Here is a 57,671-nt window from a genome sequence, read left to right as displayed (position 1 = left end):
ACCTGAAGGACAAGTCGAAGGTGTTCAACACCGCGCGCGTCGAAGCGCTCGAAGTGGCGAACCTCGTGGAAGTTGCGCAGGCAACGATGGTCTCGGCTGAAGCCCGCAAGGAAAGCCGTGGCGCGCACGCACACAGCGATTACGAACACCGCGACGACGAAAACTGGCTGCGCCATACGCTGTGGTTCAGCGAAGGCAACCGTCTTGACTACAAGCCGGTTCACATGAAGCCGCTGACCGTCGAGTCCGTGCCGCCGAAGGCGCGTACGTTCTAAGGCACACGCCAGTCAAAAGGAATTGGGAAATGGCCAAACGTATTTTTGAAGTCTACCGCTACGATCCGGACAAGGATTCGGCGCCGCGCATGCAGACGTACGAGCTGGAACTCACGCACGAGCGCATGCTGCTCGACGCGCTGGTGAAGCTCAAGGAAGTCGACGAAACGCTGTCGTTCCGCCGTTCGTGCCGCGAAGGCGTGTGCGGTTCGGACGCGATGAACATCAACGGCAAGAACGGTCTGGCGTGCCTCACGAACCTGAACGACCTGCCGGCGAAGATCGTGCTGCGCCCGCTGCCGGGCCTGCCCGTCGTGCGCGACCTGATCGTCGACATGACGCACTTCTTCAACCAGTACCACTCGATCAAGCCGTACCTGATCAACGACACGCCGCCGCCCGAGAAGGAGCGTCTGCAGTCGCCCGAGCAGCGTGACGAACTCGACGGTGTGTACGAGTGTATTCTGTGCGCGAGCTGCTCGACGTCGTGCCCGAGCTTCTGGTGGAATCCGGACAAGTTCGTCGGCCCGGCCGGCCTGCTGCAGGCTTACCGCTTCATCGCGGACAGCCGCGACGAAGCCACCGGCGAGCGTCTCGATAACCTCGAAGATCCGTACCGTCTGTTCCGTTGCCATACGATCATGAACTGCGTCGACGTCTGCCCGAAGGGCCTGAACCCGACGAAGGCGATCGGCAAGATCAAGGAACTGATGGTCCGCCGCGCGGTTTGACCACGGCGAGAACGTATGGACTCGCACCAGTCTGACCCTCATCGCCGCGCGCGCCTTCGCTGGCGCGCGCGGCGCGGTATGCTCGAAAACGACATTATTTTCGAGCGATTTTTCGACCGCTACGAGCATGACCTCAGCGACGCCGACGTGGGCGCTCTTACGCGCCTGCTCGAGCTGAGCGATAACGACCTGATGGACTTGCTGCTCGCGCGCAAGGAACCAGAAGGCGACCTTGCCGACCCGGACGTGAAGCGGGTGCTGGAGCTGCTTCGCAACGTCTGAGACGCGGTGACGCCAGGAGGCGCCGCGCCGGACGTGCAAACTATCGAATCCTGTGTTTATCTTCGATTGAGGATGTGCTATGACCCCGTCTGATGTAAAAGCCACGCTATCGTTCAGCGACAATTCGCCGAGCGTCGAACTGCCGATCTACAAGGGCACCATGGGCCCGGATGTGATCGACATCCGCAAACTGTACGGTCAGACCGGCAAGTTCACGTATGACCCGGGCTTCATGTCGACGGCATCGTGCAACTCGGCGATCACGTATATCGACGGGGACAAGGGCGAGCTGCTGTATCGCGGCTACCCGATCGACAACCTCGCGCAAAACGCCGACTTCCTCGAATCCTGCTATCTGCTGCTCAAGGGCGAACTGCCGAACCAGGCGCAGAAGGACGAGTTCGTGAAGACCGTCACGCAGCACACGATGGTTCACGAGCAGATGCAGTTCTTCTTCCGTGGCTTCCGTCGCGACGCGCACCCGATGGCCATTCTGGTCGCGGCTGTCGGCGCACTGTCGGCGTTCTATCACGATTCGCTCGACATCAATAACGCGAAGCATCGCGAAGTGTCGGCAATCCGCATGATCGCGAAGCTGCCGACGCTCGTCGCCATGGCGTACAAGTACTCGATCGGTCAGCCGTTCGTGTACCCGCAGAACGATCTGTCGTACAGCGCGAACTTCATGCGCATGATGTTCTCGAACCCGTGCGAAGAGTACAAGGTCAACGACGTGCTCGTGCGCGCGCTCGACCGTATCCTGATCCTGCACGCCGACCACGAACAGAACGCCTCGACCTCGACGGTCCGTCTGGCAGGTTCGTCGGGCGCGAACCCGTTCGCGTGTATCGCGGCCGGTATCGCGTGTCTGTGGGGCCCGGCGCACGGCGGTGCGAACGAAGCCGCACTGAACATGCTTGAGGAAATCGGTTCGGTGGAAAACATCCCCGAATTCATCAAGCAGGTGAAGGACAAGAACTCGGGCGTGAAGCTCATGGGCTTCGGTCACCGCGTGTACAAGAACTACGATCCGCGTGCGAAGCTGATGCGCGAAACGTGCCACGAAGTGCTCGAAGAACTGGGCCTGCACGACGATCCGCTGTTCAAGCTCGCGATGGCGCTCGAAAAGATCGCGCTCGAAGACGAATACTTCGTGTCGCGCAAGCTCTACCCGAACGTCGACTTCTACTCGGGCATCGTTCAGCGCGCGCTGGGCATCCCGACGTCGATGTTCACGTGTATCTTCGCGATGGCACGTACGGTGGGCTGGATCGCCCAGTGGAACGAAATGATCGCCGACCCCGAACAGAAGATCGGCCGTCCGCGTCAGCTGTTCATCGGCAACACGCCGCGCGAAGCGAAGCCGATCTCGCAACGCTAAGCATCATCGCCTGTTCGTACGGCGTGCCTTTGCGGCGCGTCGTGCGGCAAGCAAAAAACGCTCCGCCGGGTTTGTTCCGGCGGGGCGTTTTCTTTTTCGGGCCTCGACTTCGAGATCCGCCCTGTTCCGCCCTCAAATCCAGCCGTCGATCTTCAGGCCGCTCGCCTGTTCGGCTTCTTCGCGCGAGACCTGGCGCACTGTTTCGCCGAAGCTCCACACGTGGCCTTCCGGGTCGCAGGCCGCGTAGACGCGGTCGCCGTAGAACTGGTCCTCGGGCTCGCGCACGATCGTCGCGCCGGCGGCGCGCGCGCGTTCGCAATGCGCGTCGAGTCCGCGCCTGAGCTGCACGTGCACCGACTGCGTGTTCTTGCCGCCGACGGCGGCGGGGCTCGTCGAGGGCATGCCCGGCCACTCGCCGCAGACCATGATGTAGCCATCCTCGAAGCGCATTTCCGAGTGGCAGACTTTGCCGTCCGGCGTGGTGACGACGAACTGCGTCGTGAAGCCGAACGCTTTCTCCAGCCAGGCGAGCGCGGCGCGCGGGTCGCGGTAATAGATCGCGCTGCCGAAGGCCGGGCGTTGCGAGGTGTCGCTCATGATCGTCTCCTGTCGTGTCTCGAATGACGTAATGCGGACGCACTGCGCGGGCACTGCGTGAGACGAATCTAGCACCGTCGCGCGGCGCTCGCGTGCGCCGTGACGATCCGCTTGCCGCCGTTCATCCGCGCACGGCCGCACCCCGCGAATCCTTTATCATGGACGCGTCCCCCTTTTCTGCCACGATCGCCCGCATCGTCCAGATCGCCGAGCCGCTCCATGTTCTTCGCCGCGAATTCCCTGCACCGCCGTCTGAGCATCGCCATCGGCACGCTCGCGATCGTCGTGGGCCTGCTCGGCGCGCTCGGCACCTTCCTCGTGGTGCGCAGCCTTGCGAGCGAGTTCAGCACGAGCCTGCGCGACGCCGCCGCGCACGTGCAGGCGGGCGCACCGCCGCAGCGCCACCACGCGGCCACAGCGAACGGCGAGCGCCGTCCTTCGGACGATTTCGTGGTGCAGATCTGGTCGGCGAGCGACGCCGCCGCGCCGAGCCGCACGAGCGATGCCGATATCGCGTTGCCGCGCGCGCAGGCCGGTTTTTCATCGATCGATTACGACGGCGAGACGTGGGACGTCTTCGCGCTCGCCGCCGGCGACGAACACATCCAGGTGGCCGAATCGCGCAGCATGCGCAATCGCAACGCGCTGCGCGTGGCGTTCTGGAGCCTGTTGCCGGTGCTCGCGCTGCTGCCGCTGCTCGCGCTCACCATTGCGGTGACGGTGCGCCTGTCGCTGCGTCCGCTCGAACGCGTCGGGCGTCGCGCGGCGCAGGTCGATCTGCACGATCTGCGCGAACTGAAGCCGCTCGACGTGGCGAAAGCGCCCGTCGAGCTGCGGCCGTTCATCGAGTCGATCAACCGCATGATCGAGCGCCTCGCGCTACTCGTGAACACGGAGCGCAAGTTCATCGCCGATGCCGCGCACGAATTGCGCTCGCCCATTTCCGCGATGCAGTTGCAGATCGACAATCTGCACGACGCGCCGCCCGATCAATACCGCGAGCGCTTCGACGAACTGCGGCGCGGCGTGGCGCGCACGGGCGCGCTCGTCTCGCAGTTGCTCGGGCTCGCGCGCGCGGAGATCGGCGGGGCGCAGCGCGCGCTCGCGGACATCGCGCTCGCGCCGCTCGTGACCGAGGTGCTGGCCGACCTGTTGCCGCTCGCCGACGCGCGCGGCGTCGATCTCGGCGTCGAGCGTCTCGATGAGGCGAGCGTGCATGCAACCGAGGCCGATCTGCGCGTGCTGACGCGTAACCTGATCGACAACGCGATTCGCTACGTGCATGCGGGCGGTCGCGTGGACGTGTCGGTGCGGCGCGAGGCGCGCAGCGTGACGATCGAGGTGCTCGACGACGGGCCTGGCATCGCCGAAACCGATTTGCCGCGCATTTTCGACCGCTTTTTCCGCGCGGGCGCGAACGACGCCGAAGGCAGCGGCCTCGGGCTTGCGATCGCGCAGGCGCTCGCGCACGGTTATCGCGGGCGCGTCACGCTGGAGAACCGCGCGGACGGCCAGACCGGCATCGTCGCGCGCATCGTGCTGCCGCTCGCGTGAGGGCGCGGGTCGAGCACATATCGACAGGCATACTGAGGAAATGGGGCGATGCGGATTCTGCTGATCGAAGACGATCTGCTGATCGGGCCCGCGCTGCTGCGCGCGCTCAAGGACGCGACCTATAGCGTCGACTGGGTGCGCACGGGCGAAAGCGGCCGCGCGGCCATTCGCGACGGGTCGTACACGGCGATCCTGCTTGATCTCGGGCTCGGCGACATGAGCGGTCTGGACGTGCTGCGCGGGCTGCGCGAGTCGAACGACACGACGCCGGTCATCGTCATCACCGCGCGCGACGATGTGGATACGCGCGTGGAAGGGCTCGATCTCGGCGCCGACGACTATCTCGTGAAGCCGTTCGAGAGCAAGGAGCTGCTCGCGCGCATCCGCGCGGTGGTGCGGCGCAAGTCGGGTTTCGCTTCATCGACGATGGGCAGCGGGCGCGTGACGCTCGACATGAATGCGCGCCGCCTCACGTTCGACGGCCAGAGCGACGATCTCTCCGCGCGCGAATATGCGCTCATGCTCGCGCTGCTCGAACGCCCCGGCGCGATTCTCTCGCGTCAGCAGATCGAGGAGCGGCTTTACGGCTGGGGCGAGGAAGTGGAGAGCAACGCGGTCGACGCGGTGATCTACAGCGTGCGGCGCAAATTCGGTCATGCGGTCATCCGCAACGTGCGCGGGCTCGGCTGGGCGGTGTGCGTCTGACGCAAACGCGAAGAAAAACGCGGCGAGCGGACGACTCGCCGCGAGGCGCGCGACGCGGGGGGAAAGCCGCGTCGCCCGCGCGAAACGATGGAGGCGGACGGGCGCGCTTACGACGCCAGCAGACGCTGCCACGGATGCGCCTGCCAGGCCCGCGAGAGCGCTGCGAGCAAGGCGGCTTCGCTATCGGCCACGTGACGGTCGGCATAGACCGCGACGTGGCACAGATTGAGCACCTCGGCGCGCATGACCGGGTCCTGCAACTCGCGCAGGACGTGCTGCATGACGTCGGAGTCGAGCTTGCACGCGTCGCTCCAGTTCAGGTGCGCGCTCACGAGCAGATCCTCGCAGAGCCCCTGCAGGATGGCGCCGAATTCGCCCGGTTCGAGGCCGAGGCGTTCCGCGATGCGCGCATGATGCACGGCGCTCAGTTCGCTGCTGCTGAGGTGGCCATCGGCGAGCAGGGCGATGGCGACGATCCGGCCCGCGGCCTGCGGGCTGTTGCTGGTGTAGGTTCGCATGGTCAGATGTCCTTGAGGTTGAACGGGGCGCGCCGTCGGTCGCGCTTTCAGTCGAACAGATCGCCGAGCCACGATTTGCGGCGGCGCGGCGCGTACTCGTCGCGATGCGCGCGATGATGCGAACCTTGCTGCGCGCTGTAGCCGTCGTCGAGTGGGCGCGACTGCGTGGTTTGCGCGGCGGCTGTGCGGTCGAGCAGCTTGTCGAGTTCCCCGCGGTCGAGCCAGACGCCGCGGCATTCCGGGCAATAGTCGAGTTCGACGCCTTGACGCTCCGAGATCGCAAGCGTCACGTCAGGGCAGTTCGGGCATTTCATGATGCGCTCCGTGATGAATGGACAGGCCATCGGGCGCCGCCTGAGCCTTGCCGTAGCACGCTGCGCGGCCCCGATGGAATTCATCCTCGCAGACGAAAATGAGCGAAAAATGAGGAGCGTGTTTGAGGCGCCGTTTGTGGCGCGTTCAGAGCGCTATCGGGCGGCGTTCACATCGCCGCCGCGCGTCTTCACCAGCGACAGCAGCACGCCGCCCGCGAGCAGCGCCGCCGTCACGCCGAGGCTCACCAGCGCCGGCATCTTGCCGATGAAATGCACCAGAAAGATCTTCGCGCCGATGAACACCAGCACGAGCGCGAGCGCGTGCTTGAGGTAGTAGAAACGGTGCGCCATCGCCGCGAGCGCGAAGAACAGCGCGCGCAGACCGAGCACGGCGAAGATATTGCTCGTATAGACGATGAACGGATCGGTCGTGATCGAGAAGATCGCGGGAATCGAGTCGACCGCGAAGATCAGATCGGCGAATTCGATCATCAGCAGCGCGACGAGCAGCGGCGTCGCGTAGCGCTTGAGCTTGCCGCTGACGGGATGCGCGCGCCGCACCACGAACGCGCCGCCTTCGAGTTGCGGCGCGACCGGCAGCACGCGGCGAATCACGCGCAGGATGCGGCTGTCTTCCACGTGCGCTTCTTCCTTCGAGCCGAACAGCATCTTCACGCCCGTGATCGCGAGAAAGAGACCGAACACGAGCAGCATCCACTCGAAGCGCGCGACCAGCGCGGCACCGAGGCCGACCATCAGTGCGCGCAGCACCAGCACGCCGACGATGCCCCAGAACAGCACGCGATGCTGGTACACGCGCGGCACCGCGAGCGCGCCGAAGATCGACGCGATCACGAAGACGTTGTCGAGCGACAGCGATTTTTCGATCAGATAGCCGGTCAGGTACTCGGTCGCGGGCTCGGCGCCCAGTTGCCACCAGACGAAGCCGCCGAACAGCACGCCGACGGTGATGTAGCCGAGCGAGAGCCACAGGCTTTCGCGGATGCCGATTTCGTGATCGTCGCGATGAAGCACGCCGAGATCGAGCACGAGCAGCACGATCACGACCACGATGAAGGCGACCCACAGCCACGCGGGCTGACCGAGAAAGCTGGCGGAGAGGATCGGCGTGAGCATGGCGGTCAGGTCCTTTGGCCTCGAATCGGATAGCGGGGAAGGGCGAGCCCGAGGGGCTCAACGGTCTAGCTTAATCCTGAAGAATGAGCGAGGAATGAGGCGTGTCCGTTTGCGTCCGTTTGCGTCGGCCTGTGTCCGTTTGCGTCAGTCAGCGGACGAGCAGGCGCGCAGACTGACGCCGGATTGACGAAGATCCAGGCGCAGCGCTTGAACGCCGCACCGCGCAAATATGGGAAAGAGGGGCAGTGCTAGATTCGTCGATCCTTACAACAGTGAAAGGATGGCAAGAATGACATTTGGCAAGATTGGCTTCGCGTGCGGGCTCGCGGTTGCGCTGAGCGCCTGTTCGTCGCTGCAAAGTCTGGACCCCAACGCGGCGGTGTCGGCGGGCGCGACGCTGTTCAAGGCGGCCACGCTGTCGGACAGCGACATCGTCGCGGTTTCGAACGACGCCTGCAAGGCGAGCGACGCGCAGTCGAAGGTGGCCGCGTCGAGCAGCGCTTACGGCAAGCGTCTCACGAAGGTCATGAGCGGCTTCGGCGACATGACGCTGAACGGCCAGAAAATCGACTACAAGGTCTACGAGACGAGCGACATCAACGCGTGGGCGATGGGCAACGGCTGCGTGCGCGTCTACAGCGGCCTGATGGACAAGATGAGCGACGACGAACTGCGCGGCGTGATCGGCCACGAGATGGGCCACGTCGCGCTTGGCCACTCGAAGAAGGCCATGCAGACGGCGTACACCGTGAGCGCGGCGCGCACGGCGGCGGGCGCAACGGGCAATTCGATGGCATCGGCGTTGAGCACGTCGCAGCTCGGCGACCTCACCGAGAAGTTCATCAACGCGCAGTTTTCGCAGTCGCAGGAAAGCGCCGCCGACGACTACTCCTTCGACCTGCTCAAGAAGAAAGGCATGAACCGCGCGGGCCTCGTCACGGCCTTCCAGAAGCTGGCGGAAATGGACGGCGGGCAGAGTTCGATGCTGAGTTCGCATCCGTCGTCGCCGAGCCGCGCGCAGCATATTCAGAATCGGATCAAGAAGGAAGGGTAAGACAGACCTGATCCGACCGGCCTGGCGGCGGGCGTGTGCCGGCCGCCAGGCCGGAAGGCGATGGAACCCACTAGAACTGGTAATTGATCGACACGTCGCAGACGCCTTCGGTCTTCGTCTGGATGATCGGGCTGTGCGCGGCGCTGCCGAGCAGACGCTTGATCGCGCCGTCCGCGCTCACGAACCAGTGCTTGTTGACGAAGTACACCATCGTGATGCCGAAGCCCGCCGATTTCAGGCCGGGACTCGCGTCGTACTGCCGGTAGCCCGACGCAGCCGACTGCTGCGGCGTCACGCCGAACCAGCTCTGCATGTAGTTCGAATCCGCGAACGTGACCGACGGGCCGGCGAACCAGTAGAAGTGCTGGCTGCTGCCCGGCAGCGGCATGTAGGCGCCGAAGTCGGCGGTCCAGCCGTTGGAGCCGCCGAAGCTGCGCGTGAACGCGCCGCGGAACACCAGCGGGAAGTCCTTCGAGATCACGTATTCGCCCGCGATCTTCATCAGCGGCGCCGGGTTGATGTTGCCCATGCCGTTCAGACGCGTCGGATCGTCGTTGCCACGCCGGCCGAGATCGTAGGCGGCGGCGATGCTCAGGCGCCAGTTCTGCCCTTGCAGAAAGTTCACGCCGAAGCCTTCGCCGGTCGAACCGAACAGGGTGTCCTTGTAGCGCAGGTCGATGCTGGGTCCGGCCATCATGTGATAGCGGTCCGAGCCGTCGTAGCGCGGCTCGAAGGTCGCGCCCACGCCGAGGCGGGCCTCGAAGTCGGGCCGGTCGGGCTGATAGAGCTTTTCGAGCGGGATCCCCGCCGAGTACTGCCACTCGCCGAGCGGCGAAGGCGTCTGTGCGTGGGCGCGCGGCGTGAACGCGAATGCGCAGACCGTGGCCGCCACGGCGAGCGATGCGTGGCGCGCGCCGCGCCGGCGGTGGTCCGGGTTGGCCTGCGGTTGCCGCCGCGGGATCAGGCTTGTTCTGCTTGTTTTCTTGTACGCGGTACGGGTTGCAAGTGGCATGAGGCCTCCATGATTGCCTGTGCTGCCGCGACGTGACCGTTATTTCAGTGTGATGGAACCACAGAACCGGGCATCGTGCGGCGGCGCACATCTCGCAAACGACGTGCCTGATATGGCACTCACGGTCGCCGTGCTGCACTCGCGTCATCGTTTCCGCGCGAGCGAGGGGCCGCCGGAAATCAATCGGAAAAACAAAGGCTTCCGCTTCGGTGCTCACGAAAAGCACACGGAAATTGCGCCGGAAACGCGACGGATTTCCCGTGCGCGCCACGCCGGGTAACAGCGATACAGGTATCGCCACTACCACCCAACTCACTGTTTTTTATCGCTTTTTTTGAATCGTGACGATGCGGGGTGCGGCTTTCGCGTGGCATAATCGATTCACAAAGTATTGCCCCCGCAGTCACTAACTCCCCGCATATCATGGCAAAGACGCTCTACGACAAATTGTGGGACTCGCATGTGGTCCACACGGAAGACGACGGCACGACGCTCCTTTACATCGACCGTCATCTGCTGCACGAAGTCACCAGCCCGCAGGCTTTCGAAGGCCTGAAGCTGCATGAGCGCCCGGTGTGGCGCATCAGCGCGAACCTGGCCGTTTCCGACCACAACGTGCCCACCACGGACCGCAGCCACGGCATCGCCGACCCGGTTTCGAAGCTCCAGGTCGACACGCTCGATTCGAATTGCGACGCCTTCGGCATCACGCAATTCAAGATGACCGACCAGCGTCAGGGCATCGTGCACATCGTCGGTCCGGAACAGGGCGCGACGCTGCCGGGCATGACGATCGTCTGCGGCGACTCGCACACGTCTACGCACGGCGCGTTCGGCGCGCTCGCGCACGGCATCGGCACGTCGGAAGTCGAGCACGTGCTGGCCACGCAAACGCTCTTGCAGAAGAAGAGCAAGAACATGCTCGTGAAGGTCGAAGGCACGCTGCCGCGCGGCTGCACCGCGAAGGACATCGTGCTCGCCATCATCGGCAAGATCGGCACGGCGGGCGGCACGGGCTACGCCATGGAGTTCGGCGGCTCGATGATCCGCGGTCTCACGATGGAAGGCCGCATGACCGTCTGCAACATGGCGATCGAAGGCGGCGCGCGCGCCGGCATGGTCGCGGTGGACGACACCACGGTCGACTACCTGAAGAACCGTCCGTTCTCGCCGCAGGGCGTGGAGTGGGACCAGGCCGTCGAATACTGGAAGACGTTCCGTTCCGACGAAGGCGCGCATTTCGACCGCGTGGTCGAACTGTCGGAGGCCGACATCGTCCCGCAGGTTACGTGGGGCACCTCGCCGGAAATGGTCACGTCGGTCGACGGCCGCGTGCCGGACCCCGAGCGCGAGAAGGATCCGGTCAAGCGCGACGCGATGGAACGCGCGCTGCAATACATGGCGCTCGAGCCGAACATGCCGATCGAGTCGATCCAGCCGGACAAGATTTTCATCGGCTCGTGCACGAACGCGCGTATCGAAGATCTGCGCTCGGCCGCGTATGTTGTGAAGAAGCTCGGCCGCCGCGTGGCGCCGAATATCCGTCTCGCGATGGTGGTGCCGGGTTCGGGTCTCGTGAAGGCGCAAGCCGAACACGAAGGTCTCGACAAGGTGTTCACGGAAGCGGGTTTCGAATGGCGCGAGCCGGGCTGCTCGATGTGTCTCGCGATGAACGCGGACCGTCTGGAACCGGGCGAGCGTTGCGCGTCCACCTCGAACCGTAACTTCGAAGGCCGTCAGGGCGCGGGCGGACGCACGCACCTCGTGAGCCCGGCGATGGCTGCCGCAGCTGCCATCGAAGGTCATTTCGTCGACATTCGCAAGCTCGGTTAAGGCAACACGATCATGGAAAAATTCACAGTACACACCGGCGTCGTGGCGCCGCTCGATCGCGAGAACGTCGACACGGACGCGATCATTCCGAAGCAGTTTCTCAAGTCGATCAAGCGCACGGGCTTTGGGCCGAACGCATTCGACGAATGGCGTTATCTGGATCATGGCGAGCCGGGGCAGGACAATTCGAAGCGCCCGCTGAATCCGGATTTCGTGCTGAATCAGCCGCGTTATCAGGGTGCTTCGGTGCTGCTGACGCGCAAGAACTTCGGTTGCGGCAGCTCGCGCGAGCATGCGCCGTGGGCGCTCGATCAGTACGGCTTTCGCGCGATCATTGCGCCTAGCTTTGCGGACATTTTCTATAACAACTGCTTCAAGAACGGGCTGCTGCCGATCGTTTTGAGCGAAGCGGATGTCGATCATCTGTTCAACGAAACTTATGCGTTTAATGGGTTTCAGTTGACTGTCGATCTGGATAAGCAGGTTGTGCGTACAACCGATGGGTCGAAGGAATATCCGTTTGAAGTGGCGGCGTTTCGTCGGTACTGTCTGTTGAACGGGTTTGACGATATCGGGCTTACGCTGCGGCATGCTGACAAAATTCGTCAGTACGAAGCCGAGCGGCTTGTGCGTCAGCCGTGGCTTAAGAATCGCGTTATTTAAGTGGGTTTGGTTGGTGGGGATGTTTTTTTGAGGTAGGCGCTTTTTTTCGCGTTTCCTTGTTTTCTTGTCGGTTTGCCAGCGTCGCCCCTGAGCGGGGCGGCACCTACTTTTCTTTGCCGCGGCAAAGAAAAGTAGGCAAAAGAAAGCCGCTCAAACCGCCAATGTGACGCAGTCCACCCCGCACCTTTGCAGGTAGTGGTTCCGGAGCATCCGGCATCACTCGCCACCCAACAGAGTGACAAAGGGCTCATTCCTCCGGCGGCGCGCCGCGCGCCGCGGGGCATAACCGAAAACGGTGGATCACCAGGGTTTTCGGTGGACCCTTCCGCTGAGCGCGTAGCGCGAGGCGGGATGGATGAGTCCTTTGTCACTGAGTGGGAATGTGCGGGGTGACGGATGCTCCGGAGCCACTACCTGCGAAGGTGCGAGGTGGACTGCGTCACACTGGCGGTGTGAGCCGCTTTCTTTTGCCTACTTTTCTTTGCGGCTGCAAAGAAAAGTAGGTGCCGCCCCGCACAGGGGCGACGCTGGCAGACCGACAAGAAAACAAGGAAACGCGAAAAAAGGCAACGAGAAACCGCAAAAAACATCCCCCAACCAGACCACCCCGAACCACCCCCGAGGAATCAAAAAATGAAGATTGCAGTGTTGCCGGGCGACGGCATCGGCCCCGAGATCGTCAAGGAAGCCGTGAAGGTCCTCAACGCGCTCGGCGAAAAGTTCGAGCTGGAAGAAGCGCCGGTTGGCGGCGCGGGCTACGAAGCGAGCGGCCATCCGCTGCCCGAAGCCACGCTCGCGCTCGCGAAATCCGCTGACGCGATCCTGTTCGGCGCTGTCGGCGACTGGAAGTACGATTCGCTCGAACGCGCACTGCGCCCGGAACAAGCCATCCTCGGTCTGCGCAAGCACCTCGAACTGTTCGCGAATTTCCGCCCCGCCATCTGCTATCCGCAACTCACGGGTGCGTCGTCGCTCAAGCCGGAAATCGTGTCGGGCCTCGACATCCTGATCGTGCGCGAACTGAACGGCGACATCTATTTCGGCCAGCCACGCGGTCTGCGCGAATCGCCGGATGGTCTCTTCAAGGGCGCCCGCGAAGGCTTCGACACGATGCGCTATTCGGAACCCGAAGTGCGTCGCATCGCGCACGTCGCGTTCCAGGCCGCGCAAAAGCGCCAGAAGAAGCTGACCTCGGTCGACAAGGCCAACGTGCTCGAAACTTCGCAGTTCTGGAAGGACATCATGATCGATGTCTCGAAGGAATATCCGGAAGTCGAGCTCTCGCACATGTACGTCGACAACGCGGCCATGCAGCTCGTGAAGGCGCCGAAGGCGTTCGACGTGGTGGTCACGGGCAACATGTTCGGCGACATCCTCTCGGACGAAGCGGCCATGCTCACGGGCTCGATCGGCATGCTGCCCTCGGCTTCGCTCGACAAGAACAACAAGGGTCTGTACGAGCCGTCGCACGGTTCGGCGCCGGACATCGCGGGCAAGGGCATTGCAAATCCGCTCGCCACGATCCTCTCGGCCGCCATGATGCTGCGTTACTCGCTCGGCCGCGAAGAGCAGGCCGATCGCATCGAAGCCGCGGTCAAGAAGGTGCTGGAGCAGGGCTATCGCACCGCCGACATCGTCACGCCGGACTGCAAGAAGGTCGGCACGGTGGAAATGGGCGACGCAGTGCTCGCCGCGCTGTAAAGCAGAACGGAAGGGCAGGCCTTCGGTGGCGTGCCCTTTTTTGCTTTCGCATGATTTCGCGCCCGTGTTTTGCATCCGTGTTTCGCGCTGGCGAAACGCGGGCGCTACATAGCGGAAAGTGCGGTTTTTGCCGCGCAATTTAACTGTTTCGTGTATATTGTTCCGATGGCGAAGATCTCCCCGATCACGATTGTTTCGAACATCCACGGCGATAAAACGGCCCGTGCGATTTCGCTCGCCATCAACACGAAAACCATTACGAAAACGATCATCACGCGTTGATCGCTCGTCGTGCCCGCTCATCTTCCCCGCGCGGCCACGCCGGGCGAGCGAAGCGGGGAAGTGTCCAAATCAAGGGTTAGTCATGAACGTAGGTCTCGTAGGTTGGCGCGGCATGGTCGGCAGCGTGCTGATGCAGCGCATGCAGGAAGAACGTGATTTCGACCTGATCGAACCGGTGTTTTTCAGCACCAGCAACGCAGGCGGCGCGGCTCCGTCGTTCGCCAAAAACGAGACGAAGCTCAAGGACGCAAACAGCGTCGACGAGCTCAAGAAGTGCGACGTCATCATCACCTGCCAGGGCGGCGACTACACGAACGACGTGTATCCGAAGCTGCGTGCGGCAGGCTGGACCGGTTACTGGATCGACGCGGCCTCGTCGCTGCGCATGAAGGACGACGCGGTCATCATCCTCGACCCGGTCAACCTGAACGTCATCAAGGACGCGCTGGTCAAGGGCCAGAAGGACTTCGTCGGCGGCAACTGCACGGTCAGCCTGATGCTGATGGCGCTCGGCGGCCTGTTCCGCGAAAACCTCGTCGACTGGATGACGGCCATGACCTACCAGGCGGCTTCGGGCGCGGGCGCGCAGAACATGCGCGAGTTGCTCTCGCAGATGGGCGCGCTGAACGCGGCCGTCGCGACCGATCTGGCGAACCCGTCGTCGGCGATTCTCGACATCGACCGCAAGGTGCTCGCCACCATGAACAGCGACGCCATGCCCACCAGCCAGTTCGGCGTGCCGCTCGCCGGTTCGCTGATTCCGTGGATCGACAAGGATCTCGGCAACGGCATGTCGAAGGAAGAGTGGAAGGGCGGCGCGGAAACCAACAAGATTCTCGGCAAGCCGGCCATGGGCCAGCCGGGGTCGATCCCCGTCGACGGTCTGTGCGTGCGTATCGGCGCGATGCGCTGCCACTCGCAGGCGCTCACGATCAAGCTGAAGAAGGACGTGCCGCTCGACGAGATCAACGGCATCCTCGCGTCGGCCAACGACTGGGTGAAGGTTGTGCCGAACGAACGCGAAGCGTCGATGCAGGATCTGTCGCCCGCGAAGGTCACGGGCACGCTGTCGGTGCCGGTCGGCCGCCTGCGCAAGCTGGCAATGGGCGGCGAGTATCTGTCGGCCTTCACGGTCGGCGATCAGCTGCTGTGGGGCGCCGCCGAGCCGCTGCGTCGCATGTTGCGCATTCTGCTCGACAAGTGAATCATTTAAACTACGCGGCTAATGACGCGTAGAAGGTGGAAAAAGCGCCGCGCCAGTCGCGGCGCTTTTTTATTTTCGCGGATCGGCGCTCGCGCGACGTCCGCGACCATCCGCAACGAATTCCCGTTTCATCGACAGCCGCGCGAGCGGTGTGCCAGGGCAACTGATGACCGTTCGACTCGACTCTGTTTCCACTCCATTTCCGCAAGCGCGCCTGACGCTGCGTGCCGCCATCGCGGCCACGGCGTTCGCGCTGGCTGCGGCAACCGGCGCGGCGCACGCGCAAGGCGGCGCGGCCCAGGCGGGCAGCGCGGCGACGGCCGCGACCGGCGCATCGGCCGCTGCGGCGGGCGCTTCGGCTGCGCCGGCGGCGCTGCCCGTGGTCGGCCAGTACACGGTCCATCCGGGGCAGTCGCTGCACGACGTGGCCGTGGATCTCACGCAGTCGCATGACAAGACGGTGCTCGCGCGTGCGAGTTCGGCGCTGTTCGACGCCAATCCCAACGCGTTCATGAAGCATGACCCGAGCCGCCTGAAGGTTGGCGCGATGCTCAATGTGCCGGGTACGCCCGACATGGCGTCGGCGGGCGCGGCTTCGGGCGTGACGGCGGCTTCGGCTCCGGCCGCCCCGGCCACGACCGCCAGCGCGCCGGCTGCCGCGACGGCACCCGCAAGCGCGGCGACGCCGAATACGGCGGCTGCGACTGGCGCGACTGCTGCTGCGGCTTCGGCGGTGGCCACGGCGAACGCGGGTGCGAGCGCGGCGACGGCGGCGACCGCAGCGACCGCAAGTAATGCCGCGTCGAGCCCGGCAACGGTGGCTGGCGCTGCGAGCGAAGCGGCAGGCGCTTCGGCCCCCGAAACGGCATCGGCATCGGCGGCGACGGCGACGGCGACGGCGGCATCGGCTGCGGGCGCTTCGGCTGCCCTCGCGTCGGGGGCCTCGGGCGTCGATCAACATTCGTTCAGCGGATCGGTTCAGGCCGCTTCGGCGGCGTCCGCAGCATCCGCGCCGGTTTCGGTGTCGAGTCTCCAGCAACTGCTCGCGCTCAAGAATCGCGTGCTGATGGCCCTGCAGCACGGCATCGGCAAGCCGGCGCAAGTTGCCGGTGGCGCGAACGGTGCATCGGGCGCGCAGCACGCGCCCGCTGGCGCACAGGATGCGCAACAGCCGGAAGTGTCGCCGGTGACGCTCGGCATCGTGGCGGCGATCGTGCTGGCTTTCGTCGCGCTGCTCGTGCGTCTGTTGATGCGCAAGCGCCGCAAGCCCGCAGCGGCAGCAGATGCGCCGGCGGCTACGGAAACGCCGGTCGCGCCGACCGCACCGGTCGCACCGCCCGCAGGCACGGAAGCCGAAGCCGACGTGCCCGTGCTCGACGAGCCGCTGACGCTCGCGCCCACCGCCACCGCGGCTGCGGCGGCCGGCGCGGCCGCGTACGCGCAAACTCACACGGACGCCGACGCGGCGCTCGATCACGCCACCGACGCTGCGAGCCTGTCCGCTGCTGCGGAGCTGGGCGCCGACGCGTTGCCGCCGACGCTGTTCGACAAGCTGGAGCCCACGCAAGCGCACGGCCCCGACGCGCTGCGCGAAGACCGCGCGGAGCACGGCACGCATCCGCAAGGCGTGGCGCCGGGTGAACCGGAAACGCTCGCCGACGCCACCGACGCCGCGAGCTTCGCCGCGGCCGCGGAACTGGGCGCATCGGCGCTGCCGCCGGAAGGTCTGGCCGCGCAGCGCACGGTCGGTGAAATGGACGAGCACGCGCGCCGCGCCGAGGCCGAGCCGCACCCCATCGAAATGACGATGCCGGGCGAGGACCCGACTCACTCCGAGACTCACGACCAGCCGCTCGCGACCGAAGCCACCGAAGCGGAAGGCGAGCCCGCACCGTTCGCGCCGCACGCGCGCGAACCGCAGCCGCTCGAATTGCGCATGCCCGGCGATCCTGAGCCCGAGCCGGCTGCGCCCGCAGAACCCGTTGTTCCCGCAGTTTCCGCAGAAGAATCAATGCCCTACCAAGAAGTCCCGCAAGAGTTTCCGAAAACCGCAGTCGATGCGCTCGGCAGTATCGAAATGTCGTTGCCGCCGCGCGTGGAAGTGCCGGATGCGCCGGCCATGCCCGATTTCCCGTTCACGACCGAACCGTCCGCCACGTCGGGCGCGACGCTCGGTCAGCCCCTGCCGTTCGGCCAGCCGCCCGCGCCGCTCGCCGGCCAGGCGATCGAAGCCGGTACCGCGGGCATCGGCTCCATCGCGGGCCTGGGCGCGCCGCGTTTCGGCACGCTTTCGCTCGATTTCGACCTGAACCTGCCGCCGGATTCCGCCGAGCCGCTGCCGGTCTTCTCGCCCGATCAACTTGCGCGCATCGCCCGCAACAAGCTGGATCTCGCGCACGAATACATCGCGCTGGGCGATCTGTCGGGCGCGCGTGCGCTGATCAACGAAGTGATCGAGTCGAGCGACCACGCCACGCGCGCCGACGCGCAGGCGCTGCTGTCGACGCTCTCGCCGCTGTCCTGACGCCTGCCGCATGCGAATCGCGTTAGGTATCCAGTACGACGGCGCCGCGTTCTGCGGCTGGCAATCGCAGCCGCACGGCAAGACCGTGCAGGACGCGCTAGAGCGCGCGCTGCGCGAGTTCGCCACGGTGCCGCTCTCCACGGTGGTCGCGGGCCGCACCGACTCGGGCGTGCATGGGCTGGGCCAGGTCGTGCACTTCGACACCGATCTCGATCGCACCGATTTTTCGTGGGTGCGCGGCACCAATGCGTTCCTGCCGTCGACGGTCGCGGTGCAGTGGGCCAAGCCCATGCCCGAGGCGTTCCACGCGCGCTTCGCGGCCTTCGAGCGCACCTATTACTACGTGCTCTACGTGCACCCGGTGCGTTCGCCGATGCTGGCGGGCCGCTCCGGCTGGATTCATACGCCGCTCGACGTCGACGCGATGCGCGAGGCGGCGCAATGCCTGATCGGCGAGCACGATTTTTCGGCCTTCCGTTCCTCGGAGTGCCAGTCGAAGACGCCGGTCAAGCACCTGTACCAGATTGACATCCGGCCGCAGGGCGACTTCATCCACTTCCGATTCCGCGCCAACGCGTTCCTGCATCACATGGTGCGCAACCTGATGGGCTGCCTCGTGGCGGTCGGGCGCGGGCGCTATCCGGTTTCGTGGATGGCCGAGGTGCTGGCGGGACTCGACCGCGGCAAAGCCGCGCCGACATTCATGCCGGACGGCCTGTATCTCGCCCAGGTAGGCTATCCTGACGAGTTCGCGGTACCCGCGCCGCATACGGCGAGCGTGCCGTGGAGCGCGATCTGGGACGATCCGGCCTGATGCCGCAGCGTCGCAATCGCAAGCAAATTCGATGAATTCCGCGCAAGTTGCCTTTAACCATCGAGATTTCAACGAGCCTCAAGTCATGACGCAAGCCGAGCCAGTCGATCAGGTCGATCAAGCCGAGCGCGCCGCGCATCGCACGCGTATCAAGCTGTGCGGGCTGTCCACGCCCGAGGCGGTGGACCGGGCGATCGACCTCGGCGCGGACGCGATCGGTCTCGTGTTTTATCCGCCCAGCGCGCGTTCGGTGAGCATCGCGCAGGCCGTCGAGCTGACGCACGACATTCCGCCGTTCGTCTCGGTCGTGGGCCTGTTCGTGAACCCCACGCCGCAATGGCTCAGCGAAGTGGCGAGCAACGTCTCGCTCACGCTGCTGCAATTCCACGGCGACGAAACGCCCGCACAGTGCGAGTCGCTGGCGGCGGTTGCCGGTTTGCCCTGGTTGCGGGCGTTGCGAGTGGCGGCGGATACTCAGCAGACCGATTTGGTAGAATCGGCGAATAGTTATTCATCAGCCAGCGGCCTTCTGTTCGACACCCATGTCGACGGTTACGGCGGTGGCGGGAAGGTCTTCGATTGGTCACTTATCCCCGCAGGGCTCGCGCGTCGGGCCGTTTTGAGTGGTGGCTTGAACGCGCAAAACGTCGGTGATGCGATTCGCCAGGTGCGTCCGTACGCCGTCGATGTCTCCAGTGGCATCGAGGTACCGGGCGCGAAGGGCGTGAAAGATCACGCCCGTATGGCGGCGTTCGTGCGCGCAGTGCGCGAAGCGGACGCGGGATAATTTTCTGGACCGGCAAGTCCTTGCGCAACGCAAGGCACCATCCGGTCGGAGCGAGTGACTTATGTACAATTTGCCAGATGAACGTGGCCATTTCGGCCAATATGGCGGCGTGTTCGCTGCCGAAACCCTCATGCAGGCGATCGACGAACTGCGCGACGCCTACGCGAAATACAAGGACGATCCCGACTTCCGCGCGGAATATGAGCGCGAGTTGAAGCATTTTGTCGGCCGTCCGTCGCCGATCTATCACGCGCAGCGCTGGAGCGAAATGCTCGGCGGCGCGCAGATCTATCTGAAGCGCGAGGACCTCAACCACACCGGCGCCCACAAGGTGAACAACGTGATCGGCCAGGCGCTGCTCGCCCGCCGCATGGGCAAGCCGCGCGTGATCGCCGAGACCGGCGCGGGCCAGCACGGCGTGGCGACCGCCACGATCGCGGCGCGCTTCGGCATGGAATGCGTCGTCTACATGGGCGCGGAAGACGTGCGCCGCCAGGCCGCCAACGTCTACCGCATGAAGCTGCTGGGCGCGACGGTCGTGCCGGTCGAGTCGGGCTCGCGCACGCTCAAGGACGCGCTCAACGAAGCCATGCGCGACTGGGTCACCAACGTCGAAAACACCTTCTACATCATCGGCACCGTCGCGGGTCCGCACCCGTATCCGATGATGGTGCGCGACTTCCAGCGCGTGATCGGCGACGAATGCCGCGTGCAGATGCCCGAAATGACCGGTCGCCAGCCCGACGCGGTGATCGCGTGCGTGGGCGGCGGTTCGAATGCGATGGGTATCTTTTATCCGTATATCGACGAAAGTTCGGTGCAGTTGATCGGCGTCGAGCCGGCCGGCGACGGCATGGAAACGGGCCGTCACGCGGCTTCGCTCGCAGCGGGCACGCCGGGCGTGCTGCACGGCAACCGAACCTATCTGCTCCAGGACGAGAACGGCCAGATCATCGAGACGCATTCGGTGTCGGCGGGTCTCGACTATCCGGGCGTCGGTCCCGAGCACGCGTGGCTCAAGGACAGCGGCCGCGCGCAGTACGTGACGATCGACGACGAGGAAGCGCTCAAGGCTTTCCACGACTGCTGCCGCATCGAAGGCATCATTCCGGCGCTCGAATCGAGCCACGCGCTCGCGTACGCCGCGAAGCTCGCGCCCACGCTGCCCAAGGACAAGGTTCTGCTGGTGAACCTCTCGGGCCGCGGCGACAAGGACATGCACACGGTCGCCGAGCGATCGGGCATCCAGTTCTAGGCGCCGGGAGCGACACCAGCGATGCGTGACGAGTTCGACGAGCCGACCCTGCCGGCCGCCACAGGCGAGACGGGCGAAGTGAGCAGCCGGACGGCGGAGCAGGAAGCCGCCGCGGCGCTGGCTCACGCCGCCGCTTTGCCCGCGGCGGCGGTGTCCGTGGTGCCGCCGGCAGTGCCCGACGGCATCCGGCTCCTGAACCGCGATTTTCTGACCGATGCGGCGAATTTGCCCGATGCCTCGATCGACCTGATCGTCGCCGATCCGCCTTATGGGCTCGGCAAGGACTACGGCAACGACTCCGATATGCGTTCGGGCGAGGACTTCCTCGCCTGGACGTATGGCTGGCTCGATCTGGCGATTCCCAAGCTCAAGGCCAGCGGCTCGCTCTATGTGTTTTGCACGTGGCAGTACGCGCCCGAGATCTTCGTTTATCTGAAGTCGAAAATGACGATGATTAACGAGATCGTCTGGGATCGTCGCGTACCCAGCATGGGCGGCACCACCCGCCGCTTTACCTCCGTGCACGACAACATCGGTTTTTTCGCGGTCTCGAAGGATTACTACTTCGATCTCGATCCCGTCCGCATCCCGTACGATGCCGCCACGAAGAAGGCGCGTTCGCGCAAGTTGTTCGAAGGCAGCAAGTGGCTGGAGCTCGGCTACAACCCCAAGGACGTCTGGTCGGTCTCGCGGCTGCATCGGCAGCACGCGGAACGTGTCGATCATCCGACCCAGAAGCCTTTGGAAATCGTCGAGCGCATGGTGCTCGCGAGCTGCCCGCCGGGCGGCCGCGTGCTGGACCCGTTCATGGGCAGCGGCACCACGGCAGTCGCTTGCGCGCGTCAAAAGCGCGAATTCGTCGGCTATGAAATCAACGAAAGTTACTGCGCGATCGCGCGCGAACGCGTGAGCGCGGCAGCCGCCGCGCCCGCGTCCGCTGCCCGCGCCACGGCTGTCGCGGCCGGCGCCTGAGGCGCCGCCGCCGCCGTCGGTCTGCGACGCGCGGTATCCATTGAGATTGAGGACCCTGAAATGTCCCGCATCAAAACCACGTTCGAGGCGCTCGCCGCCGCCAGCAAGAAAGGCCTGATCCCGTTCATGACGGCAGGCGACCCCGATCCGGCCCGCACGGTCGAATTCATGCACGCGCTCGCCGCCGGCGGCGCGGACGTGATCGAACTCGGCGTGCCGTTCTCGGACCCGATGGCCGACGGCCCGGTGATCCAGCAGGCGTCGGAGCGCGCGCTCGCGAAGGGCGTCACGCTCAAGAGCGTGCTGGCCGACGTCAAGCGCTTCCGCGAAACCGACAACAGCACGCCCGTCGTGCTGATGGGTTACGCCAACCCGATCGAGCGCATGGGCGCCGACGCGTTCGCGGCCGCCGCGAAGGACGCGGGCGTGGACGGCGTGCTGGTGGTCGACTATCCGCCCGAGGAATCGGTGGAATTCGCCGCGAAGATGAAGGCGGCCGACATCGATCCGATCTTCCTGCTCGCGCCCACGTCCACGGCGGAGCGCATCGCCGAAGTGGGCCGCGCGGCCAGCGGCTACGTCTATTACGTCTCGCTCAAGGGCGTGACGGGCGCGGCGAATCTGGACGTCGCGAGCATCGCGAGTAAAATCCCGGCGATCAAGGCGGGCGTGCCGCTGCCGGTTGGCGTGGGTTTCGGCATTCGCGACGCGCAAACCGCCGCCGCGGTGGCCGAAGTGTCGGACGCCGTCGTGATCGGCAGCCGCATTGTCACGCTGCTCGAACAGGCGCCCGCCGACTCGGCCGCCGAGGCGCTCACGCAGTTCATCGCGGGCATTCGCGCGGCGCTGGACGCGCTGTCGGACAACGCGAAATGAGAGTGCTGTAAAATCCACTTTTCGCCATGCGCGGTCGGGGTCGGAACCCGGTCGGTTTTACCGGTCGGGTCAGCTCGATCCGCCGCGCCCGCGCATCACGAAGGTCAAGGAAGAAAATACATGAGCTGGCTCGATAAACTGCTGCCGCCCAAGATCAAGCAAACCGATCCGAAAAGCCGCAAGAGCATTCCGGAAGGTCTGTGGATCAAGTGCCCGAAGTGCGAAGCGGTCCTGTACCGCAACGACGTCGAAGCGAACCTCCACGTCTGCCCGAAGTGCGACCACCACATGCGCATCAATGCGCGCGAGCGCCTCGACGGCCTGCTCGATCCGGAAGGCCGCTATGAGCTCGGTCAGGAAATCGTTCCGGTCGACGCGCTGAAGTTCAAGGACAGTCGCAAGTACCCCGATCGCATCAAGGAAGCGATGGACGATACGGGTGAAACCGACGCGATGGTCGTCATGGGCGGCGCGATCCACACGCTGCCCTGCGTGGTCGCCTGCTTCGAGTTCGCCTTCATGGGTGGCTCGATGGGGTCGGTGGTCGGCGAGCGTTTCGCACGCGGCGCGCAGACCGCGCTCGAGCAGCAAGTGCCGTTCATCTGCTTTACCGCTTCGGGCGGCGCGCGCATGCAGGAAAGCCTGCTGTCGCTGATGCAGATGGCCAAGACCACGGCCATGCTGACCAAGCTCTCGGAAGCCAGGCTGCCGTTCATTTCGGTGCTGACCGATCCCACGATGGGCGGCGTGTCGGCGAGCTTCGCGTTCCTCGGCGACGTGGTGATCGCGGAACCGAAGGCGCTGATCGGCTTCGCCGGCCCGCGCGTGATCGAGCAGACGGTGCGCGAGAAGCTGCCGGAAGGCTTCCAGCGCGCGGAATTCCTGCTGCAGAAGGGCGCTATCGACATGATCGTCGACCGCCGCAAGCTGCGTGAGGAAATCGCCCAGCTCATGGCGCTGCTGCAGCGCCAGCCGGCTGACGCCGTGGCGTAACGACCGGGCGCCAGGCGCCGTCATCCGCACTCAAGCCAACGCGCCGCGAGCGAAAGCAAGCGGCGCGTTGTCATTTCCGCGATAATGCCGTTCTTTCGTGGCGGATCGTTCGCGCGAGATCGCGGTCGAATAGAGGATGTTCGATTGCGGTGCGCGCGGGCAGGACGCCGCGCCGCGTGTCCGCTGTTTGTTGTTTGCGCCGTCATGGCACAGCAGCAGTTGTCCGGCCTTCCATTCGAATCGTTTCACATCGCGTATTCATGAGCACCTTTCCCACTCTCGACGCGTGGCTCACGCATCTCGAAACCGCGCACCCGGTCGGCATCGACATGGGCCTCGGCCGCATCACCCAGGTCAAGGAGGCGCTGAAGCTCCAGTTCGAGTGTCCGATCTTCACCGTCGGCGGCACGAACGGAAAGGGCTCGACCTGCGCGATTCTCGAAACGATTCTGCTCAAGGCCGGTTATCACGTGGGCTGCCACACGTCGCCGCATCTGCTCTCGTTCAACGAGCGCGCGCGCATCGACGGCGAACAGGCCAGCGACGCCGATCTGCTGCCGCACTTCGAGGCCGTGGAAGCTGCGCGCAACGCGCTGCCCACGCCGGTTTCGCTCACGTATTTCGAGTTCACGACGCTGGCGATCATGCATCTGTTCGCTTCGCGCGGGCTCGACGCGGTGATCTTCGAAGTGGGTCTGGGCGGCCGCCTCGACGCCGTGAACGTGCTCGACACCGATTGCGCGATCGTCACGAGCATCGACCTCGACCACACCGAATATCTCGGCGACACGCGCGAGAAGATCGGCTTCGAAAAAGCCGGCATCTTCCGCGCGGGCAAGCCCGCGATCTGCTCGGACCCGCTGCCGCCGCAAACGCTCATCGACCATGCTGAGTCGATCGGCGCCGATCTGTGGCTCTTCGGCCGCGATTTCCGCTTCGAAGGCTCGCCGGGCAGCGAGCGCCAGCAATGGAGCTATGTGGGCCGCACGCAACGCCGTTCGGCGCTCGCGTATCCGGCGCTGCGCGGTGCGAATCAGCTGATCAATACCTCGGCCGCGCTCGCCGCGCTCGAAGCGATGCGCGACCGCGTGCCGGTTTCGGCGCAGGACATCCGTCTGGGTCTCGCGAACGTGGAATTGCCGGGGCGCTTCCAGGTGCTGCCGGGCAAGCCCGCGATCATTTTCGATGTCGGCCACAATCCGCATGCCGCCGCCGTGCTCGGGCAAAATCTCGGCAGCATGGGCTATTTTCCGTACACTTACGCGGTATTTGGCGCCATGCGCGACAAGGACATCGCCGGCGTGATCGGCCATCTGAAGGGCGAAATCGACCACTGGTGCGTGACCGATCTGCCGCTGCCGCGCGCGGCGTCCGCGCAACAGCTCGAAGACGCGCTGCGCGAGGCCGGTGTGGAAGACAGCGCAGACAGCAGCATCACGCATTACGAATCGCCCGCCGCTGCATTTCAAGATGCGCTAAAACGAGCGACTGAAAATGATAGAATTATTGTTTTCGGGAGTTTCTTGACCGTCGCCGGCGTCATGGCCTGGCGAAAGTCACAGCAGCACTGAACGCGCGGCGAATCTACGCCACCACGGCAAGCACCACGCAGACAGGCCAAAAGCAGCCATACATGGGAATTTTCTCGTTCGGCAAGAAAGACGAGGCGCCCCGCCGACGCGGCGCCGATGCCGGCTCCAGCCGACGGAGCAGCCAGAACACGCGCGTTGAGCGGCGCAGCCGCCGCACGGACCGGTCCGCCGACGCCGAGGCCATGCTCCTCGATCCCACCTTGCCGGAGAAGCAGCGCGCGCGCCGCCGCCTGGTCGGTGCGATCGCGCTGGTGCTGGCCGCCATCGTGATTCTCCCGATGGTGCTCGACTCCCATCCGAAGCCCGTCACCGACGACATCGCGATCGACATTCCGAGCCATCCCGCGCCCAAGGGAGCCGCTGCCCCCGCGCGCGATGACGACGACGATACGCAAGCCGGCGTCGCGCCCGACAATCCGCCCGCGCCGGGCGCGTCGAGCCTCGCTGCGGCGTCCGCGCCCGCAGCCGCACCGGCGGTGAAGGCGCCGTCCGTGCAGACCACACAAAGCGCGCCGGCGCAGACGCAAGCCCAGCCCGCCCAGCAGCAAACCGCCCAAACCGCGCAAGCGCAGCCGAAGCCGGCCGCGAAGCCCGCGCAGTCCACCGCGCAATCTTCTGCCAATAACGCGACCAATAGCGCGACCAACACCGCAACCGGCAGCGCCAAATCCGCCGCCGGCAGCGACGATTCCGGCGCGCCCGCCGCGCCGCCTGGCGCGCGTTTCGCGGTGCAACTCGGCGCGTTCAGCAGCGACGCGGCCGCGAATAAATGGGTCACGAAGTTGAAAGCCGCGGGTGTACCCGCATATACCGAACAACGCAAGGATGCCGACGGCACGACGCGCACGCTGCTGCGCGCCGGCCCGTTCGCCGACCGCGCGGCCGCCACGGAGGCGATCGCGAAGGTGCGCGGCGCGGGTCTGACGGCCGGTTCGAACGCGAACGCGGAATAAGCCGCCGATGTTCACGGCATTCGACTACGCTGTAATGGCGGTGATCGGTTTGTCCGCGCTGCGCGGTGCGTGGCGGGGATTCATCGGCGAAATTTTTGGCCTGATCGGCTGGATCGCGGCGTTTATCGTGGCGTGCCGCTACGTGGACCGCGTGGTGCCCTGGATTCCGGCGCATTTGCCGGGTCAGGCGCTCACCCAATGGCTGATCGCCTTCGCGCTGATCGTGATCGGCGTGGTGCTCGTGGCCGGCGTGGCGAACGCGCTGCTCGGCCGGTTGGTGCAGGTGAGCGGATTGTCCGGCGTGGACCGTTCGCTCGGGTTGTTGTTCGGCCTCGCGCGAGGCGTCGTGCTGGTGCTGATTCTCGTCGTCCTTGGCGGACTGACCGAGCTGCCCCAGCAGGACTTCTGGCGCAACGCGCTGCTGCGGCCTTATGCCGTGCAGGGCGTGCACGAACTGAAACCCATGTTGCCCGATACGCTCGCGGCCTACGTTCACGTCTGATCATCAGCTGATCGGTTGTGACAGGGCCCGGGATTGTCAGGCGGCGCTGCCTCGCGGCACTCCGGCCGGACTCGACCGGCCGCCGCGATCCGACTGTTCGCGAGCTGTTACCGATTTCGCTTTTTTGAAGGACCTGCCATGTGCGGCATCGTAGGCGTAGTTTCCCGCTCTCCCGTCAACCAGCTCCTCTATGACGCGCTGCTGCTCCTGCAGCATCGCGGTCAGGACGCGGCCGGCATTGCCACCGCGAACGGCAGCACGTTCCACCTCCATAAGGCCAACGGCATGGTGCGCGACGTGTTCCGCACGCGCAACATGCGTAGCCTGCCCGGCACCTGCGGCATCGGTCAGGTGCGTTACCCGACGGCCGGCTCGGCGTCGAGCGAAGAAGAGGCCCAGCCGTTCTACGTGAACGCGCCGTTCGGCCTGATCCTCGCCCACAACGGCAATCTCACGAACTGGCAACAGTTGAAGGAAGAGATGTTCCGCGTGGATCGCCGCCACGTGAACACGAACTCCGACACCGAAGTGATGCTCAACGTGCTCGCGCACGAAGTGCAGCTCGCGACCACCGGTCTGCAACTCGACCCGGCCGCGCTCTTCAAGGCGGTCTCGGGCGTGCATCGCCGCGTGCGCGGCTCGTACGCGATCGTTTCGCTGATCGCGGGCTACGGCCTGCTGGCGTTCCGCGACCCGTTCGGCATCCGTCCGCTGTGCATCGGCAAGATCGAAACGCCGGAAGGCACGGAATGGATGGTGGCGTCGGAGTCGGTGGCGCTCGAAGGCATCGGTTTCGAGTTCGTGCGCGACGTGGAGCCGGGCGAAGCGGTGTTCATCGATTTCGACGGCAACCTGCATTCGCAGCAATGCGCCGAGAAGCCGAAGCTCAACCCCTGCATCTTCGAACTCGTGTACCTCGCGCGTCCGGACTCGGTGCTCGACGGCGTGCCGGTCTACAACGCGCGTCTGCGCATGGGCGACTATCTCGCGGAGAAGATCCAGCGCGAACTGCCCGACGTGAAGATCGACGTCGTGATGCCGATTCCCGATTCGTCGCGCCCCGCCGCGATGCAGGTGGCGAACAAGCTCGGCGTGGAATACCGCGAAGGCTTCTTCAAGAACCGCTACGTGGGCCGCACCTTCATCATGCCGGGCCAGGCGATGCGCAAGAAGTCGGTGCGCCAGAAGCTCAACGCGATGGGCATCGAGTTCAAGGGCAAGAATGTCCTGATCATCGACGACTCGATCGTGCGCGGCACGACCTCGCAGGAAATCGTGCAGATGGCGCGCGATGCGGGCGCGACCAAGGTGATCTTCGCCTCGGCGGCGCCGCCGGTGAAATTCCCGAACGTCTACGGCATCGACATGCCCACGCGCGGCGAGCTGGTCGCGCATGGCCGCACGGACGAAGAAGTGGCGCGCATCATCGGCGCGGATTACCTCGTGTATCAGGACGTGGAATCGCTCAAGCAGGCCGTGCGCGACATCAATCCCGAGATCGAGGAATTCGAGGCATCGTGCTTCGACGGCGAGTACATCACCGGCGACATCACGAGCGCCTATCTCGACAAAATCGAAACGGCGCGCCTCGCGCCGCAGGCGCAATCCGACCGCGACGCCGCGAGCGACGCGCAGGACGGCGGCTCGCGCTCGCAATTGCATCTGCAACTGTCGGTCGAATGAGTTGCGCGACGGGAAACGCCTGTGCGTTTCCCGTGTTAGCATGTGGGCTTGCGTCGATTTGATCTCAGCTTGCGGACGCGGGGCAACCCAAAACAGCTAAAGCGAACGGTGCAGCATTGGCCGCCGCTCATTTGCTACAGCGCCCCCGAATTCCCGAAAAGCCCGCTTCTGCCGACGCAAAGCGGGCTTTTTTGCGTTTGCGCGCGCCGCGCGCAGACCTGAAACACGGTTCTGGCTACGGAAAACACGAACATGGACGACAACCTCAACTTCGACACGCTGGCAGTTCGCTCGGGCACGCTGCGCAGCGAGTTCAACGAACATTCGGAAGCGCTCTACCTCACGTCGAGCTTCTGTTTCGGCAGCGCCGCCGAGGCCGCCGAGCGCTTCAAGAACTCGGAAACGGGCTACACCTACGCGCGCTTCACGAACCCGACCGTCACCATGTTCCAGGACCGCCTGGCCGCACTCGAAGGCGGCGAGGCCTGCATGGCCACGGCTTCGGGCATGGCCGCGATCATGTCGGTGGTGATGTCCGCGCTGCAGCAGGGCGATCACATCGTCAGTTCGCAGAGCATTTTCGGCTCGACGCTCGGCATGTTCTCGCAGATCTTCAGCAAGTTCGGCATCACGACCACCTTCGTCGATCCGACCGATCTCGACGCGTGGAAGAACGCCGTGCGTCCCGAAACGAAGATGTTCTTCCTCGAAACGCCGTCGAATCCGCTGACCGAAGTCGCCGACATCACGGCCGTCAGCAAGATCGCGAAGGAAGCGGGCGCGCTGTTCGTCGTCGACAACTGTTTCTGCAGCCCCGCGCTGCAACAGCCGCTCAAGCTCGGCGCCGACGTGGTGATGCACTCGGCCACCAAGTTCCTCGACGGTCAGGGTCGCGTGCTCGGCGGCGCGCTGGTGGGCTCGAAGCAGTTCATCATGGAGAAGGTGTTCCCGTTCGTGCGCAGCGCGGGCCCGACGCTCTCCGCGTTCAACGCGTGGGTGCTGCTCAAGGGCATGGAAACGCTCTCGCTGCGCGTGGAAAAGCAGTCGGCCAACGCGCTCGAAATCGCGCGCTGGCTGGAGGCGCATCCGTCGGTCAAGCGCGTCTACTACCCGGGCCTCGCCTCGCATCCGCAGCATGAACTGGCGATGCGCCAGCAGAAAGCGGGCGGCGCGATCGTCTCGTTCGAAGTGAAGGGCGACACGCCTGAGGAACAGCGCGCGAACGCATGGCGCGTGATCGACAACGCCAGGGTGTGCTCGATCACCGGCAATCTCGGCGATACGCGCACGACCATCACGCATCCGGCGACCACCACGCACGGCCGCATCTCGCCGGAAGCGCGCGCGGCGGCGGGCATCACCGAAGGGCTGATCCGTCTGGCCGTGGGCCTCGAAGATCCGCAGGACGTGCGCGGCGATCTCGCGCGCGGCCTCGGGCAGTGAGCGCGTCATGAGCGTCATCCGCGCGTTGTTCGTGTATCCCGTGAAGTCGTGCGGCGCGATCGCGCTCGATCACGCGCAGCTCGAAACGCAGGGCCTCGCGTGGGACCGTCACTGGATGGTCGTCGACGCGAACGGGCGCTTCGTTTCGCAGCGCGAATACGCGTCGATGGCGCGCATCGTGCCGGTGTTCGCGCAGGACGGCGTGCAGCTCTCGATGGACGGCGTGAGCGGCGGCCTGCACTTGCCGTTCGCGCCGCGCGGCGACGAGGCGCGTGTGCAGGCGACGGTCTGGGGCGACACCTTCGAGGCGCTCGACGAAGGCGACGAAGCCGCGCAATGGTTCACGCGCGCGCTCGGCGTGCCGGTGCGGCTCGTGCGTTTCGCGCACGACGTCACGCGTCTCGCGAGCAAGAAGTGGACGCTCGACCAGGACGCGCCCACGCAGTTCGCCGACGGCTTTCCGATTCTCGTGACGAGCGAGTCGTCGCTGGCCGAGCTGAACGCGCGGCTCGCGGCCAAGGGCGCGCCCGCGCTGCCGATGAGCCGCTTTCGTCCGAACATCGTGGTCGACGGCGGCGAGGCGTTCGACGAGGACTTCATCGACACGCTGTCGATCGAAGACGAAGACGGCGGCGAAGCCGTGGTGCTGCGTTTCGTGAAGCCGTGCGCACGCTGCCCGATCACGACGATCGATCAGCTAAGCGGCGAGCGCGATGCGCAATGGCCCGCCGAGCCGCTCGACACCTTGCAGACCTTCCGCGCGGATGCGCGCGTGGACGGCGGTCTCACGTTCGGCCAGAACGCGACGGTGCTGGCGGGCGCGGGCAAACGTCTCGCGGTGGGCGCGCAGGCGCAGTGGGAATATCGCTTCGAGTGACGGGGTTGCCGTGGGTGAAGCGCGCGCGGCTCAATGCGGCAGCGCGCGCCACTGTCCGGGCGCGAGCCCGAAGCGCCGCGTGAACGCGTGCGTGAAGGCGCTCTGATCGCCGAAACCCACTTCGAGCGCGATGTCGGTCAGCGAATGGCGCGGATCGGCGAGCAGCGTGACGGCCGTATCCAGACGCAGCCGTTGCAGATAGCGATGCGGCGTTTCGCCGAATGCCTCGATAAACAACTGATGAAAGCGCCGCATGCCGAAGCCGCAATGCGCGGCCAGATCGGCGATACGCAGCGGCTGCGCGAGATGCGCGCGCAACCAGCGGTCGATGCGCGCGAAGTCGAGGCCTGCGGCGGCGTCGAATGCGCTATTGCCGGCGATGCCGGTTTGCGAGAGCACCGCGGCGCACAGGCGCGCCGACGCGTCCCAGTGAAAGCGCCGCGCGCGCAAGTCGTCGCCGGACGATGACGATCCGGAAACCGAAGACGTATCCAGCGACGCCGACAGATAACTCGCACCCGCCAGCACCGCGCGCTGCGCGATCTGGCGCACCAGCGCCGCGAGCGCGGGATCGATGCGCACGGCGCGCGCCGTGTCGAACAGACGCTCGGGAACCGCGAGTGAGGCCGCGGGCAAATCGAGCACGAGCTGGCGGTTTTCGCCGATGCCCGCATAGTCGTGCCGCGCGCCGGCCGGAATCAGCCACGCGGAGCACGGGTCGATGCGCTCGCCCACGCCGCCCACCGTCATCTCCATCGAACCGTCGAGACCGAGCACGATCTGGTGAAAGTCGTGCAGATCGGTTTCCTCGATGGCCCCGTACCGGCGCAGCTCGACGCCGGGCGCGGTAACGGGCGAATGATGATGCGGATTCATGGTGGCGAAAACGGTGGGCGCGCGAAGCCGACGCGCTTAGACGTCGAGCAGTTCCACTTCGAACACGAGCGTGGCGTTCGGCGGAATCACGCCGCCCGCGCCGCGCACGCCGTAGCCGAGTTGCGGCGGGATCGTGAGCTTGCGCACGCCGCCGACCTTCATGCCCTGGACGCCTTCGTCCCAGCCCTTGATGACCATGCCGCCGCCCAGCACGAAGGCGAACGGGTCGTTGCGGTCCTTGCTCGAATCGAACTTCTGGCCGTCCGTCAGCCAGCCGGTGTAGTGCACGCTGACGGTCTGGCCGGCGGTGGCTTCTGCGCCGGTGCCTTCGGTCAGGTCCTCGTACTTGAGGCCGGATGCGGTGGTCACGATAGACATGAAAGACTCCTGAATCGGAAAGGGTAAAAACGGTATTGTAGGCGGTTTGCAGGTTGCGCAGAGGGCGCGGGCGATAGCGACGGGCAACGTCGCGAGCCGCGCCGCGAGTCGCGTGGCGAGCCGCACTGCGATCATGCCGCTTCGGGCATGGCGCATGCGCGGCTTCCGGCGCGCCGCTGCCTGCCTATAATGGGGCCTGGCCGTACCGGAAGGGGACGGTCCGCCCGCAGCGGGCGATAGAAGAGGAATCCGATGGCGTCGACTTCACAAACCCGTACTGAACGCACGGCACGTCTGTGCGCCGAAGCCGCGCGCTTCATGCGCGACCACGTGCTCTCGCGTGTGTCGCACGATTTGCGCAGCCCACTGAACGCAATTCATAGCTGGGCCTATGTGCTCGAACGCAAGATCGACACAGCCGACGCCGCCGCGCAGCGCGCGCTGGCGGGCATCCGCACGGGTGTCGAGCAGCAGGTGCATCTGCTCGAAACGCTCGTCGATACGACCCGCGCCGAAACGCGCAAGCTCGCGATCGAACGCGGGCCGTTCGCGCTCGATGCGCTCGTCGACGAAGCCGTCAACGACGCGCGCGCCGCGCTCGGCGACGCGCGCGGCGTGAGCTACACGGTGCACGGCGCGGCCGTCGATCCGGCGGCGGCGAGCGTCGAAGCCGACCGCGAACGCCTCGCCCAGTCGCTCTGGCTGATGCTGGTGTTCGCGGCGGAAACCAGCGAGCCGGGCGCGCAGATCGCGCTGAATGTGAGCGCGACGGCCACCTCGGCGCAGTTCGAGGTCAAGTGGACGGCCAGTCCGCAGACGCTTCTCGACGGCGCGCTGCCGCACGTGCTCGAATCCTTCGCGCTCGCGCAGGCGGCCGAGCCGCAGGAGGCCGGGCGCGCCGCGTGGGTGCTCTCGCTGTGCCAGCGCGTGGCCGAGGCGCATGGCGGCCGTTTCGACGCGCAGCCGCTCGTGGCGGGCGAGACGGCCACGCTCACGCTCAGCGTGTCGGCGACCGGCGGCTGAATGGCGGCTGAACGGCGCGCCGGAATCGAGCAGCCGACACCCGGGCCGCCTGTGCGGCCCGCTTCGCGTCATACGCAACGGCATGTGAGCTGACGCAATCCCACCCGGCGTCGCGCCGATCGAAACGCCCGACTTAGCCTTACAGGCCGCTTGCACCCCTTATACTGATCGCTTCGTTTTCCGGAGCCCTATCTCTTGATGCAGGTTATCGCCCTGATCGGCGCGCTGTTCCTCGTAGCCCTCAACGGTTTCTTCGTCGCGGCCGAATTCGGTCTGGTCAAGCTGCGCGCCACGCGCGTGCAGTCCCTCGCGACGCAACACGGCATGCGCGGACGGCTGCTCGCCAAGGTCCACGGCCAGCTCGACGCCTATCTGTCCGCGTGCCAGCTCGGCATCACGCTCGCCTCGCTCGGCCTCGGCTGGATCGGCGAGCCCGCATTCGCGCAGCTGCTGGAGCCGGTGTTCGACATCGTCGGCATCCGCTCGCCCGAACTGATTCACGGCATCTCGCTGGTGTTCGCCTTCACGGTGATCTCGTTTCTGCACATCGTGGTGGGCGAGCTGGCGCCGAAGTCGCTCGCCATCCGCCAGGCGGAAAAGATCTCGCTGTGGTGCGCGGCGCCGCTCTATGGCTTCTACTGGACGATGTATCCCGCGATCTGGGCGCTCAATTCGAGCGCGAGCGCCGTGCTGCGCCTCGCGGGCCTGTCGTCGGAACACGGCACCGAAGCGCACTATTCGACCGACGAACTCAAGCTGATCCTGCGCAGCCGCCGCACCGCCGCGCAAGCCGAAGCCGACGCGCACGCGCACGCGAACGGTCAAGCAAGCGGCCACGCGAACGGTCACGCCCAAGGCCGCGAAGCGGCCACGGGGCAAGCCCAGATGCGCTCGCCGCGCCGCTCGCAGGCGTCGCTCGCGCAGGCCGCGAACAACTGGAGCGCCGACGAGTGGAACGCGCTCGCGCATTCGCTCGACTTCTCGCGCCTCACGGTTTCCGACCTCATGCGTCCGACGCACGAAATGGTGGGCCTGCGCCGCGACGTGCCGCTCAAGGACAACATGCAGATCGTGGCGCGCCATCGCTTCAGCCGCTATCCGCTGTTCGAGGACGGCAGCGGCGAAGAAGTCGTCGGCCTGATTCACCTGAAGGATCTGCTGCTCGCGCGCGAGGCCGGCCACGCGCTCGACGACCTCGGCAAGTTCGTGCGCCCCGTGCAGTACGTGAAGCCCGAAACGCCCGCGCTCGCGCTGTTCCGCCGCTTTCGCAAGGGCGCGCCGCATTTCGCGCTGGTGGGCCGCAAGGGCCAGCGGCCGAACGGCTTTCTCACGCTCGACAATCTGCTGGGCGCGCTGGTGGGCCAGATTCACGACGAATTCCATCAGGCCGATACCGACTGGACCCGCATGGACGACGGCACGCTGATGGGCCGCGGCAGCCTGCCGGTGGTGTCGCTCGAACAGGCGCTCGGCATCGATATCGACGAAGGCCGCGCGGAATCAGTGGGCGGCCTCGTGATTCACGCGCTCAACGACTTGCCGACCGAAGGTCAGCGCGTGTCGTTCGATCGCTTCGACATCGTCGTGAAGAAAATGAAGGGACCGCGCATCGTGCTCGTGCGCGTGTATCCGAAGGATCTCGAAGACGAGGGCGGTTAAGCGCATCCTCAAGCGTCCTCGCGCGCGAGATTCGACAGCACGACGACCGGCAACGCGGCGAGCGCGTCGCGCAGATACAGCAGCGGTTCCTGAGCATCGTGCGTGATCGTGTGACTCGCGTCGCTGAGCCAGTCGTGCAGCGCCGTGGCCGTGCAGGTTTTCGGCAACACCACGGCCGTGTCTTCCCAGCGTTCGGGCGCGACGCGCGGCGTGTCGTCGTCGAGCAGCGCCGCCGCGTGGCGCGTGCCGATCACGACGGCCCACGCATCGCCGTGGCGGCGCGCGAACGCAATCGCATGCGCAGCCTGCGCGCCGCGCACTTCCAGCGGCACATACTCCCCTTCCCGCAGCAATCCCGGCGCGCGAGCGCGCAGCGCGAGCACGCGCCGGATCGTCGCCTGCTTCACGTGCGCGTCGCGCCACTGCGCGAGCTTCGCGGCGGGCGTGTCGTGGTCGAGCGCCGCGGCGCGCCGCGCGTAATCGACGGGCCGCCGATTGTCGGGATCGACGAGACTGAAGTCCCAGAACTCGGTGCCCTGATACAGATCGGGCACGCCCGGCGACGTGAGCCGCAGCACCGTCTGCAAGAGCGTATTCACGGCCCCGGCCGGCGCGACGCGCGCGACGAACGCCGCGAGCGCATGCAGAAAACCTTCGCGACGCTGCGGCGCGAGAATATCGAATAAAAACGCCTGGCAATCCGATTCATAGGCTTCGTCGGGCACGAGCCAGTTGGTGCGCAGCTTCGCTTCGCGCAGCGCTTTCAGCTGCCATTGCGCGACGCGTTCGGCGAGCGCGCGCACGCCCGTTTCGTCGCCGGGATCGAGATCGGGCGGCCAGCAGCCGACCAGCGTCTGATACAGCATCGCTTCCGCCGTGGGGCCGGGCGACCATTGCGCGGGCGGCGCGGCGTCGTTGCGTCGCTGCGGCTGATTGAGCGTCGACCACGCGCGCAAGGTCGCGTTCCATTCCGGCGCGATCTCGCTGAGCACGGCGAGACGCGCGCGCACGTCCTCGCCGCGCTTGTGATCGTGCGTGGCCGTGGCGAGCAGCGCGTAGGGCACGCGGCGCTGACGTTGCTGATTGGCCGCGTGGAAGTCGGCGGCGCTCATCGCGAAGTCGTCGGGATCGGCGCCCACTTCGTTGCGCGAAAGCAGCCGTCCGTAGCGATACAGCGCGGTGTCCTCCGTGGCCTTGGCCGCGAGCGGCGCGCTCAGTTGCGAGAACAGCGCAAGCGCGGTGCGCTGGGCGATCAGCGCATGACTGAGCGGCGCGGGCGCGCTGCTTTGCGCGGCGTTTTTCGGCGAGTTGCGTGCGGCGTTTTTCGCGCCGGACGCATGCTGCTGCGCGTGGCTGTTGGCGCCGCCTGAACCGTTGGGCCGTGCGGGTTTGTTGCCGTTGCCATTCGCGCTATCGGGCGCGCGCGCACCGAGCCACGCGTCGACCTGATCGAGCGCGAGACGGCTCGCGCGCGGCAGCGCCTCGCGCGCCGCCTCCAGCGCCACGTTGAAATAGCGGTTGTCGGTCGCGCCGCGCAAACCGTTGACCGGATAGATGCGATACACCGGGAAATGCATCGCAAGCTGCGCGGCGACGCGATGCACGGTGGCATACGTGAAGTCGCGCGTGCCCGGCTGCTCGCGCGCGATGCGATGCAGCGCGCGTGCCGCGTGATCGAGTTCGGCGGCGAGATACGCGGTGAGGATTTCGCGGCGCGCGTCGAGCGCCACGCGCGCGAACGGCGCGTCGTCGCCCGAGATCGCAGCCCAGCTCTCGGCGAGCGGCGCGGCGCCCGCCGGATCGTGCAGCAGCGCGCCCACGTCGTTCATGAAGTCGTAACCGGTCGTGCCTTGCACGGGCCAGTCTTCGCGCAGCGCCTCGCCGCGCGCGAGAATTTTCTCGACGACGATATACGGCACCGTCGCGCGCAACGACGCGAGCCGCTGGCGCAGCCGCTCGCAATACTCGCGCGGATCGGCGAGCCCGTCGATATGGTCGATGCGCAGGCCGTCGATCACGCCGTCCGCATACAGACGGAACACGAGCTTGTGCACGGCTTCGAACACGTCGTGCCGCTCGACGCGCACGCCCGCGAGCGCGGTCACGTCGAAAAAGCGCCGCCAGTTCACTTCGTCGGTGGCGGTGCGCCACCACGCGAGGCGAAAGTGCTGGCGCTCCAGCAGCCGATGCAGCCTGTCGCGCGGGACCGGATCGGCGCTTGCATAGGATTCCAGAGCAAATTCGATCGGGTCGGTGCCTTCGCGTTCGACGAACGCGCGCAGCGCGTCGCGCGCGGCGCTCGCGCGGGTCTGGTCCTCGGGCTGCGTGGTCAAACCCTGGAACGCGCTCGCGAGCGTGGCGAGATCGGCGCGATCCGCCGATTGCAGGATCGCGGCGTAATCGGTCGGGCAGATCGGGCAGACGTGCGGGCCGTACTGCACGTAAAAGCGCGCGTGGGCCGCGTCGAATTTCAGTTCGATGCGGCCCGCCGCGAGTTCCTCGCCGTACTGCGCGCCGAGAAACGGCATCAGCACCTTGCCGCGCAGCGCGGGGTCGGGCGAATGCCAGTCCACATCGAAATGCCGGGCGTAGGCGCTGTGCCGTCCCCATTCGAGGATGTCGAGCCACCACGCGTTGTGCGCGCCGCCCACGCCCATGTGGTTCGGCACGAAATCGACGATCAGGCCCATGCCGCGCGCGTGCACCGCCTCCGCGAGACGACGCAGCGCCGCTTCGCCGCCGAGTTCCGCGCTGACCGCCTGATAGTCGACCGTGTCGTAGCCGTGCATCGAGCCGGGCTGCGCGGTCGTGACGGGCGACAGGTAGAGATGGCTCACGCCGAGCGCGGCGACATAGTCGAGTTGCGCGAGCGCGTCGTCGAAGGTGAAGCCGTGATGAAGCTGCAGGCGCAGCGTCGCGCGGGGAAGTGTCATGGCGTGGGCGGACCGGAGGGCGTGGCGCTGAGGGTGTCGGTTGAAGCGGTTTGCGATGCGTCTGGCGATGAATCCGCGGATTCATGCGCCGATTCATGCGCGGATACAGGCGCCGTCTCGCGCGCGTGCACGATGGTGCTCACGCGTTGCGCGACGGCGGCGTCGGCGTAAAGCGTATCGACGGGCAAGGGCAAACGCTGACGCCAGTTCGGATGCTCGTCGATCGAGCCCGGCAGATTCGGCTGATCGACGAGACCGAGCAGATCTTCGAGCGGACAGGTGACGAGCGGACTCGCGCTCGCCGCCACGTAGCCGAGCGCGCCGGCGACCGGCAGCGCGTCGAGCGGCGCATCGGACGGCGGCGCGGCGGCTTCGCGCGGCGCGAAACCGGTGTCCTGCAGCGCGTGCCAGAGTGCGTCGCGATCGGCGGCGCGCTGCGCGTGTTCAAGCGCGACGGGATCGCGCCCGTCCGCGCGCGGCAAGGTCTGGCCGATGCGGTTGCGCCAGTCGATATCGGCGCCGCGCCACCAGCCCGCGACGGTCGGCAGATCGTGCGTGGTGGTGGTCGCCACGCCGTGCGGATCGTAGCGCGCGGGCGCGAGAAAGCCGCCGCCGTCGCGCTCGAACCACAGCACGCGAATGCCGTAGAGCGCATGCGACGCGAGCCGTTCGCGCAACCCAGGCGGCACGGTGCCGAGATCCTCGCCGATCACGATCGCGCGATGCCGCCACGATTCGAGCGCGATCAGGCGCACGAGATCGTCGAACGGATAGCGCAGATACGCGCCGTGTTTCGCGCTCTCGCCTTCGGGCACGAGCCACAGGCGGCGCAAGCCGAGAATGTGGTCGATGCGCACGCCGCCCGCATGCGCGAACGCGGCGCGCAGCATGTCGATGAAGGCGCGAAAACCGGTGTTGTGCATCGCGCGCGGCGAGAACGTCGTGAGTCCCCAGCTTTGTCCGGCCTGATTGAAGATGTCGGGCGGCGCGCCGACCGAGACGCGTTGCAACATGTCCTGCGGCAGCGACCACGCATGCGAGCCCGCACCGTCGCAACCGACGGCGAGATCGGCGACGAGGCCGATCGACATCCCCGCTTCGCGCGCCTCGCGTTGCGCGCGCGCGAGCCCTTCGGCGGCGAGCCATTGCAGGAAGCGATGAAAGTCCACTTCGCGGCGATGCTCGGTCGCGAAGGTCGCGACCGCCGCGCTGCGCGGATCGCGCAGCGTCTCGGGCCAGTCGCGCCAGTGGCGCAGACCTTCGGGGCCGCTGAGCATCGCGGCTTGCAGCGCCTCGAAGCGCGCGTGGTCGTCGAGCGCCTGGCCGCCGCGCGCGCAGAACGCGTCGAACGCGGCGGCGCGCGGCGAGCCGCTGTTGCGCTCGTCGGCGTCGAAACGGTCGAACAGCGCGCGCAACACCTTGAGCTTGAGCGGCTGGGCGCGCGGCCAGTCGATCTGCGGCAGCGCTTCGAGTTCGCGCCACGCGTCCTCCGCGTGCGCGGCGACGATGGCGTCGTGCGCCGCCTGCGCGCCGAACACGGCCGCCGGATCGATATGCGCGACATTGAGCCAGAGCCGCGACGACGGCGCATACGGACTGAAATGCCCCGGCTCGGCGCTGAACATCGCGTGCGTGGGACTGACCGCGACCGCCTGCGCGCCGCGCTGCGCGCTCTGCGTCGCGAGCGTCGCGAGCGCGCTGAAGTCGCCGATGCCGCCATCGCCATGACGGCGCAGTCCATACAGTTGCGCGGCGACGCCCCACAGCGGCGGCACGCGCGCGCCCGCGCCGCGATGCGCGCGCCACGCGTCGCCGACACGCCAGCAATGCGGCGGCGCGACCGCAATCGTCAGGCGATGATCGTTGACCGTGAGCGTGTGATAGCCGGGCTCGGAGAGCGGCGCGAGCAGCGCGGGCTCGCCCTTGGGCATCGTGAAGCGGCCTTCGATATGCTCGCCGTTTTCCAGATCGATCCGATAGTGGCTGCCCGAACGCACCGCCGAGGGCGGCAACTCGATCGCGCTTTCGTACTCGGCGGTGATGAGCGGCGGCAGACGGCGCGTCGATTGCTCGGCGTTCAGCAGCGAGGTGCTGTGGCGCAACTGCGTGGCGTTCGCGCAGGGCAGGCCCGCGCATTCGAGCAAGGCGGCGAGCGTGCTGTCGGGCACGCGCTGCATGACGCCGTGGGCGTCGGACCATTCGACCTCGAAGCCCGCGCGGCGGGCGAGGGCTTCCAGCGTGTCGCTGCGGCGCGCGGTGCTCATGCGTGCGGCTCCTCGCGGCGGACTTCGCGTGCATCGTGATGCAGCGCGTAATCGGGCACGTCGCCGGTCAGCCAGGCCACGCACGCGCGCTCGGGCAGCACGCCGTTGTCGGTGAGATCGCGTGCGCGCGGCGGCGTTTCGAACACGACCATGCCTTCGGGCGCGCGTTCGAGGCGCACGCATTCGTGGCCGAGATTCAGCGCGATCGTGTAGATCTCGCCGTCGTCGAGACGCCAGCGCGCGATCAGCGCCGCGCGGCGCGGCGTGTTGCCGTCGCCGCCGCCGTCATGGCGATCGTCGGCGAGCACGGTGGCGCCGAGCGCGCGCGCGTGACGCAGACGCGGCATCAGCAAACGCCCGCGCACCGCGAGCGCCGACTTGTAGAAGTGCATCCAGTCGAGCCGGTCGCCGTCGAGCGGCGCATTGGACGACTGCTCGGGCGACTGTACGGGCGGCGACGAGTTCTCGAACGTGCGCACGTCGTTCGGATCGGGGATCTGCTCGCGGCGCGTGGCGTCGGTGAAGGCGGCAAACGCCTTGAATTCACGCCGACGGCCTTCGCGCACCGCATCCGCGAGATCGCCTTCGAAGGCGGTGAAGAACTGGAACGGTTGCGTCGAGCCGTATTCCTCTTCCATGAACAGCAGCGGAATCTGTGGCGAGAGCAGCAGCAAGGCCGTGGCTGCGCGCAGCGCGTCGTCGTCGTTGGCGAGCGTGCGCAGACGGTCGCCGAACGCACGGTTGCCGATCTGATCGTGGTTCTGCAGGAACATCACGAACGACGTGGGCGACAGATGCGCGCTCGGCTCGCCGCGCGGCCGGCCGTCGTGGACCGGTGAAGGCTCGCCCTGATACGCGAAACCCTCGCCGAGCACGCGCGCGAGCTGCGCGATCGGATGATCGGCGAACGCGCGGTAATAGCCCTCCGATTCGCCGGTGAGCATCACGTGCAGCGTGTGATGCGCGTCGTCGTTCCATTGTGCGGTGAAATGCGATTCCAGCAGATTCGCTTCGTTGTGCTCGTTTTCGAGCACGAGATGGACGTGACGGCCGGGCTCCACGCGCGCGCGCACGTGGTCGGCGAGTTCGCGCAGCCAGTCGGGATTGTCGATGGCGTGCACGGCGTCGAGTCGCAGTCCGTCGAAGCGATATTCGTTGAGCCAGTAGAGCGCGTTGTCGCTGTAGAAGTCGCGCACTTCGGGACGCTCGAAGTCGAGCGCATCGCCCCACGGCGTGCGTTTTCCGGCCTTGAAAAAGGGCTTCGCGTACTGGCCGAGCCAGTTTCCGTCCGGGCCGAAGTGGTTATAGACCACGTCGAGCAGCACCTGCAGGCCGTGACCGTGGGCGGCGTCGATCAGCGCCTTGAGTTCGTCGGGCGTGCCGTAGGCCGCGTGCGGCGCGTAGGGCAGCACGACGTCGTAGCCCCAGCCGCGTTCGCCGGGAAAGTCGTTCAGCGGCATCAGTTCGATGGCGGTGACGCCGAGTTCCGCGAGCGCGGGCAGGCGGTTCATCACGCCCGCGTAGCCGCCCAGCGCGCCCACGTGCAGCTCGTAGAGCACGGTTTCTTCCCACGGACGGCCTTGCCAGTTCGCGTGGCGCCAGGCGAACGCGCGCGCATCGACGACCTGGCTCGGGCCGTGTACGCCTTGCGGCTGAAAGCGCGAAGCGGGGTCGGGCACGAGTTGTTGTCCGTCGATCCGGTAGCGGTACAAGGCGCCCGGCGCGCACGGCGCCTGCGCCTCGAACCAGCCGTTGTGCGAGGGCGTCATGTCGAGCGGCGCGCTCGCGGCGGCGCTGCCGTCGGCCGTCTCGAAGACGATCTGCACCGCGCTGCACGACGGCGCCCAGAAGCGAAAGCGCGTGTGCGGTTTGCCCGGCGCGACGCCCGTCAACTGCGCGCCGAACGGCAGGCAATGCGAATAGTGGCGGATGGGCGAATCATGCGAAAGCGGGGACATGGCCGATTCCTGTAGCAGATTCCTGAGCTATCGAGCTGCGTTTTCCTGCGCGGCGTGCGGTTGGCGCGGGTCGGGCGGCGGCGTCCTCGCGGACGCGGCGCCGTCGTGCCCGCTCTCGTGCGCCGCGTGCGCGCCGTGCGCGGGCCGCGCGCACAACACCACCAGCGCGTGCGCGGCGACTTCGAAGCTGGCGTCGTAGAGCGCGTGCGGCGCGTCCTCGGGGTGCGCGGTGTCGAGCAGCGCGCTCCACGCGAGGCGCGGCGCGGGCGTGCTGAACGTCACCGCCTGCGAGGACGCGTTCAGCATCATCAACAATACTTCGATTTCGCCGTCGAGTCCCGGGCCCGCGCGCCGCACCGCGAACGCGCGCGCTTCGGGGTCCTGCCACGCCGCGGGCGTGAGCCGCTCGCCGTGTTCGTCGAACCAGTCGATGTCGTGCACGTCGGGCATCACCTCGCGGTCGCCGAACAGGAACCGTGCTTCGCGCAGCAAGGGATGATCCCGGCGCAGCGCGATCGCGCGTGCGCAGAACGCGGTCATCGCTTCGCCTTGCGGCGTCGCGGCGAGCGCCCAGTCGACCCAGGAAATTTCGTTGTCCTGGCAGTACGCGTTGTTGTTGCCTTGCTGCGTGCGGCAGGTTTCGTCGCCGGCCAGCATCATCGGCGTGCCGAGCGCGATGCAGAGCGTGGCGAACATCGAGCGCGCGACGCGTGCGCGCGTGTCGAGTATCGCCGGATCGTCGCTCGGGCCTTCGACGCCCCAGTTCGCGCTCCAGTTCTCGTTGTGGCCGTCGCGGTTCTCCTCGCCGTTCGCATCGTTATGTTTGCGCTCGTACGACACGAGATCGGCGAGCGTGAAGCCATCGTGCGAGGTCACGAAATTCAGCGAGGCCCAGGGGCGGCGCTTGCGCTTGTCGAACAGATCGGCAGAACCGGTGAGCCGCGCGGCGAGATCGGCGCGCTGCGCGGGCGCGCCGCGCCAGTAGCGGCGCACGCTGTCACGATAGCGGTCGTTCCATTCGCCGAATCCGGGCGGATGATTGCCGAGCTGATAGCCGCCCGGCCCCACGTCCCACGGCTCGGAAATCAGCTTGACCTGCGAGAGCACGGGGTCCTGGCGCAGCACGTCGAAGAAACCGCTGTCGGGATTGAAACCGTGCGGCTCGCGTCCGAGCGTGACGCCGAGATCGAAACGAAAGCCGTCGATGCGATACGACGTGGTCCAGTAGCGCAACGAGTCGGCGACCATCTGCAGCACGCGCGGATGCGACAGATTGAGCGTGTTGCCGCAACCCGTGTCGTTGATCAGATGGCGTTCGTCACCGGGCACGCAGCGGTAATAGCTCGCGTTGTCGAGACCGCGCCAGGAGATCGTCGGGCCGACTTCGCCGCCTTCGCAGGTGTGGTTGTAGACCACGTCGAGCAACACTTCGATGCCGGCCGCGTGCAGCTGGCGGATCGCGATGCGCATTTCGTCGGTGTCGTGGCCCGCGAGATACGAGGGCTCGGGCGCGAAAAACGCCGCCGAGTTATAGCCCCAGTAATTGCGCAAGCCGCGCTCGACGAGAAAGCGCTCGGAAAGAAACGCGTGCACGGGCAGCAGCTCCACGGCGGTCACGCCCAGCTTGTGCAGATGCTCGATGAAATACGGCGAGCCGAGCGCGGCGAAGGTGCCGCGCTGATGGCTGCGCAAATCGCGGCGCAGCATCGAAATGCCGCGCACATGCGTTTCGTAGATGACGGTCTCGCTCCACGACGTGTTGGGCCGCTGATCCTGCGACCAGTCGAAGGTGTCGTGCGTGACGACGGCCTTGGCCATCGCGGGCGCGGAGTCGCGCCGCTCGAGCGAGAGATCGGCGCGGTTCGAATGCACGCGATAGCCGTACAGCGTGTCGGACCAGCGGATCTGGCCGACGAGACGGCGCGCGTACGGATCGAGCAGCAGCTTGTGCGGATTGAAGCGATGGCCTTCGTGCGGCTGATACGGGCCGTGCGCGCGAAAGCCGTACACGGTGCCCGGATGCGCGTCGGGCAGATAGCCGTGCCAGATTTCGTCGGTGCATTCGGGCAGCTTGTAGCGCATGCGTTCCTTGCGGCCGGTCGGGTCGAAAATGCACAGCTCGATGCGCCACGCGTGCGCCGAGAACACCGCGAAGTTGGTGCCCAGCCCGTCCCACGTCGCGCCGAGCGGGTAGGGCGCGCCGGGCAGCAGCCGGTCGGGCATGCCGTTAGCCATATCGATGCTCCTTCTGCTGATTCTTGTATTGCATCGGATTCCTGATGAATTTCGCGTGTGCCCCTGTCAACGTCGCAAGCGCAGGATCAGCGTGCCGAGCGGCGGCAGCACGAGCGCCGCCGATTGCGGCCGGCCGTGGCTCGGCACCGGTTCGGTCGAGACCAGCCCGCCGTTGCCGATGTTCGCGCCGCCGTAGACTTCCGCGTCGCTGTTGAGCGCTTCTTCCCACTGCCCCGGCTGCGGCATGCCGATGCGATAACCGTGGCGCGGCACCGGCGTGAAATTGCAGACGACGACGATCTCGTTGCCCGCGCCGTCGACGCGCCGCCACGCGAGCACGCTGTTCTCGCTGTCGTCGGAAACGAGCCATTCGAAACCGCCCGGCTCGGTGTCGAGCACGTGCAGCGCGGGTTCGTCGGCATAAAGACGATTGAGGTCGCGCACCAGTGCTTGCACGCCGCGATGCAGCGGGTCGTCGAGCAGATTCCAGTGCGGCGTGCCGTCGTGATCGAACTCCGCCATCTGCCCGAACTCGCCGCCCATGAACAGCAGTTTCTTGCCCGGATGCGCCCACATGAAGCCGAAATACGCGCGCAGGTTGGCGAACTTCTGCCAGCGGTCGCCGGGCATCTTGCCGAGCAGCGAGCCCTTGCCGTGCACCACTTCGTCGTGCGAGAGCGGCAGCACGAAACGCTCGGACCACGCATAGACCATCGCAAACGTCATCTCGTGATGGTGATAGCGGCGATGCACGGGGTCTTCGTGCATGAAGTGCAGCGTGTCGTGCATCCAGCCCATGTTCCACTTGAACTGGAAGCCGAGGCCGCCGTCCTCGGGACGCGCGGTCACGCCCGGCCACGCGGTCGATTCTTCGGCGATGGTGATGACGCCGGGCCGCTGCGGCACGTACTGCGTTTCGTGATTGAGGCGCTTGAGGAAGGCGATCGATTCCAGATTCTCGCGGCCGCCGTACATGTTCGGCACCCACTCGCCCTGCGCGCGAGAATAGTCGCGATAGAGCATCGAAGCGACGGCGTCGACGCGTAGACCGTCGACGTGATAGCGCATCAGCCACGCGAGCCCCGACGCGATCAGGAACGCGCTCACCTCGCGGCGGCCGAGGTTGTAGATCATCGTGTTCCAGTCGGGGTGATAGCCCTCGCGCGGATCGGCGTGTTCGTAGAGCGCGGTGCCGTCGAATTCGATCAGGCCGTGCGCGTCGTTCGGAAAGTGCGCGGGCACCCAGTCGAGAATCACGCCGAGCCCGGCTTCGTGCGCGCGGTCGACGAACGCCGCGAAGTCGAGCGGCGAGCCGAGACGCGCCGTGGGCGCGAACTGCGAAAGCGGTTGATAACCCCACGATCCGCCGAACGGATGCTCGGCCACCGGCAGCAATTCCAGATGCGTGAAGCCCATGCCCTGCGCGTAGGGAATCAGGCGGTCGGCGAGCGCGCGCCAGTCGGGCGCGGGCGCGTCGGCGCCCTGCGTGGGCAGCCAGGACGACGCATGCACTTCGTACACCGAGATCGGCGCGCGCGCGTTCTGGCGTTCGGCGCGCCCTTGCAGCCAGTCGTGATCGTGCCAGGCGAAATGATCGAGCGCGTCCACGGGCGCGACCACCGACGCCGTGGCGGGCGGCGCTTCGGTCTGGAACGCGCAGGGATCGGCCTTGAGCGGCAACACCTCGCCGCGCGCGCCGAGGATCTCGAACTTGTAGCGCGCGCCCGCGGCCACGCGCGGCACGAACAGTTCCCACACGCCCGCTTCGTGACGCAGCCGCATCGGATGGCGTCGTCCGTCCCACGCGTTGAAGTCGCCGACCACGGAGACGCGTTGCGCGTTCGGCGCCCACAGCGCGAAGCGCACGCCCGGCACGCCGTCGTAGACGAGCGGCCGCGCGCCGAGGCATTCGAGCACGGCATACGGGTCGCCGTCGGCGAGTCGATGCAGCGCTTCCTGCGGCAGTTGCGCGCCGAACGAATAGGGATCTTCGACTTCCTGCGCCACGCCATGCCAGTCGATATCGAGCCGATACGCCACGCCTTCCGCGATCGGTCCGGCGAACAGTCCGGCGGGATGCACGCGCGTGAGTTCGCCGAGCGTATGCGCGCGGTCGCGCGCGAGCACGCGCACGCGCGAGGCGTTCGGCAGCCATGCGCGCACGTATGGCGCGCCGTCGACCCAATGCATCCCGAGCACGGCGAACGGATCGCGATGACGCGCGTGGATCAGCGCGTCGATGTCGTGATGATGCAGGCCGGCGTCCGGGGCGCGCTCAGGCATGTCCGCTTCCTCCCGTGTGGGTGTGAGTATGGGTTGGCGTCTGGCCGAGCAAACGGCTCGCGAGCGCGGCGAGGCCACGCACCGGCAGGCCCAGCCACGAAGGCCGGTTGGCCGCTTCGTAGCGGATCTCGTAGGCCGCCTTCTCGATCAGGAACAGGTCGAGCAGCGCCTGTTCGTGCGATGCGCCGACGAGCGTGAGCGGCGCGTTGGCGACCGCCGCGCGGTACTGGCTCAGGAAAGTTTCGGCGGCGTGGCCGCGGAAGCGCTCGAACAGCGCGCGCTTGCGCTCGGCGATCTGCTGCGGCGCGCTTTCGGTCGTCGATTGCGCGGCGGCGTTCGCGTACGACAGCGAGCGCAACAGGCCCGCGACGTCGCGCAGCGAACATTGCTTCGTGCGCCGGTATTCGAGCGAACGCGCGGGCTCGCCTTCGAAGTCGATCAGATACGCGTCGCCTTGCGCGAGCAGCACCTGGCCCAGATGGAAGTCGCCGTGAATGCGGATGCGCCACGCGGCGGCGTCGAGCGGCACGAGCGTGTCCACATTGGCCAGCAGCGCGTCGCGGCGCTCGATCAGGCTGCGCGCGAGTTCCTTCGTGTCGGCGTCGAGCGTGTGGTCGTCGTCGCCGATATGCTGCGCCACGATGTCGAGCGCCGTCACGAGCATCTTGCGCGCGTCGCCGACCCACTGGCGCACGTCGTCAGGCGTCGCGGCCTCGGGCGCGAAGGCGGAATCGGCTTCGTCGTCGTCGGGCAGCGCGAGCACGGCGTGCAGTTCGCCCAGACGCTTGCCGATCGCACCGATCACGGCGGCGTAGTTCTGCATCACCTCGTCTTCGTGGGCCTGATCCTGCTCGCCGGTTTCGCCGTCGTCGGCGGCGAGCGCGAGTTCGTCGATCGTGCGGCGCAGATAATCGAGCGCCCATTCCCACGCGTCGCCCTGGTTGTCGATGAAGCCTTGCAGGATCGCGAGCGTATGCGGCACGCCTTGCGGATCGACGCGCACCACTTCGCCATAGAGCGGCGCGGTGTTCGCATAGCCGAGCTTCGTCAGATGGCGGCTCATTTCCGCTTCCGGATGCACGCCCGCCATCAGGCGGCGCACGAGTTTGAGCACCAGCGTTTCGGCGATGATCAGCGAACTGTTGCTCTGTTCGGCGGCAAGCCAGCGGATCTCGGGTTCATCGCCGAGATCGAGTTCCTCGATGCGATCGGTCGGCTCGAAACGGATCGTGCTGCCTTGCACGGTCGGCACCTGCGCGCGCTCGCGCAGCTTGCGCAGCACGCCGTAGGCGAACCACGGCAGCGCGAAGGCATCGGTCAGATAACCGATCGTGCGCCCGCGCCGCACGCGCGAGAGCGCGAGCTGGATGTGTAGCGGCGTGGTGGTGTCCGCGCCCCAGGTGATCGCGATCGGCAGGACGTAGCGTTCGGTCGCGCCGTCGGCGAGTTCGGCTTCGATCTCCGTGAACGCGAAGCCCGCACCCGTGATGGTCGTGAGCGCCGCGAGCCGCACCGAGCGCAGCGGCTTGTCTTTCGACGCGAACCAGCGACGCCGCGACAGCCACGACGGCAGCACTTCCGATTCGAGCAGGCGCACGTTTTCGGGCGTGGCGCCGGTCTGTCCTTCGCGGATCACCACGGTCACGAATTCGGGCAACTGCTCGGACGCCGGCTGGCTCCACGACGGACGCTGGCTGCCCGGACACAGCAGGAACCACAGGAAACCGTAGGGCGGAAAAGTCAGCAGATACGGCAACTGGCCGATCGGCGGAAACACCGAATCGGCCGTCATTTCCACAGGCGCGGTGCCGGCGAATTCGGACAGATCGAGTTCGACCGCTTGCGGCGCGCGCGAGAGATTGGCGACGCACAGAATGGACGGCTCGCCCGGCATCTCGCGCAGATACGCGAGGATCTTGCGATTCGCGGGCCGCAGAAAGCGGATCGTGCCGCGCCCGAACGCCTGCTTCGAGCGGCGCGTGGCGAGCATGCGGCGCGTCCAGTTGAGCAGCGAATGCGGATCGCGGCTTTGCGCTTCCACGTTGATCGCATCGTAGCCGTAGAGCGAGCCCATCAGCGGCGGCAGCACGAGCTGTTCGGGATCGGCGCGCGAAAAACCGCCGTTGCGATCCGACGACCACTGCATCGGCGTGCGCACGCCGTCGCGGTCGCCGAGGTGAATGTTGTCGCCCATGCCGAGTTCGTCGCCGTAATAAATCACGGGCGTGCCGGGCATCGAGAGCAGCAGCGAATTGATGAGTTCGATGCGGCGGCGGTCGCGTTCCATGAGCGGCGCGAGACGGCGACGAATGCCGAGATTCAGCCGCGCGCGCCGGTCGCTCGCATAGGTGTTCCAGAGATAGTCGCGCTCGGAATCGGTGACCATTTCGAGCGTGAGTTCATCGTGATTGCGCAGGAAAATCGCCCACTGGCAACTGGGCAGCAGATCCGGCGTCTGCTTCATGATGTCGATGATCGGAAAGCGGTCCTCGCTCGCGATCGCCATGTACAGACGCGGCATCAGCGGAAAGTGGAACGCCATGTGGCATTCGTCTTCGTTGCCGAAATATTCCTGCACGTCCTCGGGCCATTGATTCGCTTCGGCGAGCAGCATCCGATTGGGATAATGCTCGTCGATGGTCGCGCGAATCTTCTTCAGAATCGCATGCGTTTCGGGCAGGTTCTCGTTGTTGGTGCCTTCGCGTTCGACCAGATACGGCACGGCGTCGAGCCGCAATCCGTCGATCCCCATGTCGAGCCAGAAGCGCATCACCTGGAGCACTTCGCGCAGCACGGCGGGATTGTCGAAATTCAGGTCGGGCTGGTGCGAATAGAAACGGTGCCAGTAATACGCGCCCGCGACGGGATCGTGCGTCCAGTTCGACGGTTCCGTGTCGATGAAGATGATGCGCGTGCCCTGATAACGTTGATCGGTATCGGACCACACGTAGTAGTTGCGATGATTCGAGCCGGGCTTCGCGCGCCGCGCGCGCTGAAACCACGGATGCTGATCCGAGGTGTGATTGATGACCAGTTCGGTGATCACGCGCATGCCACGCGCGTGCGCTTCCTGAATGAAGCGGCGCACGTCGGCGAGCTGGCCGTAGTCGGGATGCACGTTGCGATAGTCGGCGATGTCGTAGCCGTCGTCGCGGCGCGGCGACGGATAGAACGGCAGCAGCCAGATCGCGGTCACGCCGAGCGAGGCGATGTAATCGAGCTTGGAAAGCAGGCCCGCGAAATCGCCCACGCCGTCGTTGTTCGCATCGAAGAACGACTTCACGTGCACCTGATAGATCACCGCATCCTTGTACCAGTGCGGGTCGTCGGAGAGCGGCGAGGGCTTGCCGCGCTTTTGCGTGGCGTGCGCCCGATGGCCGTGCTCGTCGTCGTGCTGCGCGGTCGGGTCCGAGACCGGCGCGGCGTCCGGATTCGGCGGCGCCTCGTGCGAAGCGGGATCGCGTTTCATGTGGCTCCTCCGGGAGGGAAGTCCGCGTTGAATTCGGGGTGGCCTTCGACCGGTTCGTCGAGTGCGTCGGGCGGGGTGTCGCGCGGCAGACCGTCGATCGGCGCGATGCGCCAGATCGCGAACGGCCGCGCGTGCGGATCGAGCCGCACGTGCTGCCAGCGGCTTTGCCATTCGAAGCGCTCGCCGCTCATTTCGTCGACGACCGCGAGCCGCGCGTGATCGTCGATCTGCCAGGCCTGGAAGGTGTCCCAGGACAGTTCGATATCGGCGCCTTGCTCGTTCCATGGGTCGAGGTTGATCGCGACGACAATCACGTTGTCGCGCGCCGGCGTGGCCTTTTCGAAGCACAGCACGTTGTCGTTGTGCGCGCCGAGGAAGGTGATGCCCAGATGCGATTGCAGCGCGGGATTCGCGCGCCGGATGCGATTGAGCGACGCGATTTCCGCCACGATATTGCCGGGCCGGTTCCAGTCCCACGCACGCAGCTGATACTTTTCGGAATCCAGATATTCTTCGCTGTTGGGCAGCGGCCGCGCTTCGCACAATTCGAAGCCGCTATACACGCCCCACAATCCCGAGAGCAGCGCGGCGAGCGCGGCGCGGATCAGGTGGATCGAACGCGCGCCGCTTTGCAGATAGCGCGGGTTGATATCGGGCGTGTTGACGAAGAAGTTGGGCCGGTAGAAATCGCGCACTTCGCTCTGCGTGAGTTCGGTCAGATAGTCGATGAACTCGCGCTTCGATTCGCGCCACGTGAAGTATGTGTACGACTGCGAAAAGCCGATCTTCGCGAGCCGGTACATGAGGCGCGGACGCGTGAAGGCTTCGGAGAGGAAGATCACGTCGGGATGGCGCGCGCGCACGTCGGCGATCATCCATTCCCAGAACGGCAGCGGTTTCGTATGCGGATTGTCCACGCGGAAAATGCGCACGCCCGCATCGACCCAGAACAGGATCACGTCGCGCAGCGCGAGCCATAGTTCGGGCTTGGCGTCGTGCGCGTAGAACTCGGGATTGACGATGTCCTGATACTTCTTCGGTGGATTTTCGGCGTAGCGCAGCGTGCCGTCGGGACGCCACGCGAACCAGCCCGGATGCGCCTTCAGCCACGGATGGTCGGGCGAGCATTGAATCGCGAAATCGAGTGCGATTTCGAGGCCGTGCGCGTGCGCCGCGTTGAGCATGCGGCAGAAGTCTTCCAGCGTGCCCAGTTCCGGATGCACGGCGGTGTGGCCGCCTTCGGCAGCGCCGATCGCGTACGGGCTGCCGACGTCGCCGGGCTGCGCGTTCAGCGCGTTGTTGCGGCCCTTGCGGTTCGCGAGCCCGATCGGATGGATCGGCGGGAAATACAGCACGTCGAAACCCATGTCGCGGATGCGCGGCATTTTCGCGATCACGTCGTCGAAGGTGCCGTGGCGCGTTTCGTCGTCGCTCATCGAACGCGGGAAGATCTCGTACCAGCTCGCGAAACGCGCAGCGGCGCGCTCGGCGTCCACGCGTTGCACCGTGGCGTCGCGCGAGAGGAACGGCCGGTGATTCGCGGCGCGCACGGCGGCGGCCGTGGCGGGCAAGGCCAGCAGCGCGCAGCGCGTGTCGGTGTCGGCGCTCACGAAGCGTTTGACGAGCGCGTCGAGCGCCGCACGGGTGTGCGCGTGCGCTTCGCTGTGATCGTCCGACGTGTCGGCGGTCGCGAGCACGAGCGCGAGCAGGCGGCTCGCTTCTTCGAGTTCGAGATCGACCGGCTGGTTGGCGTCGCGCTTCTTTTGCAGATGTACGGCGAGCGAGGCGAAGTCGTCGCGCCACGCGATCACGACGAATTCGTAACGTCCCACGCGTTCGAGCGGGAACGTGCCGCTCCAGAGGTCGGTCCCGGCGGGCGGCAGCGGTTTCATCGGCGATTCGTGCCAGGCGGTTTCGTCGGCGGCGCGCCAGAGGATCGCGGCGTCGATGCGGTCGTGGCCTTCCGCGAAAATCGCGGCGCGCACTTCGCATTGCTCGCCCACGATGCGTTTGGCGACGAAGCGTCCGTGATCGACGGACGGCCACACGCTTTCGATCGCGATGCGCGGCGCGGCGATCGCGTCGATCACGCTCTTGTGGCCGCTCGTCGGCGACTTCGCGAGGTCCTCGGGCGGCGCGAGCGCGACGAGCGGCGTCGCCAGCGCGCGGAACATCCAGCACGCGCCCGCGGGCAGCGTGAACGTCGGGGGAATCGCGCTCGCGTCGCGCGGCGAGCGTTCGCGCACGCCGCGCAGCGACTGCGCGTCAAGCGGCTCGAAGCGCGTGAAGCCGCCGGGCGCGCCCGCCAGCAGGTGCGCCATGTTCACGCGCACCGGCGCGGCGAGCGCGGGATTCACGAGCGTGAGGAGCGCTTCGCCTGCGTCGCGGAGATCGGCGTGATCGCCGCGCAGCAACGCGGCGACCGGCGCGCCGGGGCCGTTGAGCGCGCGCAGTTCGCCCTTGGTCTGAAGGATGAAGGTTTCGCGCTGTAAGGCGTTCGCGTGCGCGATGTCGGCCGAGAGATCGAACGGTCCGCGCGCTTTCATCTCCTGCCAGCTCAGCGCCGGTTCGCGTGCACCGTAATCGTGCGCGTGCGGACCGCCGTGGCCACTGGCTTCTTCCACGCCGTATTCGAAGCCCATCGGCACGAGCCAGCCGGTGCCCGTGGCCGCCGCCGTGCGCAACATGCGCCGGTAGGCGCGCTCGACCGCGCGCGCGTCGGTGGCGCCGTCGAGATCGTGGATGAAGCGCGTGCCGTACGGCGCTTCGGGAAACGCGATCGGCGAGCCCACGCGGCGCACCACCTCGTGCTCCTCGACCATCCAGCTCGACGAGAAGTCCCACCAGCGCAGCGAGGTGAACGCGGCGTCGAAGCCCGCGTGTTCGAGTTGCGCGATGGCGTCGCGCGCGAGGCCTGGCGTGGCGGCGAGCCAGCGCGTTTGCGGACGGCTCGCGCGCACGCCGTCGAAGATCGCGCGCAGCACGTTGGCGGGCACGCGATGCGGCGAGTCGATGCGAAAGCCGCCGAGACCCGCATCGGCGAGCCGCGTGGCGAACTGCGTCCACCAGACCGCGAGTGGCGCGCCCGCGCGTTCGAAATCGGCATAGGCGACGTTCGCGTCGCGATGGCCGTGGCGCGGATCGAGCCGCGCGTCCTCGGGCTCGAACGGATGAAACCATTCCGGATGCCCGGCATAGAGCGCGCCGTCGGCGGCCGTATGGTCGAGCGTCAGGTCGGCGAGCAGCGTGAGGCCGCGTTCGCGCGCGGCGCTCGCGAGCCGGCGCACGGCGTCCAGCACCGGCTCTGGCGAACCGAACGCGGGATGCAGACGTTGATGATCGGCGACGATGCGGTCGTCGCCCGAGCGGCCTGGCGCGAACAGGGCGCCGATCAGGACATGATCGAAGCCCAGTGAGGCCGCATGCGCGAAATGCGCGGGCCACGCGTCGAGCGACCCGGCAAGGACGGAATGGACGAAGTAGATCCGCGGCGCATAGGCGTGAGGAGGTTCCATCGGTCGTATTCCAGATACGTCGGACAGCGTGGATGCAGGGCCGAAATACCACCGGATGCGATCACGTTGCCCGTGGGCTGCCGGGGCGGGCCGCGCGGGGCCGGGCGATGGCGCGTGTCCTGTTCAATGTAGTGCAAGAGCAGGCCGGAACCAAAGCGTCGGCGACGCGCGGCGACTTGATGCGGGATTCAGCAAGGCATGTGCCTGTGACGCGCGATCGCCGCGCCGCCAAGCCGGCTGGCGGCGACGCCGGTTTCCTGCGCGGCGGCGCGCGCGCCGCGCGTGCATCGATTGCGCGCCAATGCGCACCGATTGCGCATGGATTGCGCAGGGATTGCAATCGATGCCGGTCTAGTTCCCCACCATGCTCGCCGCGATGTTCACGCACAGCCCGAGCACGGCGACGTTGAAGTAGAACGACAGAATCGATTGCGCGAGCACGCTGCGCCGCGCGCTGCGTCCGCGCAGGCCGACATCGGCGGTTTGCGAAGCGCAGGCGATCGTGAAGGAAAAATACAGGAAGTCCCAATAATCCGGCTGGAGTTTGGCGTCGGGGAACGCGAGCGCGGGCGATTCGCGATCGGAGCCGTAATACACGCGCGCGTAATGCAGCGTGAATAGGGTGGGAATCAGGAACCACGCGCCAATCAGCGTGAAGCCCGTGAGCAGCGAGTGCAGCACCTTCGAGGCCGTGTGCAGGTCCTTGGACGAGCCGAGTTCGAGCACGATCGCGACGATGCTGGCCACCGTCGCCGTACACAGCAGGATGAGCACCGTGCCCGCGTTTTGATCCTCGCGCTGCGCGTTGCGGCGCACGCTGGTTTCGTCGGTGCGCATCATGTGAATCCAGATCAGCACGAGGTAGGTCCAGATCGCCACGTCCCAGCCGACCAGCACGCGCGCCACCGGCTGGATCGACGCGGGCACGAGCGCGCCGATCAGCACGCCCAGCACGAGGCCGATCATCATGTGCGGGCGATTACGCAAAACTTGCGGATAGACCTTCATTGGCATCGATGCCCTGATGAATGTGCGGGGAATACGCGCGGTGTTGCCGCGATTCTAACCAGGCGCGCGTCGCGCTGTGATCTCGTGGATCGCGGCCAGGGTGCGCCGACGCGGGACGGGCTGGCAGACGGACGGCATCACGCCCGACCGTGCGCGAAGGCGGGCGAAAAAAAGCGCCAGGAAACGATAATTGGCGCGCATACATCGCGCGCGCCTGGCGCTATGATGAAAAGATGACGCCCACTCTCGCCACCGAAGTTCAGCATCACGCCACCAACGAGGCCGGCCGCGACTTTGTCGTGGGCGACCTGCACGGCTGCGTGGATGCCTTGCGCTTCCTGCTGCGCGAAGTGAATTTCGACGCCACGACCGATCGCCTGTTTTCGGTCGGCGACCTGATCGATCGCGGCGAGCAGTGCGAAGAGGCGCTCACGCTGCTCGACAAGCCGTGGTTTCACGCCGTGCTCGGCAATCACGAAGACGCGTTGTGCGCGGTCGTCGAAGGGCGGCTGCCGCGCCATCAGTGGTACGGCATTGGCGGCGGCTGGGCGCAGCACGTGCCGGAACGCGTGCTGGCGCTGTACGCGAAGCGCCTGCGCCAGTTGCCGCTGGTGCGCACGGTCGGCGAAGGCGGCGCGCGCTTTAACGTGCTGCACGCGGAATTTTTCGGCGACGACACCGAACTCGACGCCGGCCAGTTCAACGAGCACGTGCGCGAGCGCATGCTCTGGGGCCGCGAACTCGCCTTCAACGCGGGCACGCCCGCGAGTCTCGCGCTTTCGCTGACTTACTGCGGCCATACGCCGATGCGCGAGCCGCGCCAGATCGGCTCGCAGATGTATATCGACACGGGCGCCTACATCGCCGAAGGACGGCTCACGATGGTCGAGGCGCTGTCGCTGCGCAACTGGTCGGTGTCGACCCAGGCGGCGCGCGAGCAGGGCGCGGCGGCGTTGGCGCTGCCCTGAATTCGCCTCGTCGATCCATCTTGCGGGTGCTCAGCCCGCGCCCAGACTCGAAGCCAGCAATTGCAGCGTCGCCGCCGAGCGCGGGTCACGCACGCGCGAAAACAGCGACACGCGCGAAACCGGCAGCGGCGGCAGACCGAACTTCGCGCCCACGTCGACGAGCGTGCGCGGCGCCACGCGCCGGGCCAGCGCCGATACCGCCAGTCCCGCCTCCAGCGCCGCGCCGACGGCCGCCACGCCGCCGCCCATGAACACCTCGTTCCACGCGATATCGGCCACATCGAGCGCCGCGATCGCGGCCGCGCGTACGGCGCAGGGACCGGCGAGCAGCGCGAGCGGCAGCGGCGTGCCGGGCGACCACGGACATTCCGGCGCGGCGAGCCAGACGAGCGGCTCCTCGAACAGCGTGCGGGCGTCGCCGCGCGGCGCTTCGTCGGCTTCCTGACGCACGATTACCGCGTCGAGCCGCCGCTCGTCGAATTGCGTCAGCAACTGCGCGCTCTGACCGAGATGCAGCGCGATCACGAGGCCGGGATCGTGCGCGCGCAACAGCGCAAGCTGGCGCGCGAGCTGCGCGTCGGCGACATGCTCGCTCAGGCCGAGCGTCAGCCGCCGCGCATCGCCGCTGAGGGTGCCGAGCGCGCGCTCGTGCGCGCCCAGCAGATCGCGCGCGGGGCCGAGGAACGCGTGGCCGTCGGGCGCGAGCCGCACCACGCGCGGCGTGCGTTCGAGCAACTGGCGGCCCAGATGGCTTTCGAGCCGCTTGAGCTTGAGGCTCACGGCGGATTGCGTGGTGTCGAGCGCGTCGGCCGCGCGCGTGAAGCTGCGCAATTCGGCGACCAGAACGAAGGCGCGCACAGCGTCGAGATCGAGCGGTTTCATTTCAAACGTAAATTGATGAAATATGTAGTGATATCTGTTTGTTATGATAGACGGCGACTAAGCTGATGTCATGTCGAACGTGACGGTGCGAGTGGTTCGCACCGTTGCCACCGACGCAGGTTCCCACTGACCTCGAAGGAGACTGACATGCCGTTCACCCGAATCGCCGTGCGCGCCGGCAAGCCCGCAACCTATCGCAAAGCCTTGATGCAGGGCGTGCATCTGGCGCTGATGGAAGTGTTCAAGGCGCCTGAGGACGACCAGTTCATGATCGTCACCGAGCACGATGCCGATAATTTCGTGTTCGGCCGCCACTACCTCGACATCGAACGCAGCGACGACATCGTGATGATCCAGATTGCCGTGAGCAATACGCGCGGGCAGGATCAGAAGAAAGCGCTGTTCGCGCAGATCGCGGAAAACCTCGCGCGCGATCCGGGCGTGCGGCGCGAAGATGTGTTCATCAATCTCGTCGATGTCGCGCGGGAGAACTGGTCGTTTGGGAATGTTAGCAAACAATTGGCTTTCTGCGATGGTGAACAATAGATCCCGAGCGACCTAGGAAGGACGAAGGGCACGCCGGAAACCCTTCCTGGGTCCTGAGGTAATTACGCGAGTGCCTTGAGTTGGCGCGAGCTCCGTAGGGGAGGCCACCGGCCGCCGTGCGCTAGCCGTTGCTCGAGTGTAGAGTTGGAGCCAAGGCAGTAGCGTCAGATTGTCGTGCAATCGCTTTGAATACTAGATTGTCGAGCGCCTCAATTTCGACAACGTAGCCTGGTCGTTGATCACGCGCCTTAATCTTTCCCCAAAAATAGACTTTCAAATAGTGGCTAGGAGCTTGGGCCTGTTCGAGCTTTTTCATCAGCAATGCACCTCCGCCATAAGCATGCACACGTGACAAAGGTAAATCGATCGTGAGCGACCGGCCGCCTTCGCTTTCATCGAACTTTTCGCATTCGTCCATGAAGTTTATGTATAGCCGCTTCGGCGTGTCTTCTGGCCAAAACTTGACACGTGCGCCACCGCATACGATCCGGCGACCGTTCTCGTCCGGCGTAATCCAATCCGCGCGTAAAACAGCTTGACGATAGCTGAGGGTTTTTCCCCCAATGACGACTTGATGCTCTTTGAGCTCATTACCTTCAAACTGCGCCCAGCAATCGATGAAGCGTTCCAGAAGCGACGTGCTGGTGTAGCCATCGCGTGCACGGTCGCCGCGGCCTGTTGACGGTTTCACATCCGGTAGTTCGTGATCTACTGGAGATTTGGTTACCTGCCTGCCAGATGGCCCATCAGCCGCCCAGTCAGAGGTTTTCGGTCGGAAAACGTCGATCACGTTAGTTGACTTGGGTCGCGCCACTCGAGGGTGTGGATCACTATCGGTGTTACTGTCGCCAGCCTGTCGCTGCTCATGTCCTTGCACCCAAATGCACGTTTCGATGTGCGGATTTCCAACCGGCGCCCGAAAATGAATCTGACGAAATTTTTCGGTATCCTCGATCAACTTATCGTAGTTTACGCCGGACACAAGCGGGTTTTTTTCCGATCGACAAGCATCATCGGAACAACGGAAGATAAATCGCTTTTGGCGGTTTTCTGGCAACGCGAAGTAGGCTTTCTGTGCATCGTTGAACCGAGCCGGGTTTGGTGGAGGCTCCAACTCTTGAGAGAATGGAGCCATGAACAAGAAGGCAACCAAGTTTTCC

47 protein-coding genes (1 of these 47 running past the window's edge) are annotated in these 57,671 nt (G+C 66.1%); 29 read left to right on the top strand and 18 right to left on the bottom strand.

Going from position 1 to position 57,671, the window contains the following annotated elements; all coding sequences use genetic code 11:
* From SB764_RS36265 to gltA, 4 genes are all read left to right on the top strand, one after another.
* On the top strand, positions 1 to 275 hold part of the coding region annotated (locus SB764_RS36265; protein WP_410866247.1) for an FAD-binding protein (this coding region is incomplete at its 5' end). The annotated region extends 754 nt beyond the left edge of the window; 275 of 1,029 annotated nt are visible.
* A 29-nt stretch (positions 276 to 304) separates the two neighbouring features.
* A complete protein-coding gene (locus SB764_RS36260) occupies positions 305 to 1,006 on the top strand; it encodes a succinate dehydrogenase iron-sulfur subunit (RefSeq protein WP_065060022.1) in 702 nt (233 codons plus the stop codon).
* 15 nt (positions 1,007 to 1,021) lie between these two features.
* Complete coding sequence (locus SB764_RS36255; RefSeq protein ID WP_065060021.1) at positions 1,022 to 1,288, top strand: succinate dehydrogenase assembly factor 2; 267 nt, start codon at positions 1,022 to 1,024, stop codon at positions 1,286 to 1,288.
* Positions 1,289 to 1,367: 79 nt separating this feature from the next.
* On the top strand, positions 1,368 to 2,669 hold the full coding sequence (gene gltA / locus SB764_RS36250) for a citrate synthase (RefSeq protein ID WP_065060020.1): 1,302 nt from the start codon (positions 1,368 to 1,370) through the stop codon (positions 2,667 to 2,669).
* A 132-nt stretch (positions 2,670 to 2,801) separates the two neighbouring features.
* Here the strand turns inward: gltA and SB764_RS36245 are convergent, their stop codons facing one another.
* Positions 2,802 to 3,266, bottom strand: coding sequence for a VOC family protein (locus tag SB764_RS36245; protein WP_065060019.1), 465 nt, complete (start codon positions 3,264 to 3,266; stop codon positions 2,802 to 2,804).
* 219 nt (positions 3,267 to 3,485) lie between these two features.
* Here SB764_RS36245 and SB764_RS36240 point away from each other — a divergent pair, with 219 nt between their 5' ends.
* Positions 3,486 to 4,820 (top strand): sensor histidine kinase, encoded by a 1,335-nt coding sequence (locus tag SB764_RS36240; RefSeq protein ID WP_065060018.1) that lies wholly within the window; start codon positions 3,486 to 3,488, stop codon positions 4,818 to 4,820.
* A gap of 48 nt (positions 4,821 to 4,868) precedes the next feature.
* The gene (locus SB764_RS36235; RefSeq protein ID WP_065060017.1) at positions 4,869 to 5,525 is read left to right on the top strand and encodes a response regulator transcription factor; all 657 of its coding nucleotides are present in this window, start codon (positions 4,869 to 4,871) and stop codon (positions 5,523 to 5,525) included.
* A gap of 107 nt (positions 5,526 to 5,632) precedes the next feature.
* Here the strand turns inward: SB764_RS36235 and SB764_RS36230 are convergent, their stop codons facing one another.
* The 3 genes from SB764_RS36230 to SB764_RS36220 form a co-directional block, all read right to left on the bottom strand.
* Positions 5,633 to 6,043: a TerB family tellurite resistance protein gene (locus SB764_RS36230; protein ID WP_065060016.1), complete on the bottom strand. Its 411-nt coding sequence runs from the start codon at positions 6,041 to 6,043 to the stop codon at positions 5,633 to 5,635.
* 47 nt (positions 6,044 to 6,090) lie between these two features.
* Positions 6,091 to 6,357, bottom strand: coding sequence for a zf-TFIIB domain-containing protein (locus tag SB764_RS36225; protein ID WP_065060015.1), 267 nt, complete (start codon positions 6,355 to 6,357; stop codon positions 6,091 to 6,093).
* A 153-nt stretch (positions 6,358 to 6,510) separates the two neighbouring features.
* Positions 6,511 to 7,494 (bottom strand): TerC family protein, encoded by a 984-nt coding sequence (locus tag SB764_RS36220; RefSeq protein ID WP_065060014.1) that lies wholly within the window; start codon positions 7,492 to 7,494, stop codon positions 6,511 to 6,513.
* A 289-nt stretch (positions 7,495 to 7,783) separates the two neighbouring features.
* On the opposite strand from SB764_RS36220, the gene SB764_RS36215 reads away from it, so the two are divergent.
* Entirely contained in the window at positions 7,784 to 8,548 is a 765-nt protein-coding gene (locus SB764_RS36215) for a M48 family metalloprotease (protein ID WP_065060013.1), read from the top strand.
* 70 nt (positions 8,549 to 8,618) lie between these two features.
* Here SB764_RS36215 and SB764_RS36210 read toward each other — a convergent pair whose 3' ends face one another.
* Positions 8,619 to 9,560 carry a MipA/OmpV family protein gene (locus tag SB764_RS36210; RefSeq protein WP_080180226.1) on the bottom strand — a complete coding sequence of 314 codons (942 nt, stop codon included), beginning with the start codon at positions 9,558 to 9,560 and terminating at the stop codon, positions 8,619 to 8,621.
* A 13-nt stretch (positions 9,561 to 9,573) separates the two neighbouring features.
* On the opposite strand from SB764_RS36210, the gene SB764_RS36205 reads away from it, so the two are divergent.
* The 12 genes from SB764_RS36205 to accD all read left to right on the top strand — a co-directional run bounded on the left by SB764_RS36205 (position 9,574) and on the right by accD (position 23,464).
* Positions 9,574 to 9,840 carry a hypothetical protein gene (locus tag SB764_RS36205; protein ID WP_146229946.1) on the top strand — a complete coding sequence of 89 codons (267 nt, stop codon included), beginning with the start codon at positions 9,574 to 9,576 and terminating at the stop codon, positions 9,838 to 9,840.
* A gap of 143 nt (positions 9,841 to 9,983) precedes the next feature.
* On the top strand, positions 9,984 to 11,393 hold the full coding sequence (gene leuC, locus SB764_RS36200) for a 3-isopropylmalate dehydratase large subunit (RefSeq protein WP_065060012.1): 1,410 nt from the start codon (positions 9,984 to 9,986) through the stop codon (positions 11,391 to 11,393).
* A gap of 12 nt (positions 11,394 to 11,405) precedes the next feature.
* Positions 11,406 to 12,056 (top strand): 3-isopropylmalate dehydratase small subunit, encoded by a 651-nt coding sequence (gene leuD, locus SB764_RS36195; RefSeq protein WP_065060011.1) that lies wholly within the window; start codon positions 11,406 to 11,408, stop codon positions 12,054 to 12,056.
* Between the two features lie 633 nt (positions 12,057 to 12,689).
* A complete protein-coding gene (gene leuB, locus SB764_RS36190; RefSeq protein ID WP_065060010.1) occupies positions 12,690 to 13,757 on the top strand; it encodes a 3-isopropylmalate dehydrogenase in 1,068 nt (355 codons plus the stop codon).
* Between the two features lie 364 nt (positions 13,758 to 14,121).
* Positions 14,122 to 15,243, top strand: a complete 1,122-nt coding sequence (gene asd / locus SB764_RS36185; RefSeq protein ID WP_065060008.1) for an aspartate-semialdehyde dehydrogenase — start codon at positions 14,122 to 14,124, stop codon at positions 15,241 to 15,243.
* A 166-nt stretch (positions 15,244 to 15,409) separates the two neighbouring features.
* Positions 15,410 to 17,767, top strand: a complete 2,358-nt coding sequence (locus SB764_RS36180; protein ID WP_410866246.1) for a FimV/HubP family polar landmark protein — start codon at positions 15,410 to 15,412, stop codon at positions 17,765 to 17,767.
* Positions 17,768 to 17,777: 10 nt separating this feature from the next.
* Positions 17,778 to 18,581, top strand: coding sequence for a tRNA pseudouridine(38-40) synthase TruA (gene truA, locus SB764_RS36175; RefSeq protein WP_410866245.1), 804 nt, complete (start codon positions 17,778 to 17,780; stop codon positions 18,579 to 18,581).
* Between the two features lie 85 nt (positions 18,582 to 18,666).
* Entirely contained in the window at positions 18,667 to 19,368 is a 702-nt protein-coding gene (locus SB764_RS36170; protein WP_410866248.1) for a phosphoribosylanthranilate isomerase, read from the top strand.
* Positions 19,369 to 19,429: 61 nt separating this feature from the next.
* Entirely contained in the window at positions 19,430 to 20,623 is a 1,194-nt protein-coding gene (gene trpB, locus SB764_RS36165) for a tryptophan synthase subunit beta (RefSeq protein WP_074982629.1), read from the top strand.
* 21 nt (positions 20,624 to 20,644) lie between these two features.
* Positions 20,645 to 21,595 carry a DNA-methyltransferase gene (locus SB764_RS36160; protein WP_074982627.1) on the top strand — a complete coding sequence of 317 codons (951 nt, stop codon included), beginning with the start codon at positions 20,645 to 20,647 and terminating at the stop codon, positions 21,593 to 21,595.
* A gap of 60 nt (positions 21,596 to 21,655) precedes the next feature.
* A complete protein-coding gene (gene trpA / locus SB764_RS36155) occupies positions 21,656 to 22,471 on the top strand; it encodes a tryptophan synthase subunit alpha (protein ID WP_065060003.1) in 816 nt (271 codons plus the stop codon).
* A gap of 120 nt (positions 22,472 to 22,591) precedes the next feature.
* The gene (gene accD, locus SB764_RS36150) at positions 22,592 to 23,464 is read left to right on the top strand and encodes an acetyl-CoA carboxylase, carboxyltransferase subunit beta (protein ID WP_065060002.1); all 873 of its coding nucleotides are present in this window, start codon (positions 22,592 to 22,594) and stop codon (positions 23,462 to 23,464) included.
* A 30-nt stretch (positions 23,465 to 23,494) separates the two neighbouring features.
* On the opposite strand, the gene SB764_RS36145 is transcribed toward accD, so the two are convergent.
* Positions 23,495 to 23,713: a hypothetical protein gene (locus tag SB764_RS36145; protein ID WP_065060001.1), complete on the bottom strand. Its 219-nt coding sequence runs from the start codon at positions 23,711 to 23,713 to the stop codon at positions 23,495 to 23,497.
* An 11-nt stretch (positions 23,714 to 23,724) separates the two neighbouring features.
* Between SB764_RS36145 and folC the strand changes: the two genes are divergently transcribed.
* From folC to SB764_RS36115, 6 genes are all read left to right on the top strand, one after another.
* Positions 23,725 to 25,035: a bifunctional tetrahydrofolate synthase/dihydrofolate synthase gene (folC, locus tag SB764_RS36140; protein ID WP_176080119.1), complete on the top strand. Its 1,311-nt coding sequence runs from the start codon at positions 23,725 to 23,727 to the stop codon at positions 25,033 to 25,035.
* Positions 25,036 to 25,097: 62 nt separating this feature from the next.
* On the top strand, positions 25,098 to 26,009 hold the full coding sequence (locus SB764_RS36135; protein ID WP_074982621.1) for an SPOR domain-containing protein: 912 nt from the start codon (positions 25,098 to 25,100) through the stop codon (positions 26,007 to 26,009).
* 7 nt (positions 26,010 to 26,016) lie between these two features.
* A complete protein-coding gene (locus SB764_RS36130; protein WP_065059998.1) occupies positions 26,017 to 26,511 on the top strand; it encodes a CvpA family protein in 495 nt (164 codons plus the stop codon).
* Between the two features lie 138 nt (positions 26,512 to 26,649).
* Complete coding sequence (purF, locus tag SB764_RS36125; protein WP_065059997.1) at positions 26,650 to 28,194, top strand: amidophosphoribosyltransferase; 1,545 nt, start codon at positions 26,650 to 26,652, stop codon at positions 28,192 to 28,194.
* Between the two features lie 252 nt (positions 28,195 to 28,446).
* Positions 28,447 to 29,637 carry an O-succinylhomoserine sulfhydrylase gene (locus tag SB764_RS36120; protein WP_410866244.1) on the top strand — a complete coding sequence of 397 codons (1,191 nt, stop codon included), beginning with the start codon at positions 28,447 to 28,449 and terminating at the stop codon, positions 29,635 to 29,637.
* A gap of 7 nt (positions 29,638 to 29,644) precedes the next feature.
* Positions 29,645 to 30,514, top strand: a complete 870-nt coding sequence (locus SB764_RS36115; RefSeq protein WP_410866243.1) for an MOSC domain-containing protein — start codon at positions 29,645 to 29,647, stop codon at positions 30,512 to 30,514.
* A gap of 30 nt (positions 30,515 to 30,544) precedes the next feature.
* On the opposite strand, the gene SB764_RS36110 is transcribed toward SB764_RS36115, so the two are convergent.
* Complete coding sequence (locus SB764_RS36110; protein ID WP_110326659.1) at positions 30,545 to 31,390, bottom strand: helix-turn-helix domain-containing protein; 846 nt, start codon at positions 31,388 to 31,390, stop codon at positions 30,545 to 30,547.
* A gap of 36 nt (positions 31,391 to 31,426) precedes the next feature.
* On the bottom strand, positions 31,427 to 31,768 hold the full coding sequence (locus SB764_RS36105; RefSeq protein WP_065059993.1) for an FKBP-type peptidyl-prolyl cis-trans isomerase: 342 nt from the start codon (positions 31,766 to 31,768) through the stop codon (positions 31,427 to 31,429).
* A gap of 252 nt (positions 31,769 to 32,020) precedes the next feature.
* Here SB764_RS36105 and SB764_RS36100 point away from each other — a divergent pair, with 252 nt between their 5' ends.
* Both SB764_RS36100 and SB764_RS36095 read left to right on the top strand, forming a co-directional pair.
* Positions 32,021 to 32,791: a sensor histidine kinase gene (locus tag SB764_RS36100; protein WP_110326661.1), complete on the top strand. Its 771-nt coding sequence runs from the start codon at positions 32,021 to 32,023 to the stop codon at positions 32,789 to 32,791.
* Positions 32,792 to 32,986: 195 nt separating this feature from the next.
* Positions 32,987 to 34,450, top strand: a complete 1,464-nt coding sequence (locus SB764_RS36095) for a hemolysin family protein (protein WP_343664953.1) — start codon at positions 32,987 to 32,989, stop codon at positions 34,448 to 34,450.
* Positions 34,451 to 34,458: 8 nt separating this feature from the next.
* On the opposite strand, the gene treY is transcribed toward SB764_RS36095, so the two are convergent.
* From treY to SB764_RS36055, 8 genes are all read right to left on the bottom strand, one after another.
* Positions 34,459 to 37,383: a malto-oligosyltrehalose synthase gene (treY, locus tag SB764_RS36090; RefSeq protein WP_410866242.1), complete on the bottom strand. Its 2,925-nt coding sequence runs from the start codon at positions 37,381 to 37,383 to the stop codon at positions 34,459 to 34,461.
* Positions 37,380 to 39,647 carry a 4-alpha-glucanotransferase gene (malQ, locus tag SB764_RS36085; protein ID WP_410866241.1) on the bottom strand — a complete coding sequence of 756 codons (2,268 nt, stop codon included), beginning with the start codon at positions 39,645 to 39,647 and terminating at the stop codon, positions 37,380 to 37,382. Before malQ ends, treY begins: the two co-directional genes overlap by 4 nt.
* Positions 39,644 to 41,605: a malto-oligosyltrehalose trehalohydrolase gene (gene treZ, locus SB764_RS36080; RefSeq protein WP_410866240.1), complete on the bottom strand. Its 1,962-nt coding sequence runs from the start codon at positions 41,603 to 41,605 to the stop codon at positions 39,644 to 39,646. Before treZ ends, malQ begins: the two co-directional genes overlap by 4 nt.
* 27 nt (positions 41,606 to 41,632) lie before the next feature.
* Entirely contained in the window at positions 41,633 to 43,840 is a 2,208-nt protein-coding gene (gene glgX / locus SB764_RS36075) for a glycogen debranching protein GlgX (RefSeq protein ID WP_321868362.1), read from the bottom strand.
* A 66-nt stretch (positions 43,841 to 43,906) separates the two neighbouring features.
* Positions 43,907 to 46,123 carry a 1,4-alpha-glucan branching protein GlgB gene (gene glgB, locus SB764_RS36070; RefSeq protein ID WP_110326669.1) on the bottom strand — a complete coding sequence of 739 codons (2,217 nt, stop codon included), beginning with the start codon at positions 46,121 to 46,123 and terminating at the stop codon, positions 43,907 to 43,909.
* A complete protein-coding gene (treS, locus tag SB764_RS36065; RefSeq protein ID WP_082991909.1) occupies positions 46,116 to 49,592 on the bottom strand; it encodes a maltose alpha-D-glucosyltransferase in 3,477 nt (1,158 codons plus the stop codon). The genes glgB and treS overlap by 8 nt, the downstream gene beginning before the upstream one ends.
* Positions 49,589 to 53,107: a maltotransferase domain-containing protein gene (locus SB764_RS36060; RefSeq protein ID WP_410866239.1), complete on the bottom strand. Its 3,519-nt coding sequence runs from the start codon at positions 53,105 to 53,107 to the stop codon at positions 49,589 to 49,591. The genes treS and SB764_RS36060 overlap by 4 nt, the downstream gene beginning before the upstream one ends.
* A 351-nt stretch (positions 53,108 to 53,458) precedes the next feature.
* The gene (locus SB764_RS36055; protein ID WP_074982607.1) at positions 53,459 to 54,121 is read right to left on the bottom strand and encodes a DUF1345 domain-containing protein; all 663 of its coding nucleotides are present in this window, start codon (positions 54,119 to 54,121) and stop codon (positions 53,459 to 53,461) included.
* A 227-nt stretch (positions 54,122 to 54,348) separates the two neighbouring features.
* Between SB764_RS36055 and SB764_RS36050 the strand changes: the two genes are divergently transcribed.
* Positions 54,349 to 55,083 (top strand): metallophosphoesterase, encoded by a 735-nt coding sequence (locus SB764_RS36050; RefSeq protein WP_183713838.1) that lies wholly within the window; start codon positions 54,349 to 54,351, stop codon positions 55,081 to 55,083.
* Positions 55,084 to 55,113: 30 nt separating this feature from the next.
* Here SB764_RS36050 and SB764_RS36045 read toward each other — a convergent pair whose 3' ends face one another.
* On the bottom strand, positions 55,114 to 55,965 hold the full coding sequence (locus SB764_RS36045; protein ID WP_410866238.1) for a LysR family transcriptional regulator: 852 nt from the start codon (positions 55,963 to 55,965) through the stop codon (positions 55,114 to 55,116).
* Positions 55,966 to 56,112: 147 nt separating this feature from the next.
* Here SB764_RS36045 and SB764_RS36040 point away from each other — a divergent pair, with 147 nt between their 5' ends.
* On the top strand, positions 56,113 to 56,511 hold the full coding sequence (locus SB764_RS36040; RefSeq protein ID WP_410866237.1) for a tautomerase family protein: 399 nt from the start codon (positions 56,113 to 56,115) through the stop codon (positions 56,509 to 56,511).
* A gap of 121 nt (positions 56,512 to 56,632) precedes the next feature.
* Here the strand turns inward: SB764_RS36040 and SB764_RS36035 are convergent.
* Positions 56,633 to 57,671, bottom strand: a 1,039-nt coding sequence (locus tag SB764_RS36035; RefSeq protein ID WP_410866236.1) for a hypothetical protein, incomplete at its 5' end; no start/stop codon positions are given.

This window comes from Paraburkholderia sp. SIMBA_027 (assembly GCF_046535315.1).
Classification (GTDB): domain Bacteria; phylum Pseudomonadota; class Gammaproteobacteria; order Burkholderiales; family Burkholderiaceae; genus Paraburkholderia; species Paraburkholderia tropica.
The sequence above is the reverse complement of the archived record's forward strand: the minus strand, read 5'-3'. Positions and strand labels throughout refer to the sequence as shown.

What these genes read in the sequence shown, in the direction of transcription:
- SB764_RS36260 (WP_065060022.1), top strand. Translation starts at nt 305, where the DNA reads ATGGCCAAACGTATTTTTGAAGTCTACCGCTACGATCCGGACAAGGAT.
- SB764_RS36255 (WP_065060021.1), top strand. Translation starts at nt 1,022, where the DNA reads ATGGACTCGCACCAGTCTGACCCTCATCGCCGCGCGCGCCTTCGCTGG.
- gltA (WP_065060020.1), top strand. Translation starts at nt 1,368, where the DNA reads ATGACCCCGTCTGATGTAAAAGCCACGCTATCGTTCAGCGACAATTCG.
- SB764_RS36245 (WP_065060019.1), bottom strand. Translation starts at nt 3,266, where the DNA reads ATGAGCGACACCTCGCAACGCCCGGCCTTCGGCAGCGCGATCTATTAC.
- SB764_RS36240 (WP_065060018.1), top strand. Translation starts at nt 3,486, where the DNA reads ATGTTCTTCGCCGCGAATTCCCTGCACCGCCGTCTGAGCATCGCCATC.
- SB764_RS36235 (WP_065060017.1), top strand. Translation starts at nt 4,869, where the DNA reads ATGCGGATTCTGCTGATCGAAGACGATCTGCTGATCGGGCCCGCGCTG.
- SB764_RS36230 (WP_065060016.1), bottom strand. Translation starts at nt 6,043, where the DNA reads ATGCGAACCTACACCAGCAACAGCCCGCAGGCCGCGGGCCGGATCGTC.
- SB764_RS36225 (WP_065060015.1), bottom strand. Translation starts at nt 6,357, where the DNA reads ATGAAATGCCCGAACTGCCCTGACGTGACGCTTGCGATCTCGGAGCGT.
- SB764_RS36220 (WP_065060014.1), bottom strand. Translation starts at nt 7,494, where the DNA reads ATGCTCACGCCGATCCTCTCCGCCAGCTTTCTCGGTCAGCCCGCGTGG.
- SB764_RS36215 (WP_065060013.1), top strand. Translation starts at nt 7,784, where the DNA reads ATGACATTTGGCAAGATTGGCTTCGCGTGCGGGCTCGCGGTTGCGCTG.
- SB764_RS36210 (WP_080180226.1), bottom strand. Translation starts at nt 9,560, where the DNA reads ATGCCACTTGCAACCCGTACCGCGTACAAGAAAACAAGCAGAACAAGC.
- leuC (WP_065060012.1), top strand. Translation starts at nt 9,984, where the DNA reads ATGGCAAAGACGCTCTACGACAAATTGTGGGACTCGCATGTGGTCCAC.
- leuD (WP_065060011.1), top strand. Translation starts at nt 11,406, where the DNA reads ATGGAAAAATTCACAGTACACACCGGCGTCGTGGCGCCGCTCGATCGC.
- leuB (WP_065060010.1), top strand. Translation starts at nt 12,690, where the DNA reads ATGAAGATTGCAGTGTTGCCGGGCGACGGCATCGGCCCCGAGATCGTC.
- asd (WP_065060008.1), top strand. Translation starts at nt 14,122, where the DNA reads ATGAACGTAGGTCTCGTAGGTTGGCGCGGCATGGTCGGCAGCGTGCTG.
- SB764_RS36180 (WP_410866246.1), top strand. Translation starts at nt 15,410, where the DNA reads ATGACCGTTCGACTCGACTCTGTTTCCACTCCATTTCCGCAAGCGCGC.
- truA (WP_410866245.1), top strand. Translation starts at nt 17,778, where the DNA reads ATGCGAATCGCGTTAGGTATCCAGTACGACGGCGCCGCGTTCTGCGGC.
- SB764_RS36170 (WP_410866248.1), top strand. Translation starts at nt 18,667, where the DNA reads ATGACGCAAGCCGAGCCAGTCGATCAGGTCGATCAAGCCGAGCGCGCC.
- trpB (WP_074982629.1), top strand. Translation starts at nt 19,430, where the DNA reads ATGTACAATTTGCCAGATGAACGTGGCCATTTCGGCCAATATGGCGGC.
- SB764_RS36160 (WP_074982627.1), top strand. Translation starts at nt 20,645, where the DNA reads ATGCGTGACGAGTTCGACGAGCCGACCCTGCCGGCCGCCACAGGCGAG.
- trpA (WP_065060003.1), top strand. Translation starts at nt 21,656, where the DNA reads ATGTCCCGCATCAAAACCACGTTCGAGGCGCTCGCCGCCGCCAGCAAG.
- accD (WP_065060002.1), top strand. Translation starts at nt 22,592, where the DNA reads ATGAGCTGGCTCGATAAACTGCTGCCGCCCAAGATCAAGCAAACCGAT.
- folC (WP_176080119.1), top strand. Translation starts at nt 23,725, where the DNA reads ATGAGCACCTTTCCCACTCTCGACGCGTGGCTCACGCATCTCGAAACC.
- SB764_RS36135 (WP_074982621.1), top strand. Translation starts at nt 25,098, where the DNA reads ATGGGAATTTTCTCGTTCGGCAAGAAAGACGAGGCGCCCCGCCGACGC.
- SB764_RS36130 (WP_065059998.1), top strand. Translation starts at nt 26,017, where the DNA reads ATGTTCACGGCATTCGACTACGCTGTAATGGCGGTGATCGGTTTGTCC.
- purF (WP_065059997.1), top strand. Translation starts at nt 26,650, where the DNA reads ATGTGCGGCATCGTAGGCGTAGTTTCCCGCTCTCCCGTCAACCAGCTC.
- SB764_RS36120 (WP_410866244.1), top strand. Translation starts at nt 28,447, where the DNA reads ATGGACGACAACCTCAACTTCGACACGCTGGCAGTTCGCTCGGGCACG.
- SB764_RS36115 (WP_410866243.1), top strand. Translation starts at nt 29,645, where the DNA reads ATGAGCGTCATCCGCGCGTTGTTCGTGTATCCCGTGAAGTCGTGCGGC.
- SB764_RS36110 (WP_110326659.1), bottom strand. Translation starts at nt 31,390, where the DNA reads ATGAATCCGCATCATCATTCGCCCGTTACCGCGCCCGGCGTCGAGCTG.
- SB764_RS36105 (WP_065059993.1), bottom strand. Translation starts at nt 31,768, where the DNA reads ATGTCTATCGTGACCACCGCATCCGGCCTCAAGTACGAGGACCTGACC.
- SB764_RS36100 (WP_110326661.1), top strand. Translation starts at nt 32,021, where the DNA reads ATGGCGTCGACTTCACAAACCCGTACTGAACGCACGGCACGTCTGTGC.
- treY (WP_410866242.1), bottom strand. Translation starts at nt 37,383, where the DNA reads ATGACACTTCCCCGCGCGACGCTGCGCCTGCAGCTTCATCACGGCTTC.
- malQ (WP_410866241.1), bottom strand. Translation starts at nt 39,647, where the DNA reads ATGAGCACCGCGCGCCGCAGCGACACGCTGGAAGCCCTCGCCCGCCGC.
- treZ (WP_410866240.1), bottom strand. Translation starts at nt 41,605, where the DNA reads ATGTCCCCGCTTTCGCATGATTCGCCCATCCGCCACTATTCGCATTGC.
- glgX (WP_321868362.1), bottom strand. Translation starts at nt 43,840, where the DNA reads ATGGCTAACGGCATGCCCGACCGGCTGCTGCCCGGCGCGCCCTACCCG.
- glgB (WP_110326669.1), bottom strand. Translation starts at nt 46,123, where the DNA reads ATGCCTGAGCGCGCCCCGGACGCCGGCCTGCATCATCACGACATCGAC.
- treS (WP_082991909.1), bottom strand. Translation starts at nt 49,592, where the DNA reads ATGAAACGCGATCCCGCTTCGCACGAGGCGCCGCCGAATCCGGACGCC.
- SB764_RS36060 (WP_410866239.1), bottom strand. Translation starts at nt 53,107, where the DNA reads ATGGAACCTCCTCACGCCTATGCGCCGCGGATCTACTTCGTCCATTCC.
- SB764_RS36055 (WP_074982607.1), bottom strand. Translation starts at nt 54,121, where the DNA reads ATGCCAATGAAGGTCTATCCGCAAGTTTTGCGTAATCGCCCGCACATG.
- SB764_RS36050 (WP_183713838.1), top strand. Translation starts at nt 54,349, where the DNA reads ATGACGCCCACTCTCGCCACCGAAGTTCAGCATCACGCCACCAACGAG.
- SB764_RS36045 (WP_410866238.1), bottom strand. Translation starts at nt 55,965, where the DNA reads ATGAAACCGCTCGATCTCGACGCTGTGCGCGCCTTCGTTCTGGTCGCC.
- SB764_RS36040 (WP_410866237.1), top strand. Translation starts at nt 56,113, where the DNA reads ATGCCGTTCACCCGAATCGCCGTGCGCGCCGGCAAGCCCGCAACCTAT.